This window comes from Micromonospora sp. NPDC050200 (genome assembly GCF_040656135.1).
Taxonomy (GTDB): Bacteria; Actinomycetota; Actinomycetes; order Mycobacteriales; family Micromonosporaceae; genus Micromonospora.
This window is the reverse complement of sequence record NZ_JBFALG010000014.1, coordinates 1-56,498: the sequence shown is the minus strand read 5'-3', so window position 1 is coordinate 56,498 and position 56,498 is coordinate 1. Positions and strand designations below refer to the sequence as shown.

Here is a 56,498-nt window from a genome sequence, read left to right as displayed (position 1 = left end):
CGCCCGAGCCGGCGTCCACTCGGTGGCCAGCGCCTGCGCCACCGGCGCGGAGGCCATCGCGCTCGGCATGGACATGATCCGCGCCGGCCGGGCCGACGTGGTGGTGGCCGGCGGCACCGAGGCGGTCATCCACCAGCTGCCGATCGCCGGCTTCAGCTCCATGCGGGCCATGTCGACCCGCAACGACGAGCCGGAGCGGGCCTCCCGCCCCTGGGACAAGGGCCGGGACGGGTTCGTGCTCGGCGAGGGCGCCGGCATCCTGGTGCTGGAGCGGGCCGAGCACGCCGCCGCCCGGGGCGCCCGGGTGTACGCGCGGCTGGCCGGCTCGGGCATCACCTCCGACGGCTACGACATCGTCCAGCCGCACCCGGAGGGGGCGGGCGCGATCCGGGCCATCGGCATGGCGATCGCCGACGCCGACGTGGCGAAGTCCGACATCGTGCACGTCAACGCGCACGCCACCTCGACCCCGGTCGGCGACATCGCCGAGATCAAGGCGCTGCGCGAGGCGCTCGGCGACCACCCGGTGCTGACCTCCACCAAGTCCATGTCCGGTCATCTGCTCGGCGCGGCGGGCGCGCTGGAGTCGATCGCCACGATCCTGGCGATCCGCGACGGTGTCGTACCTCCGACGATCAACCTCGACGACCCGGACGACGGCCTCACCCTGGAGGTGGCCGCCAACAAGGCGCGCCACATGGACATCCCGGCCGCGCTGAACAACTCGTTCGGCTTCGGCGGGCACAACGTGGCTCTCGTCTTCACTCGGGCCTGAGACCACAGCCTTGGAGGCTCACGTGACCACCACCGCCGTTGGTGCGGACCCGTCCACCGTGGATTACCGGGATCCGGAGCTGCGCCTGCGGGCCCTGTTCGACGCGGGCTCGCTGCGCCTGCTGGCGCCGCGGGACACCTCGGGCGTGCTCTGGGCGCGGGGCGCGATCGACGGCACGCCGGCGATCGCGTACGCCACCGACGCCACGAAGATGGGTGGCGCGATGGGCACCGAGGGGTGCCGGCACGTCGTCGACGCGATCGACACGGCCGTCCGGGAGCGGGTGCCGGTGCTCGGCCTCTGGCACTCCGGCGGGGCCCGGCTGGCCGAGGGCGTGGTCGCGCTCGACGCCGTCGGGCAGGTCTTCGCCGCCATGGTGCGGGCCTCCGGCCGGGTGCCGCAGATCTCGGTGGTGCTCGGCCCGGCGGCCGGCGGCGCCGCGTACGGGCCGGCGCTGACTGACATCGTGGTGATGAGCGGCGCGGGGCGGATCTTCGTGACCGGGCCCGAGGTGGTTCGCAGCGTCACCGGCGAGCAGGTCGACATGGAGCGCCTCGGCGGCCCCGAGCCGCACGGCCGGCGCTCCGGTGTGGTGCACGTGACCTGCGCCGACGACGAGACGGCGATGACCGAGTCGCGCAAGCTCGCCGCGCTGCTCGGCCGCCAGGGCCGGCTCTCCCCCGACGACGTGGCGGCCGGCGTCGAGGACGGGCACGACCTGGCCGCGAAGATGCCGGCCGAGACCAACCGGGCGTACGACGTGAAGCCGGTGGTCAAGGCGCTGCTGGACGCCCCCGGTGTGGAGCTGCACGCCAAGTGGGCGCCGAACGTCGTCACCACGCTCGGCCGGTTCGCCGGCCGGACGGTGGGCGTGATCGCCAACAACCCGCTGCGGCTGGGTGGCTGCCTCGACGCGTCCAGCGCCGAGAAGGCGGCCCGCTTCGTGCGGATGTGCGACTCGCTCGGGGTGCCGCTGATCGTGCTGGTCGACGTGCCCGGCTACCTGCCCGGCCTGGGCCAGGAGTGGGACGGCGTGGTCCGGCGCGGGGCGAAGCTGCTGCACGCCTTCGCCGAGGCGGTGGTGCCGCGGGTGACGCTGGTGACCCGCAAGGCGTACGGCGGGGCGTACATCGCGATGAACTCCCGCTCGCTCGGCGCGACCGCGGTCTTCGCCTGGCCGAACGCGGAGGTCGCGGTGATGGGCGCCAGCGCGGCGGTCAACATCCTGCACCGCAAGAAGCTCGCCGCCGCCCCGGCAGAGGAGCGCGAGGCGCTGCGCGCGCAGCTGATCGAGGAGCAGACCCGGGTCGCCGGCGGGGTCAACCGGGCGCTGGAGATCGGCGTGGTGGACGACGTGATCAAGCCGGAGGAGACCCGGCGCCGGATCGCCGAGGCGCTCGCCGCGGCGCCGGCCGCCCGGGGCGCGCACGGCAACATCCCGCTGTAGCACCGGTCGTACCGTCTCAGGGTCCGCGCCTTCCCGGGCGCGGGCCCTGACCGCGTCTCAGCCCCGGTTGCGGGGGTGCTGACGGGCGGCCCGCTCGTTGCCCCGGCGGTAGTTGCCCGTCCAGCGGGCCATCACCAGCTGCGGATCCTCGCGCACCTCGGCGAGGAACTGTGCCGCCCGGTCGCCGCGCAACGTGCCGGCCGGTCGGCCGTGGTGGCTGATCACCACCGATCCGTCCGCCCGCTCGACGTAGTCGAAACTCCGCGCCACCCGTCCCATGACGGCCAGGCTGCCAGCACCGCGCCCCGCGCCGCACCCGATTTCCCCGGCACGGGCCGGCGACCGCGCGGGCCGCCAGGGTGAGGGCCGCCGGACCCGCCAGGAGCACGCCGTGGAGCGACGGAGATCCGCAAGCTCGCCGCGCTCGAGGACACCCACTGGTGGTACCGCGAGCGGCGCGCCCCGCTGGCCCGGGCGCTTGTCGGCGTACGGCTCAACGTGCCCAGCCGCAGGACCGGTGGCGCGCCGCGGGACGGCGACCCTCGTGATGGCGAACTGCACCAGTCGGCTCGCGAAGGTGCCACGTTCGCGGCCACTCAGTCGAGACAGAACTCGTTGCCCTCGATGTCCTGCATCACGAGGCACGACTCGTTGTCGCCATCGGCGCGCAGTAGTCGTACGCGTACCGCGCCGAGCGCGACCAGTCGTGCGCATTCGGCCTCAAGTGTGGCCAGGCGCTCTTCACCCACGAGCCCGGTGCCGACCCGCACGTCAAGATGCAGCCGATTCTTGACGACCTTGCCTTCGGGAACGCGCTGGAAGAACAGTCGCGGGCCCACACCTGAGGGATCACTGCATGCGAACGCTGAACCCTGACGCTCAGGCGGCAGCGCGCGATCGAAATCGTCCCAAGTAGCAAACCCCTCCGGTGGCGGCGGTACGACGTACCCCAACACCTCGCACCAGAAACGAGCGACGCGCTCAGGTTCTGCGCAGTCGAAGGTGACTTGGATCTGCTTGACCGACGCCATCGGCCCACCATAGAGGCGGGGTCTTTCGTCGTCTCCACGGGCCCGCCCCTGGCCAGGTTGTGGCGCATGCGGCCGACTCTTGAAGATGAGTGGGACCTTGAGCCGTGGGATGACGATCCTGAGCCGGGGACAAGCCGGGTCAGCGGGGTGCGGGGACCGCCCCGCGGGCCAGGGTGACCGCGCCGAGCAGCGCCGCGTCGTCGGCGAACCGGGACAGCACCACGTCTGGCCGGTGCGGCAGCACTTCGGCGAGCCGGTCGACGAGCAGCCCCCGGATCAGCTCGCTGCCGGCCACCCCGCCCACCAGCACCACCCGCTGCGGGTCGAGCAGCAGGCAGCAGGTGACCAGGTGGCGGGCCAGCTCGTCGACCCGGGCGGTCAACGCCTCCCGGGCCGCGCCCGGCTGCACCGCCGCCGCGGCCAGGCCGGGGGCGGCACCGGGCACGCCGAGCTCGTCGGCGAGCCGGTCCAGCGCCCGGCCGGAGAAGTCCAGCTCCAGCATGGTGCCGGGCCAGGGGCCGCCGACCACCGCGTACCCGATCTCGCCGGCCGCGCCACGATGGCCCGCCAGCACCACGCCGCCGACCGTGACCGCCGCCGCGACGCCGGTGCCGAGCCCGACGACCAGACCGGGGTCGGCGTCGCGCAGCGCGCCCAGCCGCAGCTCGGCCAGGGCGGCCGCGTTCAGGTCGTTGTCCACCGCCACGTGGGCCACACCGAGCTTGTCGCGGACCGCGTCGGCCAGCCGCAGCCGCTCCCAGCCGGGCACGTTCGGGGCCAGGTCGATGCCGTCCGGACGGACCACGCCGGGCGAGGCCACCCCGGCCGCCGCCACCGGGCCGCCGACCCCGGCGACCAGCTTCGCGGCCAGGTCCAGCGCCCGCTCCAGCGCCTGCGGCGCGCCCCGATCCGCATGCGTGGGGACGCGCTGGTGGGCCAGCAACCGGCCGTCGGCGTCGGCCACCCCGACCGCCATCTTCGTGCCGCCGAAATCGATGCCGAGCAGCAACCCGCCGGTACGGATGTCCGTCACGGCCCGCCCGGCCAGGCGCACGCTCACTGGACCTGCCTTTCGTTCGCGACTGCGGGGCTCGCGACCGCCGGGCCGCACGGCCGGCGGACGCCGCGCCGCTCACTCCTCGCGCTCACTGGGCTGACCTTTCGTTCACGACTGCGGGGCTCGCGACCGCCGGGCCGCACGGCCGGCGGACGCCGCGCCGCTCACTCCTCGCGCTCACTGGGCTGCCACCTTGGCGGCGACCGCGTCGAGCGCCTCGTCAGCGCGGTCGAGTCGGTCGCGTACCCCCGCCAGCCGGCCGGCGACGGCGTCGAAGGCACCGCCCAGCACGCGCACCTGGGCGCGGACGGCGGCCCCGCCCGGGCCGTCCACCTGGGCCCGATCGAGCACCAGATCGGGGCGGACGGCGGCGGCGATCAGGTCGGACACCGCGGCGTCGTCGAGCGGGCCGGTGAGTCCCTCGGCAGCCTGGCGTACCCCCTCGGGGGTCCAGGTGTCCGGGGCGCCGGCGCGGACCAGCCGGCCGACCACCGAGTGGGCGGCGCGGAACGGCACGCCGTGCCGGGTCAGCGCGTCGGCCGCCGCGGTGGTGGTGGCACCGGAGGCGACGATCTCCTCCCGGGTCGGCGGCGACAGCGGCTCCAATTCGGCGAGGAAGCCGCCGACCAGGGCGAAGAACCGCTCGGCGCGGTCGTTGCTCTCCCAGAGCCGGACCTGCACGTCGGTGGTGGCGTTGTTGGAGTCCTCCCACCAGGCGGCACCCACGTTGTTCAGCACCGAGGCGGCGTCGGCGGCGGCCGCGCCGGCGTACGACACCAGGTGCTCCAGCACCACCGGGTTGCGCTTCTGGGGCATGATGCTGCTGCCCTGGGTGAAGTCGCCGGGGGTGGCCACCCAGTTCCAGCTCAGCCAGTCCATCAGGGTCCTGGCCAGCCGGGCGCCGGTGGCCAGCGCCTGGGCGTTGAGCGTGCCCACCCGGACCAGGTGGTCGGCGCCCGCGACCGCCTCGTACGAGTTGGTGACCAGGCCGTCGAAGCCGAGCAGCTCGGCCACCCGGGCCGGGGCGATGTCCAGATCGGTGCCGGCGAAGGCGCAGGAGCCCAGCGGCGAGACGTTCAGCTGGTCGATCAGGTCGGCGTACGCGACGGCCTCCCCCGCGAGTGCCTCGGCGTACCCGGCGAGGGCGTGGCCGATGGTGGTGGGCTGGGCGGGCCGGCGGTGGGTGTACCCGGTGATCACCACGTCGGCGTACCGGTCGGCCTTCGCCAGCGCCGTCCGGCCGGTGGCCAGCACCCGGTCGAGCACCCCGAGCAGCTGGTGGCGCAGCAGCATCCGGAACACCCCGGCGTCCAGGTCGTTGCGGCTGCGGGCCATCTGCACGTCGAGGTCGGAGGTGGGGATGCCGCACGCTTCGGCGAGCCGCTTCTCCATCAGGTAGTAGGTGTCCTCAAAGCTGCCGTCGTACGCCGGCGCCGGAGCGGTGTCGGCGCGCAGCTCGGCCAGCCCGCGCAGCAGCCGGGCGCCCCGCTCGGCGGAGATCAGCTCCTGCTCGGTCAGCATCACCACGTGCGCCTGGCTGGCCCGCACCATCGCCGGGTAGAGGTGGCCGACGTGGTGGTCGTAGGTGGGTCCGAGGTGGTGCTGCTGGTAGGTGGTCAGCGCGGGTGTGCTCATGGCGGTTCCTTACTTCCTTCCAGGCCGGGGCGGGCGTGGTCGCGCTCCCCGGGGTTCGGCCGGTCAGTCGGTCAGGCCGAGCAGCCGTTCGGCGTTGCCGGCGAAGATCGCGCGGAGGTGCTCGTCGGGCATCCCCAGCTCGCGGCAGACCCGGAGCTGGTCGTCGAGGTAGCGGGTGACGTAGCCGCGCGGGAACCAGGACGAGTCGCTGCCGAAGACGATCCGGTGCGGTCCGATCGTCTCGTAGCAGCGGCGGAAGAGGTCCTCCAGCGTCAGCTTGTACGGCATCCAGCGCACCCACTGGTTCGAGCCGGAGGTGTCGACGTGGATGTTCGGGCAGCCCCAGGCGGCGAAGAAGAGCTCCTGCACGTGCTGGACGCCGAAGTGCGGCACCACCACGTTCAGCTCGGGGAAGCGGCGCGCCATCCGGGCCAGCTCCTCCGGGCCGCCGTACCGGCCGAAGCTCAGGCCGCCGGCGCTCCCGTAGTGGCCGATGTGGACCAGCACCGGCACTCCGAGGCGCTGCGCGGCGCCCCAGAGCGGGTCGAGGGACGCGTCGTCCAGCGGGCCGCGCAGCAGCGGGGCGAAGAGCTTCAGCCCGCGCAGGCCGCGCTCGACGACCGCGCGTTCCAGCTCGGCGGCGGCACCTTCGGCGTACGGGTCGTGGTGGGCGAAGCCGAGCAGCAGGTCCGGGTGGCGGTCGACCACGTCGGCGACGGTGTCGTTGCCGCCGCCGGTGACGAAGACGGCCCGGCGGACGTTCACCGCGCGCAACTCCTCGGCCCAGCGGTCGGCCTCGTCCTGCCAGCGCTCGGCGGGCGGCTCAGGGTCGGGGAAGCCCCAGGCCTGCCGCCACTGCCGGGCGTACGGGGCGGAGCCGGCGGCCCGGACCGCCCGCTGGTGTTCCCCGCCCGGGTGCATCCCGGCGGCGTGCTCGCAGGCGTGGATCGTCTCGTCGGCGCCGATCCGGAAGTGCAGGTGGAAGTCGACGATGTCGAGTCCGCGGTCGACGGTCATGATTCTCCCTCGGTCGGCAGCGGGTCGGCGGTGGGCGGGGCGGGCGGGGCGGCCGCCACCCAGGCGGCGACGATCTCCCGCAGCCGCTCCCCCGCGAGGGCGCGGATCGTGCGGCCGGCCTCTTCGGTGGCCAGCGAGACGTGCCCGGACCAGCCCTGCCAGGGGTCGGGGCGCGACTCGACCAGCACGTACGGATGGCCGACCGGCAGCTTCGGCTTCGGCGGCAGGTCGGTGGCGGCGGCGAGGCGTACCGCGCCGGGGTCGAAGCCGAGCACGCCGGACGTCTCGTACGCCCCGCCGTGCCCGCGCGAGACCAGCGGGCCGTGGATCTCGCCGGTCTCCGCCGGGGTGACCAGCTGGAACCAGTTCACCAGCAGCAGGCTGGCGGTCCGCCGTCCGGAGACCCACTCCATCGCGGCCCGGACGGTGGACATGTTGGCGTCGTGCCCGTTGACGATCAGCAGCCGGGGGAAACCGGCGGCCACGATCCCCTCGATCACGTCGGCCAGGTAGCCGACCGCGATCTCCGGCCGGATCGCCACCGTGCCCGGCCAGGGCCGGGTCTGCCCGGGGCAGGCCGCGTACGGCACGGCGGGGAAGAGCACCCCGCGCGGCCCGTGGTGATCGGTGGGCGTACCCCCGGAGGAACCGGCGGATTCGGCCGCGAAGCCCTCCGCGAGGATCAGGTCGGTGCCGAGCGGCAGGTGCGGGCCGTGCCACTCGACCGCGCCGACCGGCAGCACGGCGAAGTCCGCCGCCCGCGCCACCGCGGGCAGTTCGCCGCCGGGAATCCGGGCGGCGGGGACCAGCCCGCCGCCCGCGGGCCAGGTCAGGCCGTCCACTTCGCCGCCTCCCGGCTGGCCTTGCGGCCACTCTCCAGCCGGCCGGAGACCACCATCACCAGGAAGATCAGGACGACCTGGAGCATGCCGTACGCGGCGGCGGTGCCGACCTCGAACGAGTACATCCGGTTGTTGATCTCGACGGAGATCGGCGCGGTCTCCGAGGTGTAGATGAGCACCGAGGCGACGAACTCGCCCACACCGTGCACGAAGGCGAGCAGCGCGCCGGCCACCACGCCCGGCAGCATCAGCCGCAGGGTGACCGTGCCGAACGCCCGCCACCAGGACGCGCCGAGGTTGCGCGCGGCCTCCTCCAGCGACGGGTCGAGCTGCGCCAGCGCCGCCGAGCTGGACCGGAAGACCAGCGGCAGGAACCGCACGAAGTACGCCAGCGGCATGATCCAGAAGGTACCGATCAGCACCTGGCCGAGGCTGAACGCGTTGCCGGTGCTGAACGCCGAGATCAGGTTGATCGCCACCACCGTGCCGGGCAGCGCCCAGGCCAGCATGACCGCCACGTCGAGCAGGCCCCGGCCGCGGAAGTCCAGCCGGCGCACCGCGTACGCGATCAGCACACCGACCACGACGCAGCCGACGGTGGCGATCATGCTCATCTGCAGCGAGTTGACGATCGGCCGGTAGGCCCCCGGGTCGGAGAAGATCGTGACGAAGTTCTGCGTGGTGTACGAGGCCGGGATCACCTCGGTGGTCCAGGAGCCGTCCTGCGAGAAGGCGACCAGGGCGATGGTCGCCACCGGCGCGAGCAGCACGGCGGTGGCCAGCACCGAGGCGAGCAGGGCCAGCCACTTGCCGAACGGGTTGGTGATCTCCCGGCGGTGCGCGGCGACGCCCTTGGACTGGGAGCGGTAGCTGCGCCGCCCCTCGTACCAGCGCATGCCGAGCAGGAAGAGCACCGAGACCACGCCGAGCAGCGAGGCGTACGTGGAGGCCATCGGCAGGTCGCCGTTGGTGCGGTTGATGTAGATCTGCATGGTCATCGTCTGGTCCACCCCGAACAGCAGCGGGGCGGTGTACGAGGCCAGCGACGTCATGAAGACCAGCAGCGAGGCGGAGACCAGCGCCGGGGTGAGCATCGGCAGGAGCACCGTGCGCCAGACCCGGACCCGGCCGGCGCCGAGGTTGTACGCGGCCTCCTCGACCGAGGGGTCCATGCCGACCAGCGCGGCCGAGGCGGCCAGGTAGAAGTACGGGTACATGGTGAAGGTGTGCACCACCAGCACCCCGGCGATGCCGCTGAACGGCAGCACCGGCTCGGCGGTGCCGAGGAGCTGCTGGAGCCCGCGCGGCAGGATGCCCGTCTCGCTGTAGAGCAGTTGGAACGAGATCGCGCCGATCAGCGGCGGCAGCGCCGCCGGCACCAGGATGATCGCCTCGATCAGCTTGCGGCCGGGGAACGAGAAGCGCTTGAGCAGGAAGGCCATCGCCACGCCGACGATCCCGCAGAGCAGCACGCTGGCCGCCGAGATGATCAGCGAGGTGACCAGCGCGGAGCGGGCCACGCCGTCGCCGGTGAGGAAGGTGCCGTAGTTCTCCACCCCGTCCACCCCGACGCTCTCGGCGAAGGTGGCGAACATCGGCTGCACGACGTACCCGAAGAGGATCAGCGCCAGCGGCAGCACGAGCAGGTACGGGAACCAGGGCGAGTTGGCGGTGAAGGCGGTGCGGGACCGGCGCGCGCGGGGCGGCTCCCGGTCCTCGGTGACCGGCGGGACCGTGGCCGTGCTGGGGGTGGCGGGGATGGTGCTCACGCCATCACCTCAGTTCGCGACTGCGGGGCTCGCAAAACCGGCTCACTCCTCGCGCTCACGGCCGCACCACCCACATCCGCTCACGGGACAGCCGCAGCCCGACCTGGTCGCCCACCGACACGCCGGCCGGCACGTCGATCGCCGCGACCTGCACCGGCTCGCCGGCGACGTCGACCACGAGGTTGGTGGCCATGCCGGTGAACTCCAGCTCGGTCACCCGGCCGGTGAGCGCGCCGGCCTCGGTGGCCGAGGTGAGGCCGATGTGCTCGGGGCGGACGGAGACCAGCGCGGTCGCGCCCTCGCGCAGGTCGTGGTCGGCGGGGGCGGCCACGCCGACCTCCTCGCCGCCGGGCAGCGTCACGGTGACGGTCTGCGCGCCGGCGGACGCCACCGGCAGGCTGAGCACGTTGCTGCGGCCGATGAACCGGGCCACGAAGGCGGTCGCCGGCCGGTGGTAGATCTCCTGCGGGGCGCCGATCTGCTGCACCCGGCCGGACTGCATGACGGCGATCCGGTCGGACATCGCCATCGCCTCGGCCTGGTCGTGGGTGACGTAGATCGAGGTGGTGCCGGCCTCTCGTTGGATCCGGCGGATCTCCACCCGGGTCTCCTCGCGCAGTTTGGCGTCGAGGTTGGACAGCGGCTCGTCGAGCAGCAGCGTACGCGGCCGGATGACCAGCGCCCGGGCCAGCGCGACCCGCTGCTGCTGGCCGCCGGAGAGCTGGTCGATGCGGCGGTTGCCGTAGCCGGCGAGGTGGACCTGGCCGAGCGCCTCCTCGACCCGCCGCTTGGAGTCGGCCCGGCCGACCCTGCGGATCTTCAGGCCGTACGCGACGTTCTGCGCGACCGTCAGGTGCGGGAAGAGCGCGTAGTTCTGGAACACCATGCCGGTGTCTCGCTTGTTCGGCGGCCGGTTGGTGACGTCCTCCTGGCCGAACCGGATCCGCCCCGAGGTGGGGAAGTAGAACCCGGCCACCATGCGCAGGGTGGTCGTCTTGCCGCAGCCGCTCGGGCCGAGCAGGGTGAAGAACTCGCCGGCGGCGATGGTGATGTCGACGTTGTCGACGGCCGCGGTGTCGCCGGCGCGCGCGAAGCGCTTGCTCACCGACTCCAGCGTGACATCGATCATGATGTCTCTCCTTGCGTCCGGTACCGGGTCTGGCCGGTGGTGGGTGGCGGGCCAGACCCGGTCTGGCGGTACGTACGGAGATGCGGCGCCGGGCGTGGGAACCCGCCCGGCGCCGCCCCGGTCAGCCCTTGTTCTTGAGCTGGCTGTTCCAGTGGTTGATCCACTCGGTCTCGTTCTTGCCGATCACGTCCCAGTCGACGTTCATCGGGGTGAGGTTGAGCTGGGCCAGCCACTCCGGCTTCTGGGCGATGTCCACGGCCGGGATCTGGTAGTAGTCCTTGGCCAGGTCGGCGCGGAGCGTGTCGTCGAAGAGGAACTCGACGAACTTCTGCGCGCCGGTGCTGTTGCCGCCCTTGACCGCCGCCAGGCCGTCGACCAGCACCGGGGCGCCCGAGGCCGGCATCACGTACCCGAAGGGCATGTTGGACTGGTTGGCCTGGAGCAGGATGTCCTGGAGGTTCCAGGCGCTCAGCACACCCTGCTGGCGGGACATCTTCAGGTAGAGGTCGGTCGGGTTGGCCGCGTACGCGCCGGTGTTGGCGTCGAGCTTCTTCAGCCAGTCGTAGCCGGGCTGCGGGTTGCTGCCGTCCGGCGACTGCCGCTGGATCATCGAGGCGTAGATCGACCGCATGGTGCCGGAGGCCGCCACGTCCCGGATGATGATCTTGTCTTTCCACTCCGGCTTGAGCAGGTCGTCCCAGTCCTTCGGGGCCTGCTCCGGGGTGAGCGCCTTGTTGTTGTACATGATGACCTCGGGCAGCAGGATCTCGCCGAACCAGCGACCCTCGGGGTCCTTGTACTTGGCGTCCATCTTGGCGGCGAACGCCGGCTGCCAGGAGGTGAGCAGGTCCTCGGAGGCGCCGGCGGCCAGGCCCTGCTGGGTGCCGCCCCACCAGACGTCGGCCTGCGGGTTGGCCTTCTCGGCCCGGACCCGCTCCAGGATCTCCTGGGCCCCGAGGTTGAGGATCTCGACCTTGCCCTTGTACTCGGGGTATTTCGCGGTGAACTTGTCGACGACGAAGGTCGAGACCTTCTTGTCGCGTGCCGTGTAGATCGTCAGCTTCTCGGTGCCGCCGGCGGCCGCGTCGTCCGAGCCGCCGCCGCAGGCGGTGCCGGCGGCGAGGACGGTGGCGAGCGCTCCGGCGAGGAAGAGTCGACGTCTCATGGGGTGGTACCTCCGAGGGGTGTGGGGGGAACTGCGTTGTTCGGGAAGAAAGGTCAGGGCGCCGGCAGCAGGGTGGGCAGACCCGCGGCGGCGGCGGAAAGGGCGTAGCTGACCGCGCCGTGCAGCACGGCCCGGTCGCCGAGGATCGCGCGGCGGACCTCGGTGGCGCTCGGCGCGGCGGCGGCCACCAGCGCCTGGAGCCGGTCGACGGCGGCGGCGTCGAGCTCGGCGGCGGCGCCGCTGAGCAGCACCCGGCCGGGGTCGGCCACGCAGACGCAGGAGACGATCAGGCGGGACCAGGCGTGCAGCACCTCGTCCAGGTACGCGGCGGCCCGCTCGTCCGCGCCAGCCAGCTCGACCAGCGCGCGGACCGGCGACTCGGGCCGCCGACCGGGGGCCAGGGCGACCACCCGCTCGGCGATCGCGTTCTCCGACCAGCGCGCCTCGAACGGGCCGACCCCGTCGTGCCCGCGGTCGGCCGGGTCGAGCGGCAGGAAGCCGACCTCACCGGCGGCGCCGCCGGCGCCCCGGCGGACCTGGCCGTCCAGCACCAGGCCGGCGCCGATGCCGTCAGCGACGTGCAGCAGGAGCAGGTCGGCCACGTCGGCGCCGGCCCCGGCGGCGTGCTCGCCGGCCGCCATCAGGTTGACGTCGTTGTCCAGCACGACCGGCACGCCGAGCCGCCGCTGTACCGACTCCCCTATCGGCCGCCCCTCGACCAGGCCGACCGAGGGGGCGAGCCGGACGGCGCCGCCGGAGGAGACCCCGGGCGCGGCGATGGCCACCCCGCGCAGCGCCGGCAGGCCGTCCCCGGCCAGCTCGGGCACCGACCGGCAGATGAGGTCGACGATGTCGCCGGTGAGCCGGACGGTGCGGTGGGCGACCACGGCACCGTCGCTGTCGGCGATCTCGCAGGTGATCCGGGAGGGCTCCAGCGAGACCGCCGCGACCAGCTCGGCGCGGGGGTTGAACTCCAGCATGGCCCGGGGGCGGCCGGCCCGGGACGCCCCGGGACCGCGTTCGATCAGGTAGCCCTCGGCGATCAGGCCGCGGACGAGCGGCGTGAGCGTGGCGGGACTCAGCCCGGTGAGCTCGGTCAGCTCGGCACGGGAGAGCACCCGCACCTGGCGGGCGGCGGAGATCACGGAGAGCCGCTTGATCTCCTTCGACCGCTCCCGGCTCACCGGGCTCGTCGGTGGTGTCACCACGTCAGTCACACTTCCTTCCTACGGCGAACGAACTATTGAGTCAAGTAACGAATGCGTCTCGACCGACCGACAGTGGGGCGAAGAGCAGGGGAAACGTTCTCGACAGGCGCTACGTCCGGTTGGCCGGGCGCAGCCGTGCAGGGAACCAGACGACCTCACAGCGTGGAGTTTGTTTCTTTCGCAAAGGAAGAAAGACTTTGCAAAGCATTGACGGGCCGCCGCGCCGGTCCCTAGCGTCACCGGGCGAAGGCCTTCCAGTGTGTACGGACACCCGTACCGCTGCGCACCCCGGTGACGCGGCGCCCGTCGGCGCCCGCCGTCCCCTCGCCCACCACCCGCCGTCCGCGCGACCCCACGCCGACGCCGCCAGGCGTACGGCGTCGATGGTCGCTGCGCGGACCACGCGATACCGCGGAAGGATCTGTATGCGTCTCACGGCGTTCCTGCTACCCACGGCGCTCGCCCTGGCCCTCTCCGGGACCCCCGCCCTCGCCGCCCCCACCGACCGCGCCGACGCGCGGCCGACGGACACGGTCGACCTGGACGTGCTCTTCGTCAGCGCCCACCCCGACGACGAGGCCGGCAGCCTGGCCACCCTCGGCCAGTGGAAGGAGAAGTACGGCACCAGGGCCGGCGTCGTCACCATCACCCGCGGCGAGGGCGGCGGCAATGCCGTCGGCCTCGAAGAGGGACCGCCGCTGGGCATCATCCGGGAGCGCGAGGAGCGCACCGCGATCGGCCGCGCCGGGGTGGAGAACCTGTACAACCTGGACCGGGTCGACTTCTGGTACACCGCCTCCGCGCCGCTCTCCGAGCGGATCTGGGGGCACGACGACACCCTCGGGCAGATCGTCCGGGTGATCCGGCAGACCCGCCCCGAGATCGTCATGACGATGAACCCGTCACCCACCCCGGGCAACCACGGCAACCATCAGCAGGCCGCCCGGTTCGCCGCCGAGGCGTTCCACGCCGCCGCCGACCCGCGGGCCTTCCCCGAGCAGCTCTCCGCCGAGGGGCTCAAGCCGTTCCGGGCGGCGAAGTTCCTGCGTACGGGTGGGACCGGCGGGTCCTCGGCCGGCCCGGAGTGCGCGTCGAGCTTCACTCCCACCGTCCCGACCGACCAGGTCTTCGGGGTCTGGGAGGGCACCCCGAGCAGCACCGGGAAGACCTGGGCCGAGGTCGAGGTGGACGCCCGCCGGGAGTACGTCACCCAGGGCTGGGCCGGCACCGCCGCCGCCCCCACCGACCCGGCGAAGATCCGGTGCGACTTCTACACCCTGGTCGACAGCCGCGTCCCGTACGACCCGGCGGACACCTCGCCGGAGGCGATCCTGCGCGGTTCGGTGCTGCCTGCGGTGGCCGGCGGGCTGCCGAAGGGCACCGAGCTCTACCTGACCACCAGCCGGTTCGACCTCGTCCCCGGCGAGACGGTCGAGGTCACCGCGCACGTGCGGGCGCCCCGGGACCGGGCGCTCACCGCCCCGACGGTCACCCCGCGCCTGCCGCAGGGCTGGACCGCCACCGGCACGGGCGAGCTGCGCAGCGGCGTGCCGGCCGGGACGGAGCGGACCGCCACCTTCACCGTGACCGTCCCCGCCGACGCCGACACCAACCAGCAGCGGCTGCTCGGGGCCACCCTGACCACGGGGCAGGGCACCGGTCGCACCGACCGGGCCGTCCGGGTGGTCGCCGACGTGCGCGGCACCCTGGAGCCGCTGCCCGAGGTGGGGCTGTTCCGCGACTGGGCCGGCGACAGCGGCTACCCGCAGCTGGACACGCTGATCAAGCCGGTGCTGACCATCGGCTCCGGTAAGAGCCGGTCGGTCCGGATCGACCTGCGCAACCACGGCGAGGCCGCGCAGGGTGGCACGGTCACCCTCGGCCTGCCGGCCGGCTTCACCGCCGACGCGGCGACGAAGAGCTATGCCGAGCTGGCGCCCGGCGCCACCGGCACGGTCACCTTCACCGTGGCCAACACCGACGCCACCCTGCCGACCGCCAACGAGGGTGGCTCGGACGGCGACTACGGGATCACCATCACCACCACCAGCGCCGCCGGCAGCACCGTGGAGACCGGCGCCCTGGAGATCGTGCCGACCAGCGACGTCCCGCACACCGGCCACGACCACGCCGTCGACGGAGTGGCCGCCCCGGGCGAGTACCCCGGCGGGGAGCTGGACCTGTCCCGGATCTGGGAGGGGCAGGCCACCACGCCGCAGGACGCCTCGGCGACCGGCCGGATCGCCTGGACCGAGGACGCGCTGAAGGTGTTCGTGCAGGTCACCGACGACGTGCTCGGCAAGAAGGTGGTGCCGCAGGACTGCAAGCGGCAGCGGCGCACCGACAGCGTGGAGATCATCGTCGACCCGAAGGGAAACTCGGCGGACACCTCCACCGTCTTCAAGGCCGGCATCTTCCCGGTCACCGACGACCCGGCCAGGGGTGACCCGCCCTGTTGGCAACGGGACGCCGACAACCGGCAGGGGCCGGGCGCGACGACCGCGCCGGGGATGACCGTGGTCAGCAAGGTCAGCGCGCCGTACGCCGGTTACACCATCGAGGCGAGCATCCCGTTCGCGGTGCTGCCGGACGCGGTGGACCCGGCACGGATGGGCTTCAACGTGCTGGTCTACGACTCGGACACCCAGGATCTGAGCTCCCAGTCGCGGCTGGGTTGGTCCACCTTCACCGGCGTCCGGGCCGACCCGTACCGGTACGGCCTGGTGACGCTGCCCGGCTACACCCCCGCCCAGCGCGGGGCGAGCGCCCCCGTCTTCCCGGACACCGCGGCGCGCAGCGTACACAGCCCGCAGACCGTCGCCCAGTCCGCCGTGGACGGGATCGCCCCGGCCGCCGTACCGCGCCTGCCGGAGTCGGCGCTGCGGCTGACCGGCCAGCGCCGGGTCACCGGCGGGGTGGAGGTGACGCTCCGGGCCGACCGCGCCGGCACGGCGTACCTCTACGCCTGGGACGGCGACCGCTCGCGCGGTGACCGCAGCGTGGAGCTGACCGCCGGCTCTCCGGTGACCGTCCTGGTCCCGGTCGTCGAGGGCACGCCGGCGTCGCTGCTGGCCGCCTTCGAGGCCGACGGCGCCGCCCTGGCCCGCCAGATCCCGCTGAGCTGACGGATCGGCAGCGAGGGGCCCCGCCGAGGCGGCGGGGCCCCTCTGCCTAAGGACTCAGCGGAGGCGGTGGACGGCCACCCGGGAGTTGGCGTGGCGCAGCTCCGCGAGGGTGGCCAGATCCGGGGGGACCCGGGGTCGACCACGCGGTCGACGACCAGCCAGCGGACGCCGTACCGGTCGCGCGGCTCGGCCAGACCGGCGGCGGTGGGCGCGGTGAACGCGGCTTCGTTGGGTCGCGGGGGACCTCAGGCGCCGCAGGTGGTGTCCGGCAACCCCGGCACCCGCACCGGCGACCGGCCGCCCGGGCGCTGCCGGCCGGCGAGCACGTCGGCCAGGGCGGTCATCGAGGTACGGCTGGAGGAGTAGGTGGCCAGCAGGGTCGGCGACGTCGCCTTCTCCAGCACGTACGGGGTGTCCATGGCCACCGTCACCGCCGCGTCGGCGCTCAGGTCGCCCGCGTCGTCGCCGTAGCCGACCAGGTGCACCTTCGTGCCGCCGCTCGGCACCACCGTCACCCCGGCCGCGGTCAGCGCCTCGGTCAGCGCGGCCCGGGTGCGGTCCCGGCCGGCGGAGGAGGTGACGGTCACCGGACCGCGGACCGGGGCGCCGCAGGAGCCGCGCAGCACGGTCACCGCCGCCGCCGCGAGGTCCTGCGCCGCCTTGCGGTGCTCGGCGCTGTTCAGGGTGGACATCGCCGGGGCGGGCCGGTCGGCGAGCTGGAACTTCATGGTCAGCACCCGGGTGGCGGCCTCGACCAGCCGGGCCCGGGGCAGCGACCCGTCGCGCAGCGCGGCGAGCAGCCCGTCGTACGCCTGACCGACGTGCGGCGTCATCAGGATCAGGTCGTTGCCGGCCAGCAGTGCCCGGACCGCGGCCTCGCCCGGCGACCAGCGCTTGGCCGGCGCCATGTTCATTCCGTCGGTGATCACCACGCCCTCGAAGCCGAGCTGCCCGCGGAGCACGTCGGTGAGGAGCTTGCGGGAGAAGGTGGCCGGGGTGCCCGGGTCGATCGCCCTGACGTCGAGGTGGGCCGACATCACCGCCATCGCCCCGGCGTCGATGCCGGCGGCGAACGGCGGGAAGGCGGTGGCGTCGAGTTCCTGGCGCGGCTGGCCGATCACCGGCAGGTCCTCGTGCGAGTCGGCGGCGCTGAGCCCGTGGCCCGGGAAGTGCTTGACGCTGGCCGCGACGCCGGCGCTCTGCAGGCCCTTCACCGCGCCGGCGACCTGGGCGGACGCCCGCTGCGGGTCGGACCCGAAGGAGCGGGAGCCGATCACCGTGCTGCGGGTGACCAGCACGTCGGCGACCGGGGCGAAGTCGAGGTTGATCCCCATCGCGGCCAGCTCGGTGCCGGCGGCCCGCCAGGCGGCCTCGGTCAGCGCCGGATCGTCGGCCGCCCCGGCGGCGAGGGCGCTGGGCAGGGTGGTCACCCCGTCGGTGATCCGGGTCACCACGCCGTACTCCTGGTCGGTGCCGATCAGGAAGGGCGCCGGACCGGCGGGGAGGTTCGCCGCGGCGGCGCGCAGCCCGGTGGTGAGGTCGCGGACCTGTGCCGGGTTGTCGACGTTGGTGGTGGCCTGGTTGCCGGAGGTCGGGTCGTCGGCGCTGAAGCCGACCAGGATCACCCCGCCGAGGCGGTACTTCGCGACCATCTCGGCGGGGGTGTCGACCCCGGCGAGGGTGCGGTTGCCGGCGGCCGAGGCGGGGGTGACCTTCGTGGCCGAGCTGCCGTACGCGTAGGGCATCAGCACCTGGCCGACCAGGTCTTCGTCGGCGAGCGTGCCGACCAGCGCGGCCGCCCGGGCGGCCGGGTCAGTGGCGGCCGGGTCCGGGGCGGAGGAGGCCGACGGGCCCGAAGCCGGGCGGGGCCATTCCGGCTCCGCCGCGCACCCGGAGACGAGCAGCGCGGTCAGGGCGGCGAGGGCGACGCCGGCGCGTCGCGGTGAGGGGGACACGCGGGCAATCAAACCCGTTGCCAACTTGTCGGGGCAACCTGTCCCGTGGGCCGCTCGGGGGGACGTGCCGGTCCGGACCCGGGTGTCCGGGTGCGCCGCCGGGCTCAGCCGACCCGGGTGAGCAACGTCACCGGGGCGCCGTCCCCGGCGTGCCGGTAGGGCTCCAGCTCGGCGTCCCAGGCGGTGCCGAGCGCCTTGTCCAGGGCGTGCGCCAGCGCCTCCGGGGCCCGGGCGGTCGCCATGATGCTGCGCAGCCGATCCTCGCCGAGCTGGATGTCGCCGGCCGCGCCGACGGTGGCCCGGAACAGGCCACGGCCCGGGACGTACATGAAACGCTCACCGTCGGCGCCCGGACCGGGCTCCTCGGTCACCTCGAAACGGATCATGGGCCACTGCCGGAGGGCAGCAGCCAGCTCGGCGCCCGTCCCCGGGCGACCGGTCCACCCGCACTCGGCCCGGCGGGCGCCGGGGTCGACGGGCTGAGCCGTCCACTGCAGGTTGACCGGCGCGACGAGGACGCGCGCGATCGCCCACTCGACGTGTGAGCACACGGCGAGCGGGGTCGAATGGACGTATACGACGCCACGCGTTGGCACGGTGACCTCCCGGAGAGCGAGGTGCGTCTTCCCCTACGACCTCGGCCAGCCGGGTGGCTTCGCAACACATGATGACTGGTGTGACGGATGGTGCGCCAGGGAATCGGAAAATTCGCCGGCCGGAATAGCCGGGTGGGTGACCTCGGTTGTGCCCCTCGGACAGGCACGGTGACCAGCCAGGCGTCGTGGTCGTGTACAGTTCTCTGGGCGGTTCTGTGCCGCCGCACATCTTCGCGGGCTGAGGCTCATCCGGGCGTCACCCCGCACAAGCCCCCGGACGTCATCGTCCTTCCGTACGTCTTGCAAGGAGTACCTCCGTGGCGAGCAACACCTCTAAGACCGCGCGCGCGTCAGTCCGGGCCGGCCAGGCTGGCCAGGGTGGCGCCCTCAGCGTGCTGGGCGAGTTCAAGTACCTCATCCCGCTCAACGGCGGCAAGAACGCCTACGTGCGGAACCTGACCAACGGCAAGACCGTGCACCTGCGCACCGACTCCGAGGCCTTCGTCGAGGAGATCCGGGTGCTGGCCGCCGCCGGCCACGCCGCCAAGATCCGCGTCGAGATCAACGCCCTCGCCGCGACGCACCCGGGCGACGGCTGGGACAAGACCGAGAAGCGTCTCGTCGAGGCCGGCGTCTTCGAGGGCTGAGCCCTCCCCCCGAGCCACACCTGGAACCGCCCGTCGGGTCACCCCGGCGGGCGGTTCCGCCTTTCCCGGGTACGCCCCGATCCCGCCGCCGGGCCCGCCGGACGCCGGATCTTCCCGGCCACCGGGACCGGGCGGGAGCGGGGTTGGGTCAGCGGTCGAGCAGGGTGACCTCGCCGGTGGCCAGGTCGTAGAGGGCGCCGACCACGTCCACCCGGCCGTCGGCCACCGGCCCGGCGAGCAGGTCGTCGGCGCCCAGCGCGGCCACCGTGCGCAGCACGTGCCGGCGTACCGCCATCGGGTGCGCCCGCGGGTCGTCCGCGCCCACCTCGGCCACCGCCGGGGCGATCTGGTCCACCAGGTACGCCAGCGAGCCGCCCGGCCGGTCCCCGGTGCGCAGCGTGTCCACCGCCGAGGCGACCGCCCCGCAGCGCTCGTGGCCGAGCACCATCACCAGCGGCACCCCGAGCTGGCCCACCACATATTCGATGGAGCCGCAGACCGCCCGGTCCAGCACGTGTGCGCCGGTGCGGATCACGCAGATCGACCCGAAGGTCTGGTCGAAGATCGCCTCCAGCGGGACCCGTGAGTCGATGCAGCCGAGCAGCACCGCGTACGGCTGCTGGTCGCCGGAGGCGACGGCCGCGGCGGCGGTGACGTCGTGGCCGTGCACCGGCTGGCCGCTGACGAAGCGGCGGTTGCCGGCGAGCAGCTCGGCCAGCGCGGACCGGGGCGTCCGCGCCGCTCCCGCGCTCGAACCGGTCATGGCCCCAGCCTGGTCACGGATGCGACCTCGCGGGGGCGGGTTTCGAATCTTCTCACCACCACGGTTGGCGTGGTCTCATGACGGGTAGCCGGTGTCACCGCCGGGTTGACCCGGTGCGTGGGGACCGGGCGGCCCGGGGAGGCGGCGATGCCGGAGCACCAGCAGGTACGGCTGCCCGACGACGTGCGCCTGCACGTCGAGGTGACCGGGCCGCCGGACGCCGAGGTCACCGCGATCCTGCTGCACAGCTGGACGCTGGACGGGCGGGCCTGGCACCGGCAGCTCGCCGACCTGACGGCACGCTTCGGCGCGCGGGTCCGGGTGGTGACCTACGACGCCCGCGGGCACGGCCGGTCCAGCTGCATGGCGCTGCGCACCGCGACCCTGGCCCAGCTCGGCGACGACCTCGCCGCGGTGGTGGACGCGGTGGCCCCGACCGGCCGGGTGGTGCTGGTCGGGCATTCCATGGGCGGGATGACCGTGATGGAGTACGCCCACCGCCACCCGGAGCACTTCGCCGCCCGTACCGCCGGGCTGGTCTTCGTCTCGACCACCGCCGAGGGGCACACGCACACCGTGTACGGCCTGTCGCCGCGCATCGCCCGGCTGATCCGGATCGCCGAGACCACCGGCGCCGGGGTGCTGGCCCGGTGCGGGTCCTGGCGCCCGCCGCGGGCGCTGCTGCGCGCGCTGCGGCCCAGCATCCGCTGGATGCTCTTCGGCGACCGCTGCGACCCGTCCGACATCCGCCTGGTCACCTCGGCGGTGGCCCGCGCCTCGCTGCGCTCGATCGGCGGGTTCCGCGCCTCGATCGGCGCCCAGCACCGGCTGGAGACCCTGGCCGAACTGGCCCACCTGCCGGCGGCGGCGCTGGTCGGCGACCGGGACCGGCTCACCCCGCCGCCCTGCGCGGAGTCGATCGCCGCCGCGCTGCCGGTGACCGAGCTGACCGTCTGCCCGGGCGCCGGGCACATGCTGATGATGGAACGGCCGGACGAGGTGAACGCCGCGCTGGCCGGGGTGCTGCGCCGGGTGCTGGCCGGCTCGACGGAGCCGACGCCGGCCGGCTGAGCGGCCCGTGGAGGGTGTCCCAGGTCGCGGGGCGCGGCATGGCCCCGCCGCGAGGTGGGAGGCTGCCCGTACCCTCATTCCGCCTGGCGTACGCCCGCGCCCGGCCGCCGCCGTCGCACAGGAGCCCTCACGTTGACCGACCAGACCACCCTGGAGCAGGAGATCGCCGCCGAGCAGCGGCATCTCGACCGGGTGTACGCCCGCCTGGCCGAACTGCGCCGCTCGGCCGCGCAGGCCGAGAAGGAGGGCTACCGGCTGGCCCGGGTGGGCAACTTCGGCGCGCTGGTCGAGCGGGACGCGATGGTCTTCCACGCCGCGCAGCGGCGGCACGTGCTGGACGCCGAGCACGAGGGGCTGGTCTTCGGCCGACTCGACCTGCGTACCGGCCAGGTGCTGCACGTGGGCCGGCTCGGCGTGCGCGGCGAGAACGCCGAGACGCTGGTGGTGGACTGGCGGGCCCCGGCCGCCGCCGCGTTCTACCAGGCGACCCCGGCCGAGCCGCTGGGCGTGGTGCGGCGGCGCACCATCCAGTCCTCGGCCGAGAAGGTCACCCGGATCGAGGACGACCTGCTCGATCCGGAGTCGGCGCCGGCCGACCTGGCGGTGGTCGGTGACGGTGCCCTGCTGGCGACCCTGTCCAGGGCGACCGGTCGGGGGATGCGCGACATCGTGGCCACCATCCAGCGGGAGCAGGACGAGGCGATCCGCTCCCCCGGCTCCGGGGTCACCATCGTCTCGGGCGGCCCGGGCACCGGCAAGACGGCCGTCGCCCTGCACCGGGCGGCGTACCTGCTCTATTCCGACCGCAGCCGGTACGCCGGCGGCGGCATCCTGGTGGTCGGCCCGTCCTCGGTCTTCGTGGAGTACATCGCCTCGGTGCTGCCCTCGCTCGGCGAGGAGACCGCCACCCTGCACTCGCTGGGCTCGCTCTTCCCGGGCATGTCGGCGACCCGGACCGACCCGCCGGAGGTGGCGGCGGTGAAGGGCTCGCTGCGGATGCGGCGGCTGCTGGAGCGCGCGGTACGCGACGCGGTGCCGGGCGGCCCGGACGAGCTGCGCCTGCTCTACCGTGGCGAGCTGCTCCGGCTGGAGCGCCGCGAGCTGGACGGCATCCGGGACCGGGCGCTGTCCCGGGGCGGCCGCCGCAACGAGGTGCGGCGGGTCGCCTTCGACGCGGTCCTCGCGGCGCTGTTCGGGCAGGCCCGCCGGCTGGCGATCCCCCGCCTGCCGGAGCAGCGCGCCGTCGAGGACGAGATCATCGACCGGCCGGAGTTCCGCGAGTTCCTCAAGGCGTGGTGGCCCCGGCTGCACCCGCGGCACGTGCTGGGCTGGCTGGCCCGGCCGGAGCGGCTGCGCCGGTACGCCGGCGGAATCCTGTCCCGGGCGGAGACCGCGCTGCTGTCCGAGGCGTACCGGACGCTGGACGCGCAGGGGCTGACGGTGGCCGACATCGCCCTGCTCGACGAGCTGGACGCGCTGCTGGGCAAGCCGGTGCGGCCGGCCCGGGCGAAGCGCGACCCGTTCCAGCTGGCCGGCGGCGTACGCGAGCTGAGCACGTTCGCCGACCGGCAGCGCGCGTCCCGGGCGGCGGCCCGGGAACGCCCGGAGGACTACCGCGACTACGCGCACGTGGTGGTGGACGAGGCGCAGGACGTGTCGCCGATGCAGTGGCGGATGATCGGCCGGCGCGGCCGGCTCGCCTCCTGGACGGTGGTGGGCGACCCGGCGCAGACCGCCTGGACCGGCGACCCGCAGGAGCTGGACCGGGCTCGGGACCAGGCGCTGGGCCGGCGCCGGCGGCACCGGTTCGCGCTCACCACGAACTACCGCAACTCGGCGGAGATCTTCGCGGTGGCGGCGGCGGAGATCCGCCGGCTCTACCCCGACCTGGAGCTGCCGACGGCGGTCCGCTCCACCGGCGTGGAGCCGGTCGCGCTGACCGTCGGCGCGGACCGGCTGGCGTCGGCGACCGTCGAGGCCGTCGACGCGCTGCTCGGCGAGGTGGAGGGCACGGTCGGCGTGATCACGCCGGTGCCGCGCCGCGACGAGGTGGCCGGCTGGCTGGGCGGGCGGGGCGGTTCCCGGCTCCAGGTGGTGACCAGCCTCCAGGCCAAGGGCATGGAGTACGACGGCGTCGTGCTGGTCTGCCCGGCCGAGATCCGGGCCGACCCCGGCTCGGGGGTACGCACCCTCTACGTCGCCCTCTCCCGGGCCACCCAGCGCCTCACCACCATCGACCCAACCCCCTGACCGCCCCCGCCCCGCCCTCCCACCCCGCCCTCCCACCCCGCCCGGAATCCGCGCACTTTCCGAGAAAGAGTGGCCATTCCGCCCGCGGAGACCACTCTTTCTCTGAAAGTGCGGCGCATCGGGGGCCGATTGCCGGGTTAGTTGCATACATAGCGATGTGAGCATAGGTTAGGTCTGGTCGGCGGTGGCGACGGAAGGTGTGGGCGTGGGCGCAGGGCATGAGCACCACGGGTCGGTCGCGAACGCGGCGCACCGCCACCGGGGGCGGCTCTGGGCGGCCTTCGCGCTGCTCGCCGCGCTGATGGTGATCGAGGCGGTCACCGCGTTCGGCACCGGCTCACTGGCCCTGCTCTCCGACGCCGGGCACATGTTCACCGACGTGCTCGGCATCGGCATGGCCCTGGCCGCCATCACCGCCACCACCCGCCGCGACGGGGACCCCCAGCGCACCTTCGGGCTCTACCGGCTGGAGGTGCTGGCCGCGCTCGCCAACGCCGTCCTGCTCAGCGGGGTGGCGATCTACGTGCTGATCGAGGCGGTACGCCGGTTCGGCAACCCGCCGGAGGTGCGTACCGGCCCGATGCTGGCGGTGGCGGTGCTCGGCCTGCTGGCCAACCTCGTCGCGTTCGCCCTGCTCCGCGAGGGCGCGCAGGAGAGCATCAACCTGCGCGGGGCGTACCTGGAGGTGCTCGGCGACCTGCTCGGCTCGCTCGGCGTGATCGGCGCCGCGCTGCTCATCGCCGGCACCGGCTGGTGGTGGGCCGACCCGGCGGTGGCGGTGGCGATCGGCCTGTTCATCCTCCCCCGCACCTGGCGGCTCGGCCGGGCGGCGGTCCGCATCCTGGTCCAGGCCGCCCCGGAGCACCTCCAGGTGACCGCCGTGCACGACCGGCTGACCGCCGTCCCCGGCGTCGCCGAGGTCCACGACCTGCACGTCTGGACGCTCACCTCCGGCATGGAGGTCGCCTCCGCCCACCTCACCATGGCCCCGGGCGCCGAGGTCGGCACGGTGCTCGCCGCGGCCCGGAGCGCCCTGCACGAGGACTTCCACATCGAGCACGCCACCCTCCAGATCGAGCCGGGCGCCGCCCCCGGCGCGTGCGGCCAGGTGGAGTGGTGACAAAATCGGGCACCTGTTATCCCGTTATGTCACCTACACCACGATTACCTCCAGTACCCTCAGTCACGAAACGGGCGGGTGTCACACCCGTACCGGTAGGCTCGGTCCCGGCCTCCGCCAGGCGGCACCCACCGGTGCCGGCGGTGACCGCCGCCTAATCGCCCGCCCGGGCGAGCCGGGGAACCATGTTCGTGGGGTGCATCCGCGTCAGCGGTAGGGATCTTCCGTCCCGAACCCGTCAGCTAACCCGGTCGGCGGCTGACGGAAGGACATGTGCATGCACGTACGACGTACCACCGCCCGGCTGGCGGCCACGGTCGTCGCGACGCTCGCCCTCGGCGTGTCGTCCGCGCCGGTCCCGGTGGCCGCCGCTCCCCCCGCCACCCGGCTCGCCGCCGCACCCGGCGACGACGAGGGCGGCAGCCCCGCCCTGCGCGCCCAGCTCGACGCGGCCAGCAAGGGCTGGATCGACGCCAGGGCCGCGCTGGAACGCTCCACCAAACGGCAGCGGGAGCTCACCGAGCAGCTCAGGACGATCGAGTCGGAGCTGACCGTCCAGCACGGCAAGGTCGGCGAGATCGCCGGCGTGGCCTACCGGACCGGCCGGCTGGGGCCGGTGTCGGCGCTGCTGAACAGCTCCAGCCCGGAGGGCTTCCTGGACCGGGCGGCGGCGCTGGAGACCGTCGCCGCCAACGAGGACCGGGAGCTGCGCGGCCTCATCCGGACCCGCGACGAGGCCACCCGCACCCGGGCCGCGCTCGACAAGGAGATCGTCGAGGAGCGCAAGCAGGTCGCGGTGATGGCCAAGCGCAAGCAGCAGGCCGAGCGGGCGCTCGCGGTGGCCGCCGCCGACAAGCCCGCCACCACCGCCACCGCCGGCTCCAACCGGGGCACCTCCACCGCCACCGCCCGGCCGGCGCCGCGCAACTCCGACGGTTCCTGGCCGCCGGAGTCGTGCAGCGTCAACGACCCGACCCCGGCCAACGGCTGCATCACCCCGCGCATGCTCAACGCACTCCAGCAGGCCAAGGCCGCCGGCTTCACCCGGTACGTCTCCTGCTACCGGCCCAGCGGGTCGGGTGAGCATCCCAAGGGGCGGGCCTGCGACTTCGCGGCCCAGAAGGACGGCTTCGGCGGCGACGCCACCGGCGGCGACAAGACGTACGGCAACAACCTGGCCGCGTACTTCATCCGCAACGCCGACCGGCTCGGCGTGCTCTACGTGATCTGGTACCGGCAGATCTGGCTGCCCAGCAGCGGGTGGAAGTCGTACAGCGGGGCGGGCGGAGACCCGTCCAGCGACCACACCAACCACGTGCACCTGTCGGTCTACTGACCGACCCCGACGGGGCCCGTCCGGCGCGGACGGGCCCCGCGCCGTACGCGCCCCGACGTACGCCGAATGTCGCCGGTCGGCCCACGACAGGCCGCGGCGCCCGGACGAGCATCAAGGCATGACCCGACTCTCCCCCGACGCCCGCAAGAGCCTGCTCACCCTGCACCTGGTGACCGCGCTGGGCTGGCTCGGCGCGGACCTCGTGCTGCTCACCCTCGGCGTCGCCGGGCTGCGCGGGGCCGACCCGGGGGTGGTCTACCCGGCGGCGGCACTGGTGGCCACCTGGCTCTTCGCGCCGCTGAGCGTGCTGGTGTGGCTGGTCGGGGTGACCAGCGCGCTGCTGACCCCGTGGGGGCTGCTGCGCTGGCGCTGGGTGGTGGTCAAGCTGGGGCTCACCACGGTGATGACGGGCCTGGTGCTGTTCGCGCTGACGCCGAACCTGCGCGCCGCCGCCGGACCGGACGCCACCGCACACCAGCGGATCGACGTGGTGGTCGCCCCGGCGGTCTCCACCGGCCTGCTGGTCACCATGACGGTGATCTCGACGTGGAAGCCATGGGGCCGGACCCGCCGGGCCGTCCCGTCGCGCCGCCGGCCGGCGGCGGCCACGGCCGCCGGTCGCCGCTGAGCGGGGGCCAGCGCCTCAGTTCGGGACCGGACCGCCCTCGGCCTCCCGGTCCAGCACCGCGCCGAGCCGGCTGGCCAGGCCCAGGTGCGCGGCGCGGGCCTGGCGGAACGCGTACCCGAACAACGGTGCCGGGGCGGAGAGGGTGATCTCCACGTCGATCCGGAGCACGTCGCCCTCCTCCCGGAGCCGGGTGTGGTTGCGCACCGTCGTGCCGGGCTGCTGCCGGGCCACCGTGACGATCTCGTCGTCGGAGACCACCAGGACGTCGGCCTGGTAGGTGACCGGGAAGTGCAGCGGCCCCAGCTCCAGCCGGTCGGTGATCGCGTAGCTGGCCCGCGCGCCCGGACGGGTCGGCAGCCGGCGCACCCGGACGATCAGCGGATGCAGCTCCCCCTGGCGGGCCAGATCGCTCAGCAGCGCCACCGCGTCCGCCCGCGAGCAGCGCGCCTGCACCGTGTAGCTGAACGACTCCCGCCGGACCACTCCACCCTCCCACGCCTCGTCGGTCGCCCGATCGTCCCGTACCAGGGCCGGGCTGGCAACGCCAGGCGGCAGGACGGTGTCCGGGCGGGGAATCCGCCGGCGACGGCCACGGGAGGCGGGGCATGGACGGGTACGACGGAGGAGCGGGCACGTGATGGTCTTCGCGCCGATGCCCCGGCGGCGGCGCGGTGATGATCAGGCAGCCGAGGCGGACCGGGGTGCGGTCAGGCGCCGGGAAGGACCTCGGGGGCCGCGGCGCCGGCGAAGTAGGGCTCCGGAGCGCCGAAGAGGCCGAGCAGGCCGGTGACCCAGAGCTGCCGGTGGACGAACCGGCTGGGCTCGGTGACCACCAGCTTGACGCCGCTCACCTCGGCCGTCTGGAACCCGGCGACCATCGCGCTGATGCCGACCGAGTCGATGAAGGTGACGAGTCGCATGTTCAGCTCGACCCGGGCCGGACGGCCCTTCGCGAGCACCTCGGCGATCGCCTCACGCACCTCGTACGCGGTGTCGACGTCGATCTCCCCCCGCGGAGCGATCTCGATGACACCACCAGCCAGAACCGATTTCACGATCGACAGGCTCACGCGAGCACCTCCACTCGCCCGTCCACGGGCGCCTCATCAGTACGCGGGCCGCGACCGAGCGTATTCCTCCGACGGCCTCGGTCGCCACCCCTCGGGATGAGCAAATTCGCGGATCCGGACGACCGGGCCGCCCTTCCCCGAGTTCTTCCTGGTCTCGTTCTGTCCGACGAGCGACCGGTCCCGGTCGCTCCAACCGCCCCAGGGTAGCCACCCCGGTCCAGTCGGGCCCGTATCCGGCCCGCCCGGGCGAGCCTACCGGCCCGGCGGGCGACCCGGCGGTGTTGCCCGGCCCGCCTAGGGTCGGCGGGCGAGGGTTCCACCACGAAGGAAGGAACGATCGATGCTCAAGAGACTGCTCGGCCTGGCCGGTGTCGGCGCGCTGCTCGCCCTCGTACTGGCCTGCGGCTTCGGCGGCGGGGACGACGACGACGATGACGACGACGACGACTTCGCCCGCGGCGTGGCGGTGGTCACGGTCGGCTGAGGTCCGACGTGGGTTTGCGGCGCGTCCGCGCTGGGCACTGACGGAACAGGCGGACCGTGACGCGCCGCAGACGTCGACGTCCGAAGTGGCCGCAGACTTCGGCACCCCGAGGAGGTACCCATGTTCGGCAGCAACCTGCTGGAGCGCCGCAGCAAGCCGGAGCGGATCGCCGACCAGGCCTGGCAGCAGCTGGTCACGGCGGTCAGTTCCGCCGGTGACAGCGTCCGCGACACCGCCCGGTCGGTCCGCGGCGGCACTAATCTCTCCGGCGCCGGTGACCTGGTGGGCTCGGCGGCGGACCAGGCCCGTCGTCGGGCCACCCTCGCCGTCGACGCGCTCGCCGGGCGCCGGCCGGCCCTGCCGTGGACCCTGCTGATCAGCGCGGCGCTGGTCGGGGCCGCGATCGGCTGGGCCGTCGGCACCGCCGCGCGGGCCGCCGGCAGCCGGGACGGTGGAGTAGTCGACGACATCGAGTTCGTCGATGTGGACCGGCCGAACTCCCCGGTCGGCCTCGACGACTGACCGGCGGCGCGTACACCCGGTTGGTCTGCACCGGGCCGGTGGCCATGCTGACCACACCGCCCCGTCGCCGACCCGGTCACCCGGTGCGGGCGAGGGTGACTCACCCGGCACGGCGGCAGGATCGCGGTCGGCGGGCAGTGACCCGCCCCGTGTCCCTAGCCCGGGAGGAGTGAGCGCATGGCCAGCGCGACCACCGTCACGCGTACCGACCAGGACATCCAGACCGACGTGCTCGACGAGCTGACCTGGGAACCCCGGGTGAGCCCCGCCGAGGTGGGGGTCACCGTCGCCGAGGGGGTGGTGACCCTGACCGGCCGGGTGGACAGCTACGCCGCGAAATGGGCGGCCGAACGGGCCGCGCACCGGGTGGCCCGGGTCCGGGCCGTCGCCAACGACCTGGCCGTGCGGATCGCCCCGTCGGCCGAGCACACCGACCCGGAGATCGCCGAGGCGGCCGAGCGGGCCCTGGAGTGGGACGCCTTCGTGCCGGTGGAGGACCTGGAGGTGACCGTCGCCGACGGTTGGGTCACGCTGCGCGGCGGCGTGGAGTGGGAGTACCAGCGCCGGGCCGCCGAGCGCGTGGTCGGCCGGCTGACCGGCGTCCGCGGGGTGAGCAACGGCATCACCGTACGGCCGCCCACCCCGCCGACCGGCGAGGACCTCCCCGACCGGATCGTCGACGCGCTCACCCGCAACGCGGCCACCGAGCCGGAGCGGATCAGCGTCCGGGTGTACGGCGACACCGCGGTCGTCGACGGGCTGGCGCACTCCGTGCCCGAGCGCGACGAGGTGGAGCGGGTCGTCTGGTCCGCCCCCGGCATCCGCGAGGTGCACAACCACGTCACGGTGGCCCGCTGAGACCACCCCGGCCGGGTGATCCGCCCTCACCCGGCCGGCGGGCAGGGTGGGGGTCATGAACAACTCGTCTCCGAACGGCGGGTGGTGACGCGATGACCACGCCGCTGCAGGTCACCGCCCGGCTGAGGACGCCGGTGCACGGGAGCGACCACGTCCGGGGGCCGGCGGACGCACCGGTCACACTCGTCCAGTACGCCGACTTCCAGTGCCGCTTCTGCGGAGCGGCGTACCGGAACCTGGCCGAGGTGCTGCGCCAGCGCAGCGCCACCGTCCGGCTCGTCTACCGGCACTTCCCGATCGCCAACGTCCACCCGTACGCCGAGAGTGCGGCCGAGGTCGCCGAGGCGGCCGGCCGGCGGGGCCGGTTCTGGGAGATGCACGACTGGCTCTACGAGCACCAGGACCAGTTGGACCCGGTGCACCTGTCGCTCGGCATCGAACAACTCGGCCTGCCGCCCGACGAGGTCCGCGCGGAGGTCGACCGGCAGGAGTACGCCGACCGGGTACGGCGGGACTTCGTCGGCGGGATCCGCAGCGGGGTCGACGGCACGCCCACCCTCTTCGTCAACGACGTCCGCCACGAGGGCGGGTACGACCTGCCGGAGCTGCTCGCCGCGGTGGACGCGGCGGCCGGCGCCTGACCGGCCGTACCGCCGACCGCCGCCGGGATCGCACCGCCCGGCGGCGGCCGGCGCAGCGGGGTTAGATCAGTCGCAGCTCGCGGGCCCGCCGGACGGCCTCCCGCCGCCGGGTCGCGTCGAGCTTGCGGTAGATGTTGCGCACGTGCGTCTTTACGGTGTTGACCGACAGCGACAGCTCGCTGGCGATCTCCACGTTGGACAGGATGCTCTGCAGGTAGCGCAGGATGGTCAGCTCCCGCTCGGTCAGCGGTTCGTCCAGTGCCCGCTCCGGCCCGGCCGGCCCCCGTTCGGCGGGCTCGTCGGCGCCCCGGACCAGGTCGCTCACCGCCGGCCAGTGCGCCGTGCCGGAGTCCAGATGGGCGGCGAGCAGGTCGCGGACCGCCGGCTCCGCACGGGTGAACACCCGCCGGTACCCCTCCGGGCCGGCCAGGTCGAGCACCCGTTCCAGCAGCCGCCCGGCGCGCCGGTCGTCGCCGCCCCGGCGGGCCAGCACCGCCTCCAGCACGCCGGCGCCGAGGCGTACCGGCAGCGGCCAGTCCTCGGCGGTCGGGGCGTCCCAGTCCGGCAACGCGTAGCCGGCCGCCCGCACGTCCCCGGCCCGCAACTCGACCCGGGCCAGGGCCAGCGCCAGCACCGGCGCCGGCTCGGGCGCCCGCGCCCGGTCGGCGAGCAGCCCGCGGGCCGTGTCCACGTCGCCCTGCTCGCTCCGCAGGTCCGCCTCCAGGGCGAGCAGCCGGTCGGCGAGGTCACCGGCGGCGGGCCGGGACGCCAGCTCCGCGCGGGCCCGGGCCACCAGCTGGGTCGCCGCCGCCGGCTCGCCGGCGTCGCGGAGCAGCCCGCCCCGGCAGAGCGCCGCCGCGGCGGCGACCGCCGCGTCCCCGCCGGCCGGGCCGGTGAGCGCCAGGTGGGCGGTGGCCTCCTCGGGCTGGTCGCGGTGCAGGGCCACCAGGGCGAGGGCCAGGTGGGCGTGGGCGCACTCGGACCGGCTCGACCACCCCTGGCAGGACGGCATCTCCAGCACCGCCCGGGCGGTCCGCTCCGCCGCGCGCAACTCCCCGGCGAGCGCGTGCAGCACCGCACACCGCGCCGCGCAGACCAGCTCGGTGCGCGGCCGGCCGGCCCGCCGGGCGGCGTCGAGTGCCGCGCCGAAGCCGGCCGAGGCTGCCCGCACGTCGCCCTCGGCGAGGTCGACCAGGCCGAGCGCGGTGCCGGCCACCGCCCGCACGTCGGCGTCCTCGCCGGTCCGCGGATCGTCGGTGTCCGGGCTGCCCACCTGAGCCGGGTCCCGGGTCGACAGCAGCCGGGCGGCGGCGGCGCGTACCTCCCGGTGGTCGCCGGCGAGCCGGGCCAGGGTGAGTTCCAGGGCGGCGGTCAGCCGGCGGAACCGGTCCCGGCGCGGCGCGGCCAGCGACCGGGCCGCCGCCACGGCGTCGCGCAGCCGGGCGGCGGCGGCCGCGGTGTCCCCGGCGTACGCCCGTTCGGCCGCGCCGGCCAGCGCCAGTTCCGGGTCCCGGCCAACCGCCTCCGGTGGCGGCGCCGGGGGCGGCGGGCCGGCCGCGGCCTCCCGGTCGTACGGGACCAGCTCCGGCCAGCCGGTGAGCAGCAGCTCGGTGGCTCGCTCCCACTCGCCCGCGGCCAGCGCGTGCCGCAGCGCCTCGGCAGGCCGCTCGTGGCCGGCGTACCAGCCCGCGGCGCGCAGGTGCAGGTCGCGCCGCTCGTCGTCGTCCAGCCCGTCGAGCTCCTCGCGGAGCAGGTCGGCCAGCAGCGGATGGGCCCGGTACCAGGGCGGGTCACTGTCGTCGCGGTGCAGGAAGCCGCTGTCCCGGGCCAGCCCGGCGAGCACCTGCTCGCCGTCGCCGCGGCCGGTCAGCGCGTCGGCCAGGTCCGCGCGGACCGCCGGCGCGACCGCCGCCCGCAGCAGCAGGTCCCGCGCCACCGGCGTCAGCCCGGTCAGCACCTCCGCCCGCAGGTACGCGGCGACGTCCGGCTGGTCCCCGCCGAAGCGCTCGGCCCAGCGTTCCGGGTCGGGGCGGTCCCGGGCCGCGAGCGCGGCGAACCGCAGCCCGGCCGGCCAGCCGCCCGTCCGCTCCCGGAGCCGGGCGACCGCCGTGGCGGGCAACGGCGCGCCGTGCGCGACCAGCAGGTCGGCGACCTCGTCGGCGGTGAAGGCGAGCTCGTCGGGGCCGATCTCGGTCAGCTCGCCGGCCAGCCGCAGCCGGTGCAGGGCCAGCGGCAGCTCGGTGCGGGCCCCGGCGACCAGGCGCAGCCGCCCGTCGGTGTGCCGCAGCAGGAACTCCAGCCCGGTCAGCGCGGCCGGGTCGGTGACCCGGTGCAGGTCGTCCAGGACCAGCAGCACCGACCGCTCCCGGGCGGCCAGCCCGGCGGCGATCAGCTCCAGCTGGTCGGGGCGGGGCGGGACGGCCGGTACGGGCGTCTCCGGCTCCGGCTCGGTCACCCCGCGCAGCGCCGCCGCCAGGTACGCCCAGAGCCGTTCCCCGGTGTCGCCCTCCTCCACCTGGACCCACGCCGGCCCGGGTCCGGGTGCGGCGCGCGCCCACGCGGCCAGCAGGGTGGTCTTGCCCCAGCCGGCCGGGGCGCGGACCAGGGTGACCGGCCCGACGGTGCCGGCGTCCAGCCGGCCGGTCAGCCGCGGCCGGAGCAGCACCGGCTCGGGCAGCGCGGGCGGGGCCAGCCGGGAGGCGAGCAGCGGCGGACCGGCGGACGCCTCGGCGATCCCGTTGCTGGTCACCTGCCGCTGCGGCATGCACCCACCCCCGTCGACGCGTTCCTCCCCCGGTCGGCGGCGCTTACCCGGCCGGGACCGGTTCACCCCTTCGGGGGGACCCCACCTCACCCGGGCCCCGCCCACCATGGCCGTACGCGGGCGATCGGCCGCGCGTGACCGGTCGTCCGCACCGCAGCCGGCCCGGGACGGCGGAGGGGCAGGTGGTACGGATGGGACGGCGGGTACTCCTCGGCGGGCTCGCCCTCGCGGCGGCCACCGCCGGCGCGGCGGCGCGGCGCGCGCTGGTCGTACCGCGACGGCGGAGCTGGCCGCGCGTGGCGGGCACTGACCGGCGACCCGGCCGCTGGCAGGTGGTGACCGTGGACCGGCCACCCGGGGAGGTGCTGCCCGGCGGACGGTGGCCGGATCCGCTGCGCCCGCTGGACGGCGCGGTGGAGCTGCACCTGCGCCCGGCGCCCGGCGGGCGCGGCAGCGAGCTGGCCGCCCGGCCGCTCGGCGGGGTGGCGACCCTGCCCGGGATGGCGGCGCACCTGGTCGGCGACGACCCGGGCCTGTTCCTGCGGGACGTGCTGCGCCGCGTCAAGCAGCTCACCGAGACCGGCGAGGTGCTGCGCGCCGACCGCTCGCCGGTGGACCGCCCCGCGGTGCCGGGGTGAGGGCGCTCTGCTGGGAGGGCGTCGACGCACTGGCGGTACGCCAGGTGCCCGACCCGGAGCTGCGCAACGCGCACGACATGATCGTCCGGGTGCGGCGCAGCGCCACCTGCGGGGCGGACCTGCCGCTGCTCGGCGGCCGGCTGCCCTTCCTGGCCGCCGGGGACGTGCTGGGGCACGAGTTCGTCGGCGAGGTGGCCGAGGTCGGCCCGGACGTGCGCCGGCACCGGGTCGGCGACCGGGTGGTGGTCAGCGCGGCAGTCGCCTGCGGCAGCTGCTGGTACTGCCGGCAGGGGCTGCACTCCTGCTGCGACAACGGGGGCACCGCCCCCGCCGTCACCGAGTCGGCGTGGGGGCAGCCCACCGCCGGCTGCTTCGGCCATCCCCGGGCCGTCGGCGGCTTCGCCGGCAGCCACGCCGAGTACGTCCGGGTGCCGTACGCCGACGTCGGCGCGTTCACCGTGCCCGAGCCGGTCAGCGACGACCGGGCGGTCTTCGCCTCGGACGCCGCCCCGACCGGCTGGATGGGCGCCGAGCTGGGCGAGGTGGGCCCAGGCGACGTCGTCGCGGTCTGGGGCGCGGGCGCGGTGGGCCAGTTGACCGCGCAGGCGGCGACGCTGCTCGGCGCGGACCGGGTGATCGTGATCGATCGGCATCCGGAGCGGCTGCGGATGGCGGAGCGGCACACCGGCGCGGAGACACTCAACTACGAGCTGACCGACGTCCCCGCGGAGCTGCGCGAACGCAGCGGCGGGCGCGGACCGGACGTCTGCGTGGAGGCGGTCGGCGCGGCCGACGGCGGCGCGACGCCCCCGTCGCTGGCCGAGCGGTTCACCGGCCGGCGGAGCGGCGAGGACCCGCTCGCGGTACGGGAGGCGGTGCACGCCTGCCGCAAGGGCGGCACGGTCTTCGTCTCCGGCACCTTCACCGGCTTCGTCGACACCTTCCCGCTCGGCGCGGTGATGAACAAGGGGCTCACCCTGCGCAGCGCCCGCCAGCACGGGCAGCGGTGGATCCCGATGCTGCTGGACCGGATGGCCCGCGACGAGCTGCGCACGGAGCACCTGGCCACCCACCGGCTCCCGCTGGAGCAGGGCCCGGCCGGGTACGCGCTGTTCCGGGACCGGGTCGACGGCTGCGTCCGGGCGGTCTTCACGCCGGAGGGGTGAGACGTCCTCCCGGGTGGCAGACTCGGCGGATGCGCGACCACCGCCCGTACGACCTCGTTCTGTTCGGCGCGACCGGCTTCACCGGTGGCCTGACCGCCGAGTACCTGGCCCGGCACGCGCCCGCCGAGCTGCGCTGGGCCATCGCCGGCCGCAACCCGGCCAAGTTGGCGGCGGTCCGCGACCGGTTGGCCGACATCGTCCCGGCGCTGGCCGAGCTGCCGCTGCTCACCGCCGACGTCACCGACGCCGCCTCGCTGCGGGCGGTCGCGGAGAGCGCCCGGGTGGTGGCCACCACCGTCGGCCCCTACATCCACCACGGCGAGCCGCTGGTGACGGCCTGCGCCGCCGCCGGCACCGACTATCTGGACATCACCGGCGAGCCGGAGTTCGTCGACCTGATGTACGTGCGGCACCACGCCGAGGCGGTGCGTACCGGGGCGCGGCTGGTCCACGCCTGCGGCTTCGACTCGATCCCGCACGACCTGGGCACCTGGTACACGGTCAAGCAACTCCCGTCGGACGGGCCGATCACCGTGGACGGCTTCGTCCGGGCGGGCGGAAAAATTTCCGCCGGGACGTACCACTCGGCGCTGACCGCGTTCTCGCGGACCGGCGAGACGAACCGGGCTGCCAAGGAGCGCAAGGCGGTCGAGCCCCGGCCCGAGGGGCGCCGGGTCCGGGCGGTGCCGGGAAAGGTGGGCCGGTCGAAGGAGATCGGCATGTGGGCGGTGCCGCTGCCCACCATCGACCCGCAGGTCGTCCGCCGGTCCGCGGCGGCCTGCCCGGAGTACGGCCCGGACTTCCGCTACCGGCACTTCGCCGCGGTGAAGCGGCTGCCCACGGTGCTGGTCAGCGGGGTCGGGTTGGCCGGCCTGCTCGGCCTGGTGAAGCTGCCCCCGGCCCGGCGTTGGCTGCTCGGCCGGCTCGCCTCCGGTCAGGGGCCCAGCGCCGAACAGCGGGCGAGGTCCTGGTTCCGGGTGCGCTTCGTCGGCTCGGGTGGGGGCCGGCGGGTGCTGACCGAGGTCTCCGGCGGCGACCCCGGGTACGACGAGACGGCGAAGATGCTCGCCGAGTCCGCGCTCTGCCTGGCCTGCGACGACCTGCCGGCCACCGCGGGGCAGGTCACCCCGGTGACCGCGATGGGCGACGCGCTGCTAAACCGGCTGGTGAGGGCGGGCATGACGTTCCGGGTGCTGGACGCGCCGCACTGAGCGCGGCGGGGCGACGCCCCGCCGCTTGACCCTCGACCTGGTTGAGGCGACAGGATCACCGTCGTGGAGAGCGAGCTGCGCAGCATCGGCGAGCTGGCCCGGGCCAGCGGCCTGACGGTCAGCGCCCTGCGGTTCTACGACCGCTGCGGGGTGCTGGCCCCGGCGCTGGTGGACCCGGTGACCGGGTACCGGTGGTACACCGACGAGCAGGTGGCGCCGGCCCGGCTGGTCGCCGGGCTGCGCCGGGTCGGCATGCCGCTGGCGGGGATCGCCGAGGCGCTGCGCCACCGGGCCGAGCCGGCGGTGGTGGGGCGGCTGCTCGACGCGCACCTGCGCCGGCTGGAGGACGGCCTCGCCGACGCCCGCCGCGAGCTCTCCCGGATCCGCGCCCTGCTCGATCCCGAGGAGACCCCGATGACCACCCGAATCGTGCTGTCCCGCGCCGACCTGGCCGCCGCCGTCGACGCCGTCCGTTTCGCCGTCGGCGCCGACCCGGAGCTGCCGGTGCTGTCCGGCGTGCTGCTCGACGTGGAGCCCGACGGCGTACGGCTGGTCGCCACCGACCGGCACCGCCTGGCGTTGGCGCGTACCCCGGGGCGGGTGGACGGCCCACCGGGGCGGGCGCTGCTCCCGGTCGACGCGGTGGACGAGGTCCGCGCCCTGCTGGACACCGGCGCCGGGGTGACCCGCGAGGCCCACCTGACCCTGGCCGGCCCCGACGTGACGGTCTCCGTGGCGGGCCGCGAGGTCACCGCGACCGCCCTGCCGTACGACTTCCCCGACTACCGCCGGCTGCTGCGCCGGGCGGCCGGCGACGCCCCCGTCCGGCGGATCCCGGTGGACGCGCCCGCCCTGCGCGCGGCGCTGCGCGACGGCGGCGCGCCCACCGTCACCCGCGATTACCACGGCGTGCCGCTGGCGGTGACCGTGCTCGGCCTCGACGAGCGGGACGGGCTACGCCTGCTCGGCCCGGACGACCTGGTGGCGGGCCCCGGCGAGCTGCGGGTCGGCGTGAACGGCGACTACCTGCTCGACGCCCTGGACGCCGCGGGCGGCCCGCAGCTGGTGCTGGAGCTGGACGGCCCGATCGCCCCGCTGGCGATCCGCCGTCCCGACGACGAGGACGCCTTCTCGATCCTGATGCCGATCCGGCTCTGACCCCGCCGGGATCGCCCCGCCCGCCGTCCTGCCGATTTCCGTTCGCGGTGCTGCCGATCTCCGTCCGGCCCTCGCCGGTGGGGAGACACCGTTGGCGCGGAGGAGCCGCTCGTCCGGGCCGTACCGGTGGCGGGGAGGCGCGACGGTAGCATCTGTGGGTCTCACCTGACATCCCGGACGGAGGCGTACGGAGCAGCATGCTCGACATGGAGTTGATCCGGAAGAATCGCGAGGCGGTGGCGACCGCGCTGGCGAAGCGACTGGATCCCGCCGAGGTCAACCGGGCGCTGGACGAGATCCAGCGGCTCGACCAGGAACGTCGCGCGCTGATCAGCGAGATCGACGCCGAGCGGCAGCGCCGCAAGGCCGAGGCGCGGGCGTACGCGCAGGCGAAGCGGGCCGGCAATGAGCCGGAACCCGCCGCGCCGGAGGCCGAGCGCAAGCAGCTCGCCGACCTGGAGTCCCAGCTGGACGAGGTGCAGGCCCGGCTGCGCGGCACGATGAGCGAGCTGCCCAACCTGCCCGCCGACGACGTCGTGCCCGGCGGCAAGGAAGCCAACCGGGTGGTGAAGACCTTCGGCGAGCCGCCGGTGCTCGAGAAGGTCCGCGACCACGTCGAGCTGAGCCGGATGCTGGGCCTGGTCGACCACGAGCGCGGGGTCAAGCTCGGCGGTTCCGGCTTCTGGATGTACACCGGCCTGGGCGCCCGGCTGGAGTGGGCGCTGCTCAACTGGTTCATCGACGAGCACGTCAAGTCCGGCTACGAGTTCCTGCTCCCGCCGCACCTGCTGCTGGACACCGCCGGCTTCGCCGCCGGCCAGTTCCCCAAGTTCTACGACGACGTCTACCACCTGGACCGCGAGTCGGCCCCGCGCGGGCAGTTCCTGCTGCCCACCTCGGAGACGGCGATCCTCGGGGCGTACCAGGACGAGATCCTGGAGACGGCGAAGCTGCCGCTCAAGGCGTTCGCCTACACCCCGTGCTACCGCCGGGAGGCGGCCGGCTCGCACTCGGACGAGCGCGGCACCGTCCGGGGCCACCAGTTCAACAAGGTGGAGATCTTCCAGTTCACCCTGCCGGAGCAGGCCGACACGGCGCTGGAGGAGATGCTCGCCCACGCCGAGAGCCTGGTCGAGCGGCTGGGCCTGCACTACCAGCGCAGCCTCCTCTCCGCCGGCGACGCCAGCGCCTCGATGAAGAGGACCCTCGACATCGAGGTCTGGATGCCGAGCACCGGCAAGTACAAGGAGGTGTCGTCGGTCTCCTGGGCCGGCGACTACCAGGCCCGCCGGGCGGCCATCCGCTACCGGGAGCCGGGTGGCAAGCAGACCCGGTTCGTGCACACCCTCAACGGGTCGGCGCTGGCCACCAGCCGGCTCTTCCCGGCCATCCTGGAGCAGTTCCAGCAGCCCGACGGCTCGGTGCTGGTGCCGGAGGTGCTCCGCGACCGGCTCGGCACCGACCGGCTCACGCCGGTCCGCTGACCGCCTCGACGTCGGCGGGGATCGGGTCTCCCGGTCCCCGCCGTCCGTCTTCCGGCATCGGACCCGCCGGCCCCGCGGGAGTCGCCGCCGGCCCGCGGGAGTCGCCGACCTCAATAAGCCCCTTACCAGACACCCGTTGATCCCGTTGGCCAGCGCGCCGCCCTCGCCGGAGATGAACCGGTGCGGCACGGTGACGATGCTGGTGGGCACCGGCGGCCAGCGCGTACGCGGCCAGCGCGGCGCCGTCGAGGATCAGGTGCGGCGCCCGGGTGAGCAGGAGCTTGCACCCAGCGCAACGACGTATGTCCATCCGTTGACAGTCGCTGCAACACGCTTGTAACCTTGCCGAAAATTTTCAGCCTGATTGCAAGAAGCCGTCAGCTGAACCCCTCCCCCGCGCCGCAACGTCCCCCGACCCCCAGGAGTACCGATGCATCGGTCTCGATGCCGCTCGGCGGTCCTCGCCCTCGGCGTGATCGCCAGCCTGCTCGTACCCACCACCGTGGCGGCGCCCCCGGCCGCCGCAGCGCCGTCCGGCGCCAGGAACGTCATCGTCCAGCTCTTCGAGTGGAACTGGCCGTCGGTGGCCAGCGAGTGCACGAACGTGCTGGGCCCCAAGGGCTACGGCTACGTCCAGGTCTCCCCGCCCCAGGAACACGTGCGGGGCAACCAGTGGTGGCTGGCCTACCAGCCGGTCAGCTACCGGGTCGAGTCGCGCAAGGGCACCCGGGCGCAGTTCCAGTCCATGGTGAACACCTGTCACGCCGCCGGCGTGAAGGTCATCGTCGACGCGGTGATCAACCACATGTCCGGCCAGGACAACGGCGGCACCGGCTGGGCCGGCTCGTCGTACGGCCACTACGACTACCCGGGCATCTACCAGACGCAGGACTTCCACCACTGCGGCCGCAACGGCGGCGACGACATCGCCAACTACAACGACCGGTACGAGGTGCAGAACTGCGAGCTGGTCAACCTCGCCGACCTGAAGACCGAGTCCGACTACGTGCGGTCGAAGATCGCGGCGTACCTCAACGACCTGCTCTCCCTCGGCGTGGACGGCTTCCGGCTGGACGCCAGCAAGCACATGCCGGCCGCCGACATCGCCGCCATCAAGGGCAAGCTCTCCCGCTCGGCGTACCTCGTGCAGGAGGTCATCTACGGCGCTGGTGAGCCGATCGGCCCGGGCGAGTACACCGGCAACGGCGACGTGCACGAGTTCCGCTACGGCAAGGACCTGGCCCGGATGTTCAACAACGAGCGGCTGGCGTACCTGCGCAACTTCGGCGAGGCGTGGGGCTACCTGCCCAGCGGCTCGGCGGAGGTGTTCGTCGACAACCACGACACCCAGCGCGACGGCAACGTGCTGACCTACCGCAACGGGGCCGTCTACGCGCTGGCCAACGCGTTCATGCTGGCCTGGCCGTACGGCGCCCCGACGGTGATGTCCAGCTACACCTTCAGCTCCCGCGACCAGGGCCCGCCCTCGGACGCCAACAACAAGACCTTGAACACCACCTGCTACTCGGGCTGGGAGTGCGAGCACCGCTGGCGGGTCGTCGTCAACATGGTCGGCTTCCACAACGCCACCCAGGGCGCCGCGGTCGCCAACTGGTACGACAACGGCTACCAGCACATCGCCTTCAGCCGCGCCGGCAAGGGCTACCTGACCATCAACGACGAGGACTTCGCCGTCAACGGCCGGTCGTACTACGCGGGGCTGCCCGCCGGCCGGTACTGCGACGTGATCCACGGCGACTTCGCCAACGGCTCGTGCACCGGGCCGGTGATCACGGTGGACTCCAGCGGCTGGTTCGCGGCCAACATCCCGGCCCACGACGCGGTCGCCGTCCACGTCGGCGCCAAGCTGTCCTGACCACACCACTTCCGGGAGGGCTCCCGTCCGGCGCATTCCGCCGGGCGGGAGCCCTTCGCCTTTTCTGTCCTTTAGAGTGATTTGGTGTCCTTTGACCGATTGACGTCCCGCTTCAGCGTCGGGTGGCTGGCCGCCGCGCTCGGCGTACCGGCGCTGCTCGCGCTCGCGCTGCTGGTCAACTCGGCGCTGCAGCACGACCAGGCGGCCCCGCCGCCGAGCCGGGTCCCACCGGCCGCCCCGGCCGCCGAGCCGACGGCATCGCCGACGCCCGAGAAGCCGGTGCCGGCTGCGGCGCCCGCCCCGGACGGCCTGCCGGTGGTCGACTACGACCCGGCGCCCGCCGGCTTCCCCGCCGACCCGCGCCCGCACGACACCACGCCGCTGGCCGAGGGGCTGACGCCGACCCGGCGGATCGCCGCGTACGACGCCCCGGGCGGACGCCCGCTGGCCCTGCTCGCCCCGACCATCAGCGGGGTGGAACTGACCGTACCGGTGGTGGAGCGCCGGACGGGCTGGACGGCCGTGCTGCTGCCCTCGGCGAACCGCCGGATCGCCTGGCTGCCGGAGGGCGGCTGGAGCACCGTCGCGCTGCGCGACCAGATCGTGGTGGAGCGCCGGCCGCACCGGCTGACCTGGTACCGGCACGGCCGGGCCGCCCACTCCTGGCCGGTCAGCCTCGGCCTGCCGGGCCAGTCCACCCCGCTCGGCCGGACCTTCGTGCTCGGCCGCACCCCGCCCCCGGAGGAGGTGTACGGCGGCGTCGACATCTTCGCCCTCGGCGCGGTGCCCGACGATCCGGAGGCGGTGCCGGCCGGCCTGCGGGGCGCGCACATCGGCCTGCACAGCTGGCACGACGACGACACACTCGGCCAGGACGTCACCAACGGCTGCATCCGGCTGACCCGCAGCGCCCAGCGGCAACTGCTCGCCGAGGTGCCCCCCGGGACGCCGCTGGTGGTGGTCGACCAACTGCCCACCCCGCCGCCCACCGCCTGACCCGCCGCGGCTCACCCGCCGAGCAGCCAGCCGTTCCGCTCGGCGACGCGTACCGCGTCGGCGCGGTTGCGGGCGCCGGTCTTGCCGATCGCTGCGGAAAGGTGGTTGCGGACGGTCCCCTCGGACAGGTGCAGCGCCGCCGCCAGGTCGGCGACCGTGCCGCCGTCCCGGGCCGCGCGCAGCACCTGGGTCTCCCGTCCGGTCAGCGGGCTCGCCCCGGTGGCCAGGGTCTCCGCCGCCAGGGTGGGGTCGACCACCCGCAGACCGGCGTGCACCCGCCGAACGGCGTCGGCGAGCTGCCGGGCCGGGGTGTCCTTGACCACGAAGCCGTTCGCCCCGGCCTCCATCGCCCGACGCAGGTAGCCGGGGCGGCCGAAGGTGGTCACCACCAGCACCCGACAACCGGGCACCGCCGCCCGCAGCGCGGCGGTGGCGGAGATGCCGTCCAGCCCGGGCATCTCCACGTCCAGCAGCGCCACGTCCGCGCCGGCGCGGCGGGCCGCGTCGACCACCTCGTCACCCCGGCCCACCTCCGCGACCACGGTCAGGTCCGGCTCCAACGAGAGCAGCGCGGCCAGCGCGCCCCGGACCAGCGCCTGGTCGTCGGCGAGCAGCAGCCGGATCGGCCCGCTCACTGGTTCACCCGCAACAGGAAGCCGGAGCCGTCGGCGCGGCTGCCGACGGTGACCGTGGCGTCCAGCCGGCGCGCCCGCTCCCGCAGGCCGGTCAGGCCGTGCCCGGCGCCGTCCGGATCGGACGGCCCGCGCCCGTCGTCGGTGATCTCCGCCCGGTCCGGGTGGACCCGGATGACGCACCGCCGCGCCCCGCTGTGCCGCACCACGTTGGTCACTCCCTCCCGCACCGCCCAGCCGAACAGCTCGTCCCGCTCCGCCGGCAGCTCCGGCACCTCGTCCGGCAGTTCCGCCGCGATGCCCGCCGCCGCCAGCGCCGACCGGGCGCCGGCCAGTTCGCCGGCCAGGCTGATCTCCCGGTACGCCCCGACGGTGCGCCGCACGTCGGCGAGCGCCTGCCGGGCCAGCCGCTCGACGTCGGCGATCTCGGTGGCCGCCCGGGCCGGATCGAGCTCCAGCAGCCGGCCGGCCAGTTCCGCCTTGACCGCCACCACGGTCAGCGAGTGGCCGAGGATGTCGTGCAGGTCCCGGGCGGTGCGGACGCGCTCCTCGGCGACCGCGAGCCGGCGGATCTCGGCCTGGGCCGCCTGGAGTTCGGCGTTGCGCTGGGCCAGCCGGCTCACGCCGAACATGGCGAAGGAGGCGAGCAGCACCGCGAAGGCCACCGTGCTCTCCGCCTCCCAGCCCGGCACCAGCCGGGCGGCGACCGGCGGCGTGAGCGCCGCGAGCGTCACCACTACCAGCGCCTCCACGCCGGGCAGCAGGAACACCCCCGCCGCGGCGACGAAGACCAGGGTGGCCAGCCAGTCCCCGGCGGTGCCGGGGATGCCGGCCAGCCCGAGCCCGAGCAGCAGCGCGACGAGGGCGCGTGCCCGGCCGACCGGCACCGGCCGGTGCGCCTCCCGGCGGGCCCGCGCCCACTGGAAGACCACGACGTAGAGCACGCCGAAGGCGACCAGCGTGGTCACGCCCACCGCCCGCCGCCACGGCTGCGCTTGGTGCAGGGCGGTGGCCAGCGGGATGTTGAGGAAGAAGAGCCAGACCGCGGCGAGCAGCCAGCCGGTGACCCGCCAGTGGCGGTTCGACCGGGGGCGGCCCAGGGGAAGGTCCATCGGATACACGCTAACGACCGCGGGCTCGGTCAGACCCGGGCGGTGTCCCGGCGGAACAGCAGGGACGCGGCGTAGCCGAACAGCGCCGTCCAGCCGACGATGTTGCCCAGCTCCGCGAGCCCCACCCCGGTGTTGGTCAGCGGGGCGCGGGCCAGCTGGCCGACCCCGTAGACCGGGGTGAAGCGGGCGACCTGCTGGAGCACGTGCGGCAGCACGTCGAGCGGGACGAACAGACCGCCGAGCATGGCCAGCACCGCCAGGACCGGGCCCAGGTACTGCATGACGTTCTCGGCCGGGGCCAGGTAGCCGACGAAGAGCCCGAGGGCGGCGAAGACCAGCGAGCCGAGCCAGGCGGCCAGGCCGGCGAGCAGCCAGACGCGCACCGGCAGGCGCACCCCGGCGGCCGCGCCGACGCCGAACTCGACGACGACCGCGGCCAGGCCGAGCACCATCGCGGTGACGACCTTGGTCGCCACGTACGCCGCCGGCCGTAGCGGGGTGAGCCGCAGCTGCCGGGTCCAGCCGAGCGCCCGTTCGGTGGCGACCGCTGCGCCGGCGCTGGTGGTGGCGACCATCGCGGCGTACACCGCGAGACTGATCATGATCCAGGCGGTCACCGGTCTCCCGTTGGGCAACTCCTGCCCGCGCTGCGGCAGGCCGTAGAGGAGGAAGAAGACCGCCGGCATGATCAGGGTGAAGCCCAGCGTGCGGCGGTTGCGCAACAGCCGGCGGATCTCGATGGCGAGCACCGCCGGGGAGAAGCCGCCGAGGGCGGGCAGGCGGCGGGCCGGGCGGTCGGCGGCGACCGGGGCAGACGAGGTCAGCGTCATCTCAGGCTCCGGTGGTGTCGGCGGTGGTCAGGGCGAGGAAGGCGTCTTCGAGGTTGCGGGAGGTGATCTCGACGTCCCGGGCGGCGGTGCGGGTCAGCAGGTGCCGCGCGACCGCGTCCGAGCCGTCGCAGCGGACGAGCACGCCGTCACCGCGTACCTCGACGGCCAGGACGCCCGGCAGGGCGGCGAGGGCGGCCTGGTCGGCGCCGGGCAGGGTGGCCCGGACCAGCCGCCCGGCGGCCAGGTTCTTGATCTCGGCGGTGCTGCCGTCGGCGACCACCCGCCCCTGCCGGACCAGCACGATCCGGGCCGCGTACGCGTCGGCCTCGTCCAGGTAGTGGGTGGCGAAGACGACGGTCCGGCCGGCGCGGGCGTCGGCCCGGATGGACTGCCAGAAGTCCCGCCGCCCCTCGACGTCCATCCCGGTGGTGGGCTCGTCGAGGATCATCAGGTCCGGGTCGGGCAGCAACGCCAGGGCGAAGCGCAGCCGCTGCTGCTCGCCGCCCGAGCATTTGCCGACCAGGCGGTCCGCGACGCCGGTGAGCCCGGCCCGGGCCAGCACCTCCGCCACCGGCCGGGTACGGCCGTGGAATTGCGCGGTCATCCGTACCGTCTCGGCGACGGTGAGGTCCTTGAGCAGGCCGCCGGTCTGCATGACGGCGGTGACCCGGCCGTGCCGGACGGCGTCGCCCGGGTCGCCGCCGAAGAGCCGGACGGTGCCGGCGTCCGGGCGGGCCAGGCCGAGCAGCATGTCGATCGTGGTGGTCTTGCCGGCGCCGTTGGGGCCGAGGAAGGCGACCACCTCGCCGGGGGCGATGCGCAGGTCGAGCCCGTCCACGGCGGTCACCGGTCCGAAGGTCTTGCGGAGGCCGGCCAGCTCGACGGCCGGTTGGGTACTGGTCATGACACCGATCCTGAGGTCCGCCGGAGCGCCGTCCCCGGCCCCCGCGTCACGACCCCGCCATGACAAATGTCAGGCCCCGGCGGCTCCGGTGGGGTTCCGGTGGCGTCCGGTGGGTATGCCGCCGGGTCTGCGCACACCGGCAGCCGGGGAGGTACGCCCATGAGCACCGCGCCGACCGGACGGGTCGACACGATCATGCTGATTCACGGCCTGTGGATGACGCCACGCAGTTGGGAACACTGGGCGCGGCGCTACCGGGCCCTCGGGTTCCGGGTGCTCACTCCCGCCTGGCCGGGGATGGAGGCGGAGGTGGAGACGCTGCGCGCCGATCCCGCCCCGATCGCCGGGTTGACCCTGGGCCGGATCATCGACCACTACGCGGCGCTCGTCCGGGAACTACCGAACCCGCCGCTGATCATGGGGCACTCCTTCGGCGGGCTGATCTCCCAGGTGCTGCTCGACCGGGGGCTCGGCGGGGCCGTGGTGGCGATCGCCCCCGCGTCGGTCAAGGGGGTGTTCCGGCTGCCGGTGAGCACCCTGCGGTCGGCGTACCCGGTGCTGCGCAACCCCGCCAACCGGCACAAGGCCGTACCGATCACCGCCGACGAGTTCCGGTACGCCTTCGGCAACACCATCTCCCGCGAGGAGTCCGACCGGGCCTGGCAGCGGTACGCGGTGCCGGCGGCCGGGCACGTGCTCTTCGAGGGGGCGTTCGCCAACCTGGACGCCCGCTCGCCGGCGACGGTGGACAACGGGCGCGACGACCGGGCGCCGCTGCTGCTGATCGCCGGCGGCAACGACCACGTGTCGCCGCCGCAGTTGGTCAGGTCGAACGCCACGTTGTACCGGAGGTCCCGGGCGATCACCGACTACCAGGAGTTCCCCGAACGGTCGCACTTCACCGTCGGCGAGCCGGGCTGGGAGGCGGTGGCCGACCGCGCGCTGGACTGGGCGGTGGAGATGGCCACCACCCGCTCGCCGGCGATCGTCGGCGACGCGCCCCGCTGGTGAGTCAGTACCGACGAACCGGGTCGGCGCGTTGAGCACCCTCGGCGGGGTCAATCCTGGCCGGGCTCGCCGGTCTGCTCCCACATCGACTTCATCTCGTCGAACGCCTGCTCCATGATCTGGACCATGGCGGCGCGGGCGCGGTCGCCGTCGTGCCGCTGGATCGCCTGCGCCACGTCCGCGTGCAGCTGGAGGGCCTGCTCGTCCGGGTAGCGCGGCATGAGGTGGTAGTGGTGGCGGCCGCTGAGCACCTCCGCCACGAGCTCCTGCAGCTTGACGAACATCTCGTTGCCGGAGGCGAGCAGCACCCGCCGGTGGAACTCGATGTCGAGGCGGAGGAAGCGCTCCTCGTCCCCGGCCTTGCCGGCGGCCCACAGCTTCGCCGCCAGCCCGACCAGATCGCTCGCCTCGTCGTGGTCGACCCGGGCGGCGGCCAGCCAGGCGGCGTGCGGTTCGACGGCGGTCCGCAGTTCGGTGATCGAGCGCATCTGCGCCATACGGCCGGCCGAGGCGAGCCGCCAGCGGATCACCTGCGGATCGAAGACGTTCCAGTGTTCCGCCGGGCGGATCATCACCCCGACCCGGCGGCGGGTCTCGATGAATCCCATGGCGGCGAGCACCCGCAGGACCTCGCGGACCACCGAGCGGGACACGCCGTACCGGTCGACGAGGTCGTCGATGTTGAGGACGGAGCCGGGCGTCACCTGGCCGCCGCAGATGGCGGTGCCGAGGTGGTCGAGAACTTGTGCGTGCAGCCCGGCCTCGGCAGGGGCGTGCTGGGACCGGTCCACACGTTGGAGCATATCAGTTGGAGATCAACTCTTGAATAAATCCGCTTTATTGGCCTAGCATCCGGTCGTTAAGCAGATGTTACGACCACGTGGCGCTCTTCCCCCCGGGCGGCGGCCACGACAGAAGGAGAGATGGACGTGCGGCGTCGATCGATAATCGGAACTTCTCTGGCCGTGGTTGCCGCCATGGGCCTGAGCGCGTGCGGCGGCGGCGGTGAGGACAGCGGCGCCTCCAAGACGGTCCGCGTCACGCTGGCCAACCACGTGTGGACGGAGAACATCAAGAAGGCCCTGCCCGAGTTCGAGAAGCAGACCGGCCTGACGGTCAAGATCACCCAGCTCGGTGAGGACCAGCTCTCCGACCAGTACAACGTCAAGCTGAACGCGGGCTCCGGCGACATCGACGTGATGATGTACCGCCCCCTGCAGGAGGGGAAGCTGTTCGCCAAGAACAAGTACCTCGCCGACCTGTCCGACGAGGTCAAGTCCAACCAGGACTGGGACTTCGGCGACTTCCAGGCCGGCCCGGTGGAGGCCACCTCGTACGAGGGCAAGCCGGTCGGAGTTCCGATCATCACCGAGCAGGAGGTCCTCTACTACCGCAAGGACCTGCTGGCCAAGGCCGGTCTGAGCGCCCCGCCGAAGACGCTCGACGAGCTCAAGGCGGCGGCTGCCAAGATCAAGGCGGCCGACCCGGCCGTCGCCGGTTTCGTCGCCCGTACCGGCAAGTCGCCGGCGGTCACCCAGTTCTCCAGCTTCCTCTACAGCTTCGGCGGCGACTTCGTCGACAGCAGCGGCAAGGCCGCCGTCAACAGTGAGCAGGCCAAGCAGGCGTACGCCTACTACGGCGGGCTCATCAAGGACCAGGGCCCGGCGAACGTCAGCACCGACATGAGCTGGCCGGAGGCGATGGCCATCTTCACCCAGGGCAAGGCGGCCTTCTACACCGAGGCCAACTCGCTCTACAAGAACGCCACCGACCCGGCCAAGTCGAAGGTCTCCGACACCGTCGGCTTCGCGCCGTTCCCGGCCGGCCCCGCCGGTTCGAAGCCCTACAACATCCCCTCCTGGGCGCTGGGCGTCAACGACGGCTCCAAGAACCAGAGCAACGCCTGGAAGTTCGTCGAGTGGGCGACCGGCAAGGAGCAGACGCTCGCCCAGCAGAAGTCCGGCGTGCCGAGCGCGCGTACCTCGGTCTGGGCCAACCCGGAGGGCACCGCGACCTACCCGAAGGACCTCGTCGAGGCCATCGCGGCCAGCACCAAGGACGGCGTGGGTCACGACCGCCCGCTGGTCAACAAGGTCGCCCAGGCCCGGGAGATCGTCGGCCAGCCGATCGTCGACGCCATCGCCGGCAAGGACGCGGCGGCCGCGGCCGACACCGCCAACGCGGCGTTCCAGAAGTTCCTGGACGACGAGGCCAAGTAAGCCGAGCGCGGGGTGGCGGTGCCGTCCGGCTCCGCCACCCCGACCTCCCGCCCGGCCCGCCCACCCCGGAGATCTCATGGCAGCAGTAACCACCCCCACCAGAACCCGCGCCTCCGCCACGCCGGACACGCCCGGTTGGGCCCGCTGGGCCAACGACCATCGCAAGTGGCTCTTCGCGGCGCCGGCCATGGTGTTCGTCGCCGCGCTGATCGTCTTCCCGCTGGCCTGGACCGGCTATCTCAGCCTGACCGACGCCGAGGGGTCGGTGCGGGCCGAGTCCGAGTTCGTGGGCTTCCAGAACTACGTCGAGGTGCTCTCGGACACCGACCGGTTCTGGCCCGCGGTCGGGCGTACCGCCGCGTTCACCGTCGTCGCCCTGCTGTTCGAGGTCGTCCTCGGCATGGCCGTCGCGCTGCTGCTGTGGCGCCCGTTCCGGGGCCAGAAGTGGGTCCGGGTCGCCATCCTGATGCCGCTGGTCGCCACCCCGGTCGCGGTCGGCATGATGTGGCGGCTCATCTTCGACCCGAACATCGGCCTGGCCAACCAGGCCCTCGGCTGGATCGGCATCGGCCCCCAGCCGTGGCTCGCCGGCCAGCACTCGGCGCTGCCCACCACGATCTTCATCGACGTCTGGCAGTGGACCCCGATGGTCGTGCTGATCCTGCTCGCCGGCCTGACCTCGCTCTCCGACGAGCCCCAGGAGGCGGCACGCATCGACGGCGCCAGCACCTGGCAGCGGTTCCGGCACGTCACCCTGCCGCTGATGATGCCCACCGTGATCGTCGCGATCCTGCTGCGCGGCATCGACGCGCTGAAGACCTTCGACATCCTCTACGCCACCAAGGGCCGCGGCGGTGGTTCGTTCCACGAGGTCGAAACGCTCAACGTGTACGCCTACGGCCTGAGCTTCGACTACAACGAGTACGGCATCTCATCGACGGTCCTCATCATCTTCTTCTTGATCATCATCGGGTCGATGTGGGCCCTGACGTCCCGCAGGAAGGAGGCGCGGCGATGAAGGCCCGCCCCACCTACCGGATCTTCCGCATCGTGGCGCTCGCCGTCGTGGTGATCGCGCTGCTCGCACCGCTGCTCTGGATGATCGCCGCGTCGTTCAAGACCAACGTCGACATCTACGACACGGGCAAGGCGCTCGTCTTCTCGCCCACCGCGGACAACTACGCCAACGTCCTCAAGCAGGCCAACTACGTCCAGTTCATCGGCAACAGCCTGTGGGTGGCCTTCGCGGCCACCGCGTTCTCGCTGCTGCTCGGCGTGCCGGCGGCCTACTCGATGAGCCGCTTCAACATGAGGAAGTCGGCGCTCGTGGTGCTCATGGCGCGGGTCATCCCCGGTGTCTCGCTGCTGGTGCCCTGGTACTACGTCTTCTCCAACCTGCAGATGGTCGGCGGGTTCGGCGTGCTCATCCTCAGCCACATGTTCGTGTCGCTGCCGCTGGTGGTCTACATCATGATGGGCTACTTCGACAGCCTCCCCCTCGAACTCGAGGAGGCGGCGCTCGTGGACGGGTTGACCCACATCGGCGCGTTCCGCAAGATCACCCTGCCGCTGTCGGTACCGGGCGTGGCCACCGCCGGCATCCTGTCCTTCATCTTCTCCTGGAACAACTTCATGTTCGCCCTCGTGCTCTCCGGCGCGGACACCAAGACCCTGCCCGTCGCGATCTTCGACTTCGTCGGCTACGCCAGCATCGACTGGGGCGGCCTGATGGCGGCGGCCACCGTCGTCACCCTGCCGATCATGCTGATCGCCCTGTTCGTGCAGAAGTACGTCGTCTCCGGTCTCACCGCCGGCGCGACGAAGGGCTGAGGACACCATGACGACAATCGCACGCGTCGAGACCTTCCTCGTCGCCCCCCGCTGGCTCTTCGTCCGCGTCGAGACCGAATCCGGGATCGTCGGCTGGGGCGAGGCGACCTGCGAGGGCCGTTCCGAAACCGTCCGGGCCGCCGTCGAGCAGCTCAGTGAACTCCTGATCGGCCGGGAGGCGCTGCGGATCGAGGACCACTGGCAGGTCATGACCAAGGGCTCGTTCTACCGGGGCGGCCCGATCCTGGCCAGCGCGGTGGCCGGCCTCGACCAGGCGCTCTGGGACATCGCCGGCAAGCGGTACGGGGCGCCGGTGCACCAACTGCTCGGCGGGCCCGTCCGCGACCGGATCCGCGTCTACGGCTGGGTCGGCGGCGACGAACCGAGCGAGGTCCGCGACCACATCGCCGCCCAGGTGGCGGCGGGCCTGACCGCTGTCAAGATGAACGCCTCCGGGCGGATGAGCCCGATCGCGTCGGTCGCCGAACTGGACGGGGTGGTGCAGCGGGTGGCCGCCGCCCGCGAGGTGCTCGGCGACCACCGCGACGTCGCCGTCGACTTCCACGGCCGGTTCACCCTCGCCAACGCCCGCCGCGTCGCCCCGCTGCTCGAGCCGTACCGGCCGCTGTTCCTCGAGGAGCCGGTCGTGCCGGAGAACTCCCACCTCATCGGCGACTTCGTCCGGTCCACCACCACGCCGGTGTCCACGGGCGAGCGGCTCTACAGCCGGCAGGAGTTCCTGCCCGTCTTCCAGGCCGGCATCGCGGTCGCCCAACCGGACCTCTCGCACGCCGGCGGCATCACCGAGGTACGCAGGATCGCCGCGCTCGCCGAGGTCTACGACGTGCAGCTCGCCCCGCACTGCCCGCTCGGGCCGATCGCCCTCGCGGCCTGCCTGCAGGTCGGCTTCGCCACGCCCAACTACCTGATCCAGGAACAGAGCATCGGCATCCACTACAACCTCGGCGCCGAGGTGCTCGACTACTGCCTGGACAAGACGCCGCTGACCTTCGTCGACGGGCACGTCGAGCGGCTCACCGCACCGGGGCTGGGCATCGAGATCGATGAGCAGGCGGTACGCGCGGCCGACAAGCGCGGCCACGCCTGGCGCAGCCCCAGGTGGCGGCACCCCGACGGCTCCTACGCGGAATGGTGACCATGACCCTCGACCTGACCACCGAACTCGCCGCGGCCCGCGTCCTGGCGATCATCCGCGGCACCGACACCGCCGCCGCGGTCGCCACCGGCACCGCGCTGCTGGAAGAGGGCGTACGCATCGTCGAGGTGGCCCTCACGACGCCCGGCGCACTGCACGCCATCGAGGCCATCCGCTCGGTCGCGCCCGCCGAAGCCCTGGTCGGCGCGGGGACGGTGCTGACCGTCGCCGACGTCGCCGACGTGGTCTCCGCCGGCGCGCAGTTCGTCGTCACCCCGGCCGTCGTCGAGTCCATTCCCGAGGCCGTGCGCCGCGGACTCCCGGTCGCCGCCGGGGCGCTCACCCCGACCGAGGCGTACACGGCCATCCGGATGGGGGCGTCCGTGGTCAAGCTCTTCCCGGCGACCCTCGGCGGCCCGACGTACCTGAAGGCGCTGCGCGACCCGTTCCCGGACATTCCCTTCGTCGCGGTCGGCGGGGTGGGCCTGGCCGAGATGCCCGCCTATCTGGAGGCCGGCGCCATCGCCGTCGGCGTCGGCGGCCCGCTGGTCGGGACCGCCGCCTCCGGTGGCGACGTCGACGCGCTGCGCGACCGGGCGCGGGCCTACCTGGCGGCGGCGACCCGCCCGCCGGCCTCATGACGGCGGTCGACCTGCTCACCTTCGGCGAGTCACTGGTGTCGCTGCGGGCGGCCGGACCATTGGCCACCGGGGGCGCGCTGACCATGCACCTGGCCGGGGCGGAGTCCAACGTCGCGATCGGCCTGGCCCGGCTCGGGCACCGGGCCGCCTGGGTGGGCCGGGTCAGCGACGACGAGCTGGGCGAGTACGTGCTGCGGCAACTGCGCGCCGAGGGCGTCCACGTCGACGGCGTGACCAGGGATCCCGACCGACCCGCCGGTCTGCTGTTCCTGGAACGGCGCACCGCCGACCTGACCCGGGTGCGGTACCACCGGGCCGGCTCGGCCGGGTCGGCCCTGCGCGTCGAGGACCTGCGTCAGCCGATCGCCGAGGGTGCCCGGGTGCTGCACCTGACGGGCATCACCCCGGCGCTGTCCGACAGCGCCCGCGAGGCCACCAGGTGGGCGGCCGAGGCGGCGTCCCGGGCCGGGATGCTCGTCAGCCTCGACGTCAACCACCGGGCCCGGCTCTGGACGCGGGAAGCCGCCCGCGCGGTGCTCGCCCCGCTGGCCGGGTACGCCTCGGTCGTCATCGCCTCCGCCGACGAGCTGGACCTCGTCGGCGAACCGGGGGCGGACGAGTCCACGGCCGTGGCGGGCCTGCTGGCGCGCGGAGTGGAGACCGTACTGGTCAAGGCCGGCGCCGACGGCGCCCGGGCGTACACCCGCAACGGCGTCCGGCACGCGGCGGCGGTGCCGGTGACCGCGGTGGACACCGTCGGCGCCGGCGACGCGTTCAGCGCCGGCTACCTCTCCGGCCACCTCGACGGACTCGACCTGGCCGGCCGGCTGCACCGCGCGGTGACCCTCGGCGCCTTCGCCGTCGCCGGTCACGGCGACTGGGAAGGGCTGCCGCGCCGCGCCGAACTGTCCCTTCTCGACGGTCATGAGACCGGAAGCACCCTTCGCTGAGCACCATCTGAGAAAGGCACCCCGTGAAGATTGTCGCAGCGGACGTCATCGTCTCCAGTCCCGACCGCAACTTCGTCACCCTGAAGATCACCACAGCTGACGGGGTCACCGGCCTGGGCGACGGCACCCTCAACGGGCGGGAGCTGGCGGTCGCCTCGTACCTGCGCGACCACGTCGTCCCGCTGCTGATCGGGCGGGACGCGCACCGCATCGAGGACACCTGGCAGTTCCTCTACCGCTCGGCGTACTGGCGGCGCGGGCCGGTCACCATGGCGGCCATCGCAGCCGTCGACGTCGCACTCTGGGACATCAAGGCGAAGGCCGCCGGTATGCCGCTGTACCAGTTGCTCGGCGGCGCGTCGCGGACCGGCATCATGGCGTACGGCCACGCCTCGGGGCGGGACGTCCCCGAGCTGTTCGACTCCATCCGCAACCACCTGGAACTCGGATACCGGTCGATCCGGGTGCAGACCTCCGTGCCGGGGATCAACGCCGTGTACGGGGTCGCCGCGCAGACCGGCCCCGACGGCAAGCGGTACGACTACGAACCGGCGCAGCGCACCCCGCTGCCGGCCGAGGAGGACTGGGACACCCGCGCCTACCTGCGCCACCTGCCCGGCGTCTTCGAGGCGGTACGCAACGAGTTCGGCCCCGAACTGCCGCTGCTGCACGACGGCCACCACCGGATGACCCCGATCCAGGCCGCCCGGCTCGGCAAGGGCCTCGAACCGTACGACCTGTTCTGGCTGGAGGACTGCACCCCGGCGGAGAACCAGGAGGCGCTGCGGCTGGTCCGCCAGCACACCACCACGCCGCTGGCCATCGGCGAGGTCTTCAACACGGTCTGGGACTACCAGACGCTCATCCGGGAACAGCTCATCGACTACGTGCGGTCCGCCGTCACACACACCGGGGGCATCACGGCCATGCGCAAGCTTCTCGACTTCGCCGCGCAGTACCAGATCAAATCGGGCATCCACGGTCCGACGGACATCTCACCGGTCGGCATGGCGGCCGCGCTCCACCTCGACCTCGCCATCCACAACTTCGGCATCCAGGAGTACATGCAGCACGGGCCGCTGACCAACGAGGTGTTCCGGCAGTCGTTCAACTTCGCCGACGGCTACCTCCACCCTGGGGAGCAGCCGGGTCTCGGCGTGGAACTCGACGAGCAGGCCGCCGCGCGGTTCCCGTACACGCCGGCCTACCTGCCGTTCAACCGGCTCAAGGACGGCACTGTCCATGACTGGTGACGGGCGTCCCACCCACGGCAACCCGCTGCCGACCCGGCACGTCGTCGTGATGGGCGTGTCCGGTGCGGGCAAGACGACCGTGGCCAGGGGGATCAGCGAGCTGACCGGGCTGACGTTCGCCGAGGCGGACGAGTTCCACTCCGAGGCCAACGTGGCGCGGATGCGCTCCGGCGTACCGCTGGACGACGAGGCCCGCTGGCCCTGGCTGCACGACCTCGCCGCCTGGATGGCCGCCCGCCACGCCGAAGGGGTGTCGACGGTGCTGGCCTGTTCCGCGCTGAAGCTGTCCTACCGGGACCTGCTGCGGCAGGGGCCGCCGGACCTGGACTTCGTCCACCTGGACGGGCCGGCCGAGGTGATCCGGGAACGGATGTCCGGGCGCGCCGGGCACTACATGCCGGCGACCCTGCTGGACTCCCAGACGGCGATCCTGGAGCCGCTGCGCCCGGACGAGTCCGGCGTGGTCCTCGACGTCTCGCTGCCCCCGGAGCAGCTCGTCACGGCGGCGGTCGCCCGGCTCGGACTGGGAACCGGCACCGCGGTTGGCGGCAGGTAGGCCGCTGATCGACAGTCACGCCGCCTCCGAGGCCCTCGGAGGCGGCGTGCCGAGAGGTGCGTCGCGGCGCGTCAGCCGTCCAGTCGGCGGACCATGTTCATGATCGTCTCCACCTGCGCGCCACCCTTGATCGGGTAGTTGCTCGCGCCGAGGTAGCCCCACCAGTCCCAGCAGCCGTTCGGGTTGCTGCCGCTGGTGCTCGCCTGCGGGTAGAGCACGATCAGGTTGTTGGTGTCGGCGTACTGGTTGAGGTTGGCCCGGTCCACGAAGGCGGTGCCGACCTTGCCGTACCCCTGGAGACAGCCGTGCAGGGCGACCAGCAGCCGGCACGACTGGCCGGCCGCGCACGACGACGGCACGTAGGCGAAGCCGTTGTCGTCCATGCTCAGGCCGGGCGCCCAGCCGTTGACCGCGTGGGTGCTCTGGCTGAATCGGATGAGCGTGCCGCCGAGCGGGCCCGTGTTCGGGGCGGTCACGGTGCCGAGCAGCTTGCGCAGCAGGGCGTTCTGGGGGTCGGTGCCGCAGTCGTTGAGGAACGGCGACGCGGTCGCGGTGCACCCCAGCGTCCCGTACGGGGTGACCCAGGCGTGACCGGCGGAGGAGGCGCTGTCGTACTGCACGCTGGCGCCGAAGCGCTGGTAGTAGTTGACCAGGTCGTCGGTGACGGACTTCTTCACGGCGTTGTCGTTGTTGCCGTGGAAGACGTACACGGGGTCGCCGGAGAGGTTGCTCACCGGATCGACCCAGCCGTAGGACGCCCAGTTCCGGGTGTACGTCTCCAGGGCGGACACGTTGGTTGGGTAGATGTTGTCGCCGCAGCCGTAGAGCGCCTGGGCGACGTTGTTCTGCGCGCAGTAGTACGGCCCGGCGGCGAAGATCGCCGCGCCCCGGATCCGGGACGAGTAGGCGACGTGCAGCTGGGTGGCCATGTAGCCACCGGAGGAGACGCCGGCGACGTAGACGCCGGAGACGTTGTAGGCGCGCAGCGACCCGGAGACCGGGGTCTTGGTGGACGGGGTGGCGGCCTGGGCGGGAGCCCCGGTGGTCAGGATCAGCAGCAGGACGGCGGCGAGGACGGTGGTGGTGGCTCTCAACGGTGTCTTCATGACGCTCTCCTGTCCGGGAGCGCCGGCGGTGGTGTCGGCGTGCGCAGACGCTAACGTGACATAGAACTCACTGGATATGAGCGGGAGCGACACGTCGGGCGGCGCCGGTGTGTAGCCCCCGCCCACCCGCGCGGCCTCAGGCTACCCAGGGTGCGACGTGGGAGACCGCGGCCGCGTCCCGGACCACCGTCGACGTCGATGACGAACTACTCGCCCAAGGCAGCGAAGATCTTCGGCACCACGACGAAGAAGGCCACCGTCAACGCCGCTCTCCAGGCTGCGATCGACCGGGAGAAGCGCCGGGAGTTCGCCGCCTGACTCAAGAGCGGCGACCTGCCCGGCCTCACGGGCCCCATCGGAGCGGTCGAGACAGGGGTTGTCGGCGTACTGGCACAGGTGCAGAGCCAGGTACGGCTCGACGCAGACCTGCACCGAGTTCAGCCCGCCTCCGGTGATCGGCTGTCTTTACGGCCGTGGGATCGGCCGCGGTCCCGATCGGTAACCCTGCGCAACCGGTGCCCCCCCACTTCGGCAAACCGCTCCGCATCCACTTCTGCCGATGAGCGGGCACTTGACCATGACCCGCACGTCTACCAGCTGCCCGACTTCCCCGGCCGTACGCCGTGGGCCGTCCTGGCGATCGAAAGGCTGCGCGGCCCCTGGCGGCCGCCCTGATCGGCGCGGACGAGCTGGTGCGCCCCGAGGCGATCGTGATCGGCGGCTTCGCCGCGTCGGTCCCTGGACATATCGACGAGGTCACCCGTCAGCTGTCCTTGCTGGCCTGGCCGGGTCAATCCCTCGCGCCGGTACTACCCGCCCGGCTCGGCGACCGGGCCTCCCCGCACGGCGCGATGCTCGCCGCACGGG

General features: G+C 73.7%; 52 protein-coding genes, 1 pseudogene and 1 riboswitch (1 of these 54 running past the window's edge). Of the genes and pseudogenes, 30 read left to right on the top strand and 23 right to left on the bottom strand.

The features are described from left to right. Both fabF and AB0I41_RS12245 read left to right on the top strand, forming a co-directional pair. Positions 1-775, top strand: partial view of a beta-ketoacyl-ACP synthase II gene (gene fabF / locus AB0I41_RS12250; RefSeq protein WP_357105461.1) — the 3' portion only. It extends 452 nt beyond the left edge of the window; 775 of the gene's 1,227 nt are visible here — the last part of the coding sequence; its start codon lies beyond the left edge, outside the window; the stop codon is at positions 773-775. A 22-nt stretch (positions 776-797) separates the two neighbouring features. After that, positions 798-2,222, top strand: a complete 1,425-nt coding sequence (locus AB0I41_RS12245) for a carboxyl transferase domain-containing protein (protein WP_357105458.1) — start codon at positions 798-800, stop codon at positions 2,220-2,222. 57 nt (positions 2,223-2,279) lie between these two features. Here the strand turns inward: AB0I41_RS12245 and AB0I41_RS12240 are convergent, their stop codons facing one another. The 10 genes from AB0I41_RS12240 to AB0I41_RS12195 form a co-directional block, all read right to left on the bottom strand. Further along, entirely contained in the window at positions 2,280-2,501 is a 222-nt protein-coding gene (locus AB0I41_RS12240; protein ID WP_357105455.1) for a hypothetical protein, read from the bottom strand. Between the two features lie 317 nt (positions 2,502-2,818). Further along, positions 2,819-3,253, bottom strand: coding sequence for a VOC family protein (locus tag AB0I41_RS12235; RefSeq protein ID WP_357105452.1), 435 nt, complete (start codon positions 3,251-3,253; stop codon positions 2,819-2,821). 139 nt (positions 3,254-3,392) lie between these two features. Beyond that, complete coding sequence (locus AB0I41_RS12230; protein ID WP_357105449.1) at positions 3,393-4,313, bottom strand: ROK family protein; 921 nt, start codon at positions 4,311-4,313, stop codon at positions 3,393-3,395. Between the two features lie 174 nt (positions 4,314-4,487). Next, a complete protein-coding gene (locus AB0I41_RS12225) occupies positions 4,488-5,945 on the bottom strand; it encodes a lyase family protein (protein ID WP_357105446.1) in 1,458 nt (485 codons plus the stop codon). 63 nt (positions 5,946-6,008) lie between these two features. Continuing rightward, complete coding sequence (locus tag AB0I41_RS12220; RefSeq protein ID WP_357105443.1) at positions 6,009-6,962, bottom strand: amidohydrolase family protein; 954 nt, start codon at positions 6,960-6,962, stop codon at positions 6,009-6,011. Further along, positions 6,959-7,804: a creatininase family protein gene (locus tag AB0I41_RS12215; RefSeq protein WP_357105440.1), complete on the bottom strand. Its 846-nt coding sequence runs from the start codon at positions 7,802-7,804 to the stop codon at positions 6,959-6,961. Before AB0I41_RS12215 ends, AB0I41_RS12220 begins: the two co-directional genes overlap by 4 nt. Continuing rightward, entirely contained in the window at positions 7,792-9,573 is a 1,782-nt protein-coding gene (locus AB0I41_RS12210) for an iron ABC transporter permease (RefSeq protein ID WP_357105437.1), read from the bottom strand. The genes AB0I41_RS12215 and AB0I41_RS12210 overlap by 13 nt, the downstream gene beginning before the upstream one ends. Positions 9,574-9,628: 55 nt before the next feature. Continuing rightward, positions 9,629-10,702 carry an ABC transporter ATP-binding protein gene (locus AB0I41_RS12205; protein WP_357105434.1) on the bottom strand — a complete coding sequence of 358 codons (1,074 nt, stop codon included), beginning with the start codon at positions 10,700-10,702 and terminating at the stop codon, positions 9,629-9,631. A 121-nt stretch (positions 10,703-10,823) separates the two neighbouring features. Next, the gene (locus AB0I41_RS12200) at positions 10,824-11,867 is read right to left on the bottom strand and encodes an extracellular solute-binding protein (protein ID WP_357105432.1); all 1,044 of its coding nucleotides are present in this window, start codon (positions 11,865-11,867) and stop codon (positions 10,824-10,826) included. A gap of 53 nt (positions 11,868-11,920) precedes the next feature. Continuing rightward, a complete protein-coding gene (locus AB0I41_RS12195) occupies positions 11,921-13,084 on the bottom strand; it encodes an ROK family protein (RefSeq protein WP_357105429.1) in 1,164 nt (387 codons plus the stop codon). Between the two features lie 416 nt (positions 13,085-13,500). Between AB0I41_RS12195 and AB0I41_RS12190 the strand changes: the two genes are divergently transcribed. Beyond that, complete coding sequence (locus AB0I41_RS12190; protein ID WP_357105426.1) at positions 13,501-16,200, top strand: sugar-binding protein; 2,700 nt, start codon at positions 13,501-13,503, stop codon at positions 16,198-16,200. Positions 16,201-16,445: 245 nt separating this feature from the next. Here AB0I41_RS12190 and AB0I41_RS12185 read toward each other — a convergent pair whose 3' ends face one another. Both AB0I41_RS12185 and AB0I41_RS12180 read right to left on the bottom strand, forming a co-directional pair. Beyond that, complete coding sequence (locus AB0I41_RS12185; protein WP_357105665.1) at positions 16,446-18,164, bottom strand: glycoside hydrolase family 3 protein; 1,719 nt, start codon at positions 18,162-18,164, stop codon at positions 16,446-16,448. 95 nt (positions 18,165-18,259) lie between these two features. After that, a complete protein-coding gene (locus AB0I41_RS12180; RefSeq protein WP_357105423.1) occupies positions 18,260-18,751 on the bottom strand; it encodes a DUF3145 domain-containing protein in 492 nt (163 codons plus the stop codon). Between the two features lie 317 nt (positions 18,752-19,068). On the opposite strand from AB0I41_RS12180, the gene AB0I41_RS12175 reads away from it, so the two are divergent. Continuing rightward, entirely contained in the window at positions 19,069-19,398 is a 330-nt protein-coding gene (locus tag AB0I41_RS12175; protein WP_357105420.1) for a hypothetical protein, read from the top strand. A 148-nt stretch (positions 19,399-19,546) separates the two neighbouring features. Here the strand turns inward: AB0I41_RS12175 and AB0I41_RS12170 are convergent, their stop codons facing one another. Then, complete coding sequence (locus tag AB0I41_RS12170) at positions 19,547-20,161, bottom strand: carbonic anhydrase (RefSeq protein WP_357105417.1); 615 nt, start codon at positions 20,159-20,161, stop codon at positions 19,547-19,549. A gap of 147 nt (positions 20,162-20,308) precedes the next feature. Between AB0I41_RS12170 and AB0I41_RS12165 the strand changes: the two genes are divergently transcribed. The 5 genes from AB0I41_RS12165 (at position 20,309) to AB0I41_RS12145 (ending at position 26,566) form a co-directional block, all read left to right on the top strand. Continuing rightward, the gene (locus tag AB0I41_RS12165) at positions 20,309-21,232 is read left to right on the top strand and encodes an alpha/beta hydrolase (protein ID WP_357105414.1); all 924 of its coding nucleotides are present in this window, start codon (positions 20,309-20,311) and stop codon (positions 21,230-21,232) included. 132 nt (positions 21,233-21,364) lie between these two features. Further along, positions 21,365-23,482 carry an AAA family ATPase gene (locus AB0I41_RS12160; protein ID WP_357105412.1) on the top strand — a complete coding sequence of 706 codons (2,118 nt, stop codon included), beginning with the start codon at positions 21,365-21,367 and terminating at the stop codon, positions 23,480-23,482. Between the two features lie 205 nt (positions 23,483-23,687). After that, positions 23,688-24,602: a cation diffusion facilitator family transporter gene (locus AB0I41_RS12155; RefSeq protein WP_357105409.1), complete on the top strand. Its 915-nt coding sequence runs from the start codon at positions 23,688-23,690 to the stop codon at positions 24,600-24,602. A 141-nt stretch (positions 24,603-24,743) separates the two neighbouring features. Continuing rightward, positions 24,744-24,875: riboswitch (cyclic di-AMP (ydaO/yuaA leader) on the top strand. 4 nt (positions 24,876-24,879) lie between these two features. Next, on the top strand, positions 24,880-25,938 hold the full coding sequence (locus AB0I41_RS12150; protein WP_357105406.1) for a hypothetical protein: 1,059 nt from the start codon (positions 24,880-24,882) through the stop codon (positions 25,936-25,938). A 118-nt stretch (positions 25,939-26,056) separates the two neighbouring features. Further along, positions 26,057-26,566: a hypothetical protein gene (locus tag AB0I41_RS12145; RefSeq protein ID WP_357105403.1), complete on the top strand. Its 510-nt coding sequence runs from the start codon at positions 26,057-26,059 to the stop codon at positions 26,564-26,566. A gap of 15 nt (positions 26,567-26,581) precedes the next feature. Here the strand turns inward: AB0I41_RS12145 and AB0I41_RS12140 are convergent, their stop codons facing one another. Together AB0I41_RS12140 and AB0I41_RS12135 are read right to left on the bottom strand one after the other, a co-directional pair. Beyond that, on the bottom strand, positions 26,582-27,049 hold the full coding sequence (locus AB0I41_RS12140; RefSeq protein ID WP_357105401.1) for an SRPBCC family protein: 468 nt from the start codon (positions 27,047-27,049) through the stop codon (positions 26,582-26,584). Between the two features lie 224 nt (positions 27,050-27,273). Continuing rightward, the gene (locus tag AB0I41_RS12135; protein WP_357105397.1) at positions 27,274-27,636 is read right to left on the bottom strand and encodes an STAS domain-containing protein; all 363 of its coding nucleotides are present in this window, start codon (positions 27,634-27,636) and stop codon (positions 27,274-27,276) included. 340 nt (positions 27,637-27,976) lie between these two features. On the opposite strand from AB0I41_RS12135, the gene AB0I41_RS12130 reads away from it, so the two are divergent. From AB0I41_RS12130 to AB0I41_RS12115, 4 genes are all read left to right on the top strand, one after another. Then, complete coding sequence (locus tag AB0I41_RS12130; RefSeq protein WP_357105394.1) at positions 27,977-28,120, top strand: hypothetical protein; 144 nt, start codon at positions 27,977-27,979, stop codon at positions 28,118-28,120. 120 nt (positions 28,121-28,240) lie between these two features. Next, a complete protein-coding gene (locus tag AB0I41_RS12125; RefSeq protein ID WP_357105391.1) occupies positions 28,241-28,642 on the top strand; it encodes a hypothetical protein in 402 nt (133 codons plus the stop codon). 177 nt (positions 28,643-28,819) lie between these two features. After that, entirely contained in the window at positions 28,820-29,500 is a 681-nt protein-coding gene (locus tag AB0I41_RS12120) for a BON domain-containing protein (RefSeq protein WP_357105388.1), read from the top strand. Positions 29,501-29,592: 92 nt separating this feature from the next. Next, entirely contained in the window at positions 29,593-30,141 is a 549-nt protein-coding gene (locus AB0I41_RS12115) for a DsbA family protein (protein ID WP_357105385.1), read from the top strand. A gap of 61 nt (positions 30,142-30,202) precedes the next feature. On the opposite strand, the gene AB0I41_RS12110 is transcribed toward AB0I41_RS12115, so the two are convergent. Further along, positions 30,203-32,905: a LuxR C-terminal-related transcriptional regulator gene (locus tag AB0I41_RS12110; RefSeq protein ID WP_357105381.1), complete on the bottom strand. Its 2,703-nt coding sequence runs from the start codon at positions 32,903-32,905 to the stop codon at positions 30,203-30,205. 191 nt (positions 32,906-33,096) lie between these two features. Here AB0I41_RS12110 and AB0I41_RS12105 point away from each other — a divergent pair, with 191 nt between their 5' ends. The 5 genes from AB0I41_RS12105 (at position 33,097) to serS (ending at position 38,562) form a co-directional block, all read left to right on the top strand. After that, positions 33,097-33,543: a hypothetical protein gene (locus AB0I41_RS12105; RefSeq protein ID WP_357105378.1), complete on the top strand. Its 447-nt coding sequence runs from the start codon at positions 33,097-33,099 to the stop codon at positions 33,541-33,543. Then, positions 33,540-34,709 carry a zinc-dependent alcohol dehydrogenase gene (locus AB0I41_RS12100; protein ID WP_357105375.1) on the top strand — a complete coding sequence of 390 codons (1,170 nt, stop codon included), beginning with the start codon at positions 33,540-33,542 and terminating at the stop codon, positions 34,707-34,709. Before AB0I41_RS12105 ends, AB0I41_RS12100 begins: the two co-directional genes overlap by 4 nt. A 29-nt stretch (positions 34,710-34,738) precedes the next feature. Next, positions 34,739-35,920 carry a saccharopine dehydrogenase NADP-binding domain-containing protein gene (locus AB0I41_RS12095; protein WP_357105372.1) on the top strand — a complete coding sequence of 394 codons (1,182 nt, stop codon included), beginning with the start codon at positions 34,739-34,741 and terminating at the stop codon, positions 35,918-35,920. 75 nt (positions 35,921-35,995) lie between these two features. Next, positions 35,996-37,078 (top strand): MerR family transcriptional regulator, encoded by a 1,083-nt coding sequence (locus tag AB0I41_RS12090; protein WP_357105663.1) that lies wholly within the window; start codon positions 35,996-35,998, stop codon positions 37,076-37,078. Between the two features lie 197 nt (positions 37,079-37,275). Next, positions 37,276-38,562 carry a serine--tRNA ligase gene (gene serS / locus AB0I41_RS12085; RefSeq protein WP_357105369.1) on the top strand — a complete coding sequence of 429 codons (1,287 nt, stop codon included), beginning with the start codon at positions 37,276-37,278 and terminating at the stop codon, positions 38,560-38,562. Between the two features lie 132 nt (positions 38,563-38,694). Here the strand turns inward: serS and AB0I41_RS12080 are convergent. Beyond that, positions 38,695-38,845 (bottom strand): annotated as a pseudogene (locus tag AB0I41_RS12080) (NADH-quinone oxidoreductase subunit I); the annotation flags it as partial. Between the two features lie 147 nt (positions 38,846-38,992). On the opposite strand from AB0I41_RS12080, the gene AB0I41_RS12075 reads away from it, so the two are divergent. Beyond that, complete coding sequence (locus AB0I41_RS12075) at positions 38,993-40,438, top strand: alpha-amylase family glycosyl hydrolase (RefSeq protein ID WP_357105367.1); 1,446 nt, start codon at positions 38,993-38,995, stop codon at positions 40,436-40,438. Between the two features lie 84 nt (positions 40,439-40,522). Beyond that, positions 40,523-41,434 carry a L,D-transpeptidase gene (locus AB0I41_RS12070; protein WP_357105364.1) on the top strand — a complete coding sequence of 304 codons (912 nt, stop codon included), beginning with the start codon at positions 40,523-40,525 and terminating at the stop codon, positions 41,432-41,434. A gap of 11 nt (positions 41,435-41,445) precedes the next feature. Here AB0I41_RS12070 and AB0I41_RS12065 read toward each other — a convergent pair whose 3' ends face one another. Genes AB0I41_RS12065 through AB0I41_RS12050 form a run of 4 tightly spaced genes read right to left on the bottom strand, consistent with a single transcriptional unit; the run spans position 41,446 to position 44,912 of the window. Then, a complete protein-coding gene (locus tag AB0I41_RS12065; protein WP_357105361.1) occupies positions 41,446-42,069 on the bottom strand; it encodes a response regulator transcription factor in 624 nt (207 codons plus the stop codon). Next, positions 42,066-43,178: a sensor histidine kinase gene (locus tag AB0I41_RS12060; protein ID WP_357105358.1), complete on the bottom strand. Its 1,113-nt coding sequence runs from the start codon at positions 43,176-43,178 to the stop codon at positions 42,066-42,068. The genes AB0I41_RS12065 and AB0I41_RS12060 overlap by 4 nt, the downstream gene beginning before the upstream one ends. 29 nt (positions 43,179-43,207) lie before the next feature. Beyond that, positions 43,208-44,008, bottom strand: coding sequence for an ABC transporter permease (locus AB0I41_RS12055; protein ID WP_357105356.1), 801 nt, complete (start codon positions 44,006-44,008; stop codon positions 43,208-43,210). A 1-nt stretch (position 44,009) separates the two neighbouring features. After that, positions 44,010-44,912, bottom strand: a complete 903-nt coding sequence (locus AB0I41_RS12050) for an ABC transporter ATP-binding protein (RefSeq protein ID WP_357105354.1) — start codon at positions 44,910-44,912, stop codon at positions 44,010-44,012. A 159-nt stretch (positions 44,913-45,071) separates the two neighbouring features. Here AB0I41_RS12050 and AB0I41_RS12045 point away from each other — a divergent pair, with 159 nt between their 5' ends. Continuing rightward, positions 45,072-45,923: an alpha/beta fold hydrolase gene (locus AB0I41_RS12045; RefSeq protein WP_357105351.1), complete on the top strand. Its 852-nt coding sequence runs from the start codon at positions 45,072-45,074 to the stop codon at positions 45,921-45,923. A gap of 47 nt (positions 45,924-45,970) precedes the next feature. Here AB0I41_RS12045 and AB0I41_RS12040 read toward each other — a convergent pair whose 3' ends face one another. Beyond that, positions 45,971-46,711 (bottom strand): FadR/GntR family transcriptional regulator, encoded by a 741-nt coding sequence (locus tag AB0I41_RS12040; RefSeq protein WP_357105348.1) that lies wholly within the window; start codon positions 46,709-46,711, stop codon positions 45,971-45,973. 186 nt (positions 46,712-46,897) lie between these two features. Here AB0I41_RS12040 and AB0I41_RS12035 point away from each other — a divergent pair, with 186 nt between their 5' ends. The 8 genes from AB0I41_RS12035 (at position 46,898) to AB0I41_RS12000 (ending at position 54,525) form a co-directional block, all read left to right on the top strand. After that, on the top strand, positions 46,898-48,139 hold the full coding sequence (locus AB0I41_RS12035; RefSeq protein ID WP_357105345.1) for a sugar ABC transporter substrate-binding protein: 1,242 nt from the start codon (positions 46,898-46,900) through the stop codon (positions 48,137-48,139). Between the two features lie 76 nt (positions 48,140-48,215). Continuing rightward, on the top strand, positions 48,216-49,157 hold the full coding sequence (locus AB0I41_RS12030) for a sugar ABC transporter permease (RefSeq protein WP_357105342.1): 942 nt from the start codon (positions 48,216-48,218) through the stop codon (positions 49,155-49,157). Beyond that, positions 49,154-49,969 carry a carbohydrate ABC transporter permease gene (locus AB0I41_RS12025; protein WP_357105340.1) on the top strand — a complete coding sequence of 272 codons (816 nt, stop codon included), beginning with the start codon at positions 49,154-49,156 and terminating at the stop codon, positions 49,967-49,969. The genes AB0I41_RS12030 and AB0I41_RS12025 overlap by 4 nt, the downstream gene beginning before the upstream one ends. A 7-nt stretch (positions 49,970-49,976) precedes the next feature. Beyond that, positions 49,977-51,125 (top strand): galactonate dehydratase, encoded by a 1,149-nt coding sequence (gene dgoD, locus AB0I41_RS12020; RefSeq protein ID WP_357105337.1) that lies wholly within the window; start codon positions 49,977-49,979, stop codon positions 51,123-51,125. 2 nt (positions 51,126-51,127) lie between these two features. After that, the gene (locus tag AB0I41_RS12015) at positions 51,128-51,766 is read left to right on the top strand and encodes a bifunctional 4-hydroxy-2-oxoglutarate aldolase/2-dehydro-3-deoxy-phosphogluconate aldolase (protein ID WP_357105334.1); all 639 of its coding nucleotides are present in this window, start codon (positions 51,128-51,130) and stop codon (positions 51,764-51,766) included. Next, complete coding sequence (locus AB0I41_RS12010; RefSeq protein ID WP_357105331.1) at positions 51,763-52,716, top strand: sugar kinase; 954 nt, start codon at positions 51,763-51,765, stop codon at positions 52,714-52,716. The genes AB0I41_RS12015 and AB0I41_RS12010 overlap by 4 nt, the downstream gene beginning before the upstream one ends. Positions 52,717-52,739: 23 nt before the next feature. Beyond that, positions 52,740-53,969, top strand: coding sequence for a D-mannonate dehydratase ManD (gene manD, locus AB0I41_RS12005; protein WP_357105329.1), 1,230 nt, complete (start codon positions 52,740-52,742; stop codon positions 53,967-53,969). Next, on the top strand, positions 53,959-54,525 hold the full coding sequence (locus AB0I41_RS12000) for a gluconokinase (RefSeq protein WP_357105326.1): 567 nt from the start codon (positions 53,959-53,961) through the stop codon (positions 54,523-54,525). Before manD ends, AB0I41_RS12000 begins: the two co-directional genes overlap by 11 nt. A 71-nt stretch (positions 54,526-54,596) precedes the next feature. On the opposite strand, the gene AB0I41_RS11995 is transcribed toward AB0I41_RS12000, so the two are convergent. Beyond that, a complete protein-coding gene (locus AB0I41_RS11995) occupies positions 54,597-55,631 on the bottom strand; it encodes a PHB depolymerase family esterase (RefSeq protein WP_357105323.1) in 1,035 nt (344 codons plus the stop codon). Positions 55,632-55,829: 198 nt separating this feature from the next. Between AB0I41_RS11995 and AB0I41_RS11990 the strand changes: the two genes are divergently transcribed. Continuing rightward, entirely contained in the window at positions 55,830-55,949 is a 120-nt protein-coding gene (locus AB0I41_RS11990) for a type II toxin-antitoxin system VapB family antitoxin (RefSeq protein ID WP_357105320.1), read from the top strand. Positions 55,950-56,498: the final 549 nt, after the last annotated feature.

Coding starts and splice junctions, on each gene's coding strand:
- AB0I41_RS12240 (WP_357105455.1), bottom strand. CDS start 2,501: ATGGGACGGGTGGCGCGGAGTTTCGACTACGTCGAGCGGGCGGACGGA.
- AB0I41_RS12235 (WP_357105452.1), bottom strand. CDS start 3,253: ATGGCGTCGGTCAAGCAGATCCAAGTCACCTTCGACTGCGCAGAACCT.
- AB0I41_RS12225 (WP_357105446.1), bottom strand. CDS start 5,945: ATGAGCACACCCGCGCTGACCACCTACCAGCAGCACCACCTCGGACCC.
- AB0I41_RS12220 (WP_357105443.1), bottom strand. CDS start 6,962: ATGACCGTCGACCGCGGACTCGACATCGTCGACTTCCACCTGCACTTC.
- AB0I41_RS12205 (WP_357105434.1), bottom strand. CDS start 10,702: ATGATCGATGTCACGCTGGAGTCGGTGAGCAAGCGCTTCGCGCGCGCC.
- AB0I41_RS12200 (WP_357105432.1), bottom strand. CDS start 11,867: ATGAGACGTCGACTCTTCCTCGCCGGAGCGCTCGCCACCGTCCTCGCC.
- AB0I41_RS12190 (WP_357105426.1), top strand. CDS start 13,501: ATGCGTCTCACGGCGTTCCTGCTACCCACGGCGCTCGCCCTGGCCCTC.
- AB0I41_RS12170 (WP_357105417.1), bottom strand. CDS start 20,161: ATGACCGGTTCGAGCGCGGGAGCGGCGCGGACGCCCCGGTCCGCGCTG.
- AB0I41_RS12165 (WP_357105414.1), top strand. CDS start 20,309: ATGCCGGAGCACCAGCAGGTACGGCTGCCCGACGACGTGCGCCTGCAC.
- AB0I41_RS12150 (WP_357105406.1), top strand. CDS start 24,880: ATGCACGTACGACGTACCACCGCCCGGCTGGCGGCCACGGTCGTCGCG.
- AB0I41_RS12145 (WP_357105403.1), top strand. CDS start 26,057: ATGACCCGACTCTCCCCCGACGCCCGCAAGAGCCTGCTCACCCTGCAC.
- AB0I41_RS12130 (WP_357105394.1), top strand. CDS start 27,977: ATGCTCAAGAGACTGCTCGGCCTGGCCGGTGTCGGCGCGCTGCTCGCC.
- AB0I41_RS12125 (WP_357105391.1), top strand. CDS start 28,241: ATGTTCGGCAGCAACCTGCTGGAGCGCCGCAGCAAGCCGGAGCGGATC.
- AB0I41_RS12120 (WP_357105388.1), top strand. CDS start 28,820: ATGGCCAGCGCGACCACCGTCACGCGTACCGACCAGGACATCCAGACC.
- AB0I41_RS12115 (WP_357105385.1), top strand. CDS start 29,593: ATGACCACGCCGCTGCAGGTCACCGCCCGGCTGAGGACGCCGGTGCAC.
- AB0I41_RS12110 (WP_357105381.1), bottom strand. CDS start 32,905: ATGCCGCAGCGGCAGGTGACCAGCAACGGGATCGCCGAGGCGTCCGCC.
- AB0I41_RS12105 (WP_357105378.1), top strand. CDS start 33,097: ATGGGACGGCGGGTACTCCTCGGCGGGCTCGCCCTCGCGGCGGCCACC.
- AB0I41_RS12095 (WP_357105372.1), top strand. CDS start 34,739: ATGCGCGACCACCGCCCGTACGACCTCGTTCTGTTCGGCGCGACCGGC.
- serS (WP_357105369.1), top strand. CDS start 37,276: ATGCTCGACATGGAGTTGATCCGGAAGAATCGCGAGGCGGTGGCGACC.
- AB0I41_RS12075 (WP_357105367.1), top strand. CDS start 38,993: ATGCATCGGTCTCGATGCCGCTCGGCGGTCCTCGCCCTCGGCGTGATC.
- AB0I41_RS12060 (WP_357105358.1), bottom strand. CDS start 43,178: ATGGACCTTCCCCTGGGCCGCCCCCGGTCGAACCGCCACTGGCGGGTC.
- AB0I41_RS12055 (WP_357105356.1), bottom strand. CDS start 44,008: ATGACGCTGACCTCGTCTGCCCCGGTCGCCGCCGACCGCCCGGCCCGC.
- AB0I41_RS12050 (WP_357105354.1), bottom strand. CDS start 44,912: ATGACCAGTACCCAACCGGCCGTCGAGCTGGCCGGCCTCCGCAAGACC.
- AB0I41_RS12045 (WP_357105351.1), top strand. CDS start 45,072: ATGAGCACCGCGCCGACCGGACGGGTCGACACGATCATGCTGATTCAC.
- AB0I41_RS12035 (WP_357105345.1), top strand. CDS start 46,898: ATGGGCCTGAGCGCGTGCGGCGGCGGCGGTGAGGACAGCGGCGCCTCC.
- AB0I41_RS12030 (WP_357105342.1), top strand. CDS start 48,216: ATGGCAGCAGTAACCACCCCCACCAGAACCCGCGCCTCCGCCACGCCG.
- AB0I41_RS12025 (WP_357105340.1), top strand. CDS start 49,154: ATGAAGGCCCGCCCCACCTACCGGATCTTCCGCATCGTGGCGCTCGCC.
- dgoD (WP_357105337.1), top strand. CDS start 49,977: ATGACGACAATCGCACGCGTCGAGACCTTCCTCGTCGCCCCCCGCTGG.
- AB0I41_RS12015 (WP_357105334.1), top strand. CDS start 51,128: ATGACCCTCGACCTGACCACCGAACTCGCCGCGGCCCGCGTCCTGGCG.
- AB0I41_RS12010 (WP_357105331.1), top strand. CDS start 51,763: ATGACGGCGGTCGACCTGCTCACCTTCGGCGAGTCACTGGTGTCGCTG.
- AB0I41_RS12000 (WP_357105326.1), top strand. CDS start 53,959: ATGACTGGTGACGGGCGTCCCACCCACGGCAACCCGCTGCCGACCCGG.
- AB0I41_RS11995 (WP_357105323.1), bottom strand. CDS start 55,631: ATGAAGACACCGTTGAGAGCCACCACCACCGTCCTCGCCGCCGTCCTG.
- AB0I41_RS11990 (WP_357105320.1), top strand. CDS start 55,830: ATGACGAACTACTCGCCCAAGGCAGCGAAGATCTTCGGCACCACGACG.